This window comes from Elusimicrobiota bacterium (assembly GCA_016182905.1).
Classification (GTDB): Bacteria; Elusimicrobiota; Elusimicrobia; order UBA1565; family UBA9628; genus GWA2-66-18.
Genome location: JACPFR010000052.1, coordinates 54,761 through 97,501, shown reverse-complemented (window position 1 = coordinate 97,501; position 42,741 = coordinate 54,761). Strand labels below are relative to the sequence as shown.

The window sequence follows — 42,741 nt, the reverse complement described above, 5'->3', positions numbered from 1 at the left end:
GCGGAGGCGGGCACGGTCCGCTCCGCGGCGCGCCGGACGCGGGACAGGTCGTCGGCGGGCATCGCGCCCGCGGCGGCTCGGGGGACCAGCTCCTCGAGCAGCGCGGCGCCGCGCCGGGCGTCTTCGGCCTGCGCCAGCCACACCTCGAGGGCGACGGCGTCGCGCAGGCCGTCGTAGGCGCGCGCGGCCTCGGCGGCCGCGACGCGGGCCTCGGCCTCGGACGGCGGCACCAGGATCACGCGGCCGCTCGCCGCGTCGACGATCACCGCGTCGCCCTCGCGCAGCGCCCGCTCCTCGGACCCGATCACCGGACGATAGGAGTAGCCGGAGGCCGTCTGAGTCGGACCATAGGAAGGCTCGTCGAGGTACAGCGCCGGGCCGCGCTCGTCCCAGCGACCCTGGCCGAGGGAGACGGCCGGCACTCCGTGGCGGCGGGCCGCCGCGCCCGCGCGGCTCGACAGGCCGCCGCGCCGCGTCACGACGGCCTCGGCCATGCGGATCGCCGCGTCGTCGCCTTCGGCCGCCGCGTCGAGGACGAGGACGCGCCCTCCGGCCTCCGCGGCCTTGCGGTCGAAGGTCGCCCGCGCGCACACCGGGCGGCCCTGCCCGAGGCTCAGGGACAGGCCCGAGAAGGCGCCGGGAAGCGGCTCGGCGCGCGCGGACGCGGCGAGGAGCAGGAGGAGCGGGAGCGGAAGACCGCGGCTCATTTCACGCGCAGAGGTTCGATGCGCGCGAACTTCGGCAGGCCGGTGGCGGGATCGCGCAGGGCGATCACGCGGACGCCCTGGGAGGCGAGCTCGGCCGAGACGGCCTCGTACTCCCCGACCCAGCCCACGGTCTTCGCGCGCGACAGCCGCGAGGTCCCGTCGAGCGAGGCGGCGGTCTTGGCCGCGTCCTTCGGCGCGCGCTTCATGTCGGCGAGCAGCCGCGCGAGGGCGAACGGCGCGGCCGCCCTCGCGCCGCGGGGCGCGCCCGTGATCAGCGCGGCTCCGTCGGCGGCGAGCTCCGTCATCTCGCGCGCGTCGGCGGAGACGGTCTCGGCGTCGAGCCGGGCGCTCAGGCCGCGGCCGCGGCGCGTCACCGCGAAGCCGAGCTCGTCGAGCGAGGACGCGAGGGCCTCGTCGCCGCGCTCGGTCTCGAGGACGAGGGAGCCGCCCGACTCCGTCGAGCGCAGATCGGCCGACAGCTTGGCCTCGCCGTAGGCTCCAGAGCCGGACGCCCACAGCGCGTCGCCGAAGGCGGTGAACCGCAGCTCCTTCGAGGCCGCGGCGAGCGTCGCCGCCGCGAGCGCGCCCGGGCCGTCGCCGAGCACCGTGACGGGGCTCGCGCCGCGGACCTTGGCGAACGCGTCGCCGCCGCGCTCGCGCGCGTCGGACGCGTAGCGCGCCGACCAGTGGCGCAGGCCGCCCGCGCCCGCGACGATCGACTCGAGCCCGGGGGTGAGGCGGTCGGCGGGGGAGAGCGAGGCGCGCTTGACCCCGGCCTCGAACTCGGCCGACAGGGACTCCACGCGGGAGACGGCGCCGGCCTCCCCGGTCAGGGACTCGTGGGCGGCGGCCGCCTTGAGGGCGAGCGCGAACGCCCCCCGCGCGCGGGACACGGTGAGGCGGGGCGCGCCGGCGGCGCGCGCGGCGGAATCGCCCGCGGTCGCGGCCTCGCGCCACGCGAGCGCGGCCTCGCGCAGGCGCGGCATCGTCGACTCGTTCGCGGCCGACGGCAGGCCGCGGCCCGGCAGGAGCGCGGTCAGCACGTTCCAGGCCCGCAGGACGAGGTGCTTGAGCCAGGTCCAGCCGGTCCCGATCACGGCGGACGGGACGGACTCGCCCAGCGACACGCGCGCAGAGACGGCGGCGCGCACGCCGGGCTTGGCGGCGAACGCGCGGTACGCGTCGGACATCGGGGACAGGGAGAGCTTCTCGAGCTTGAGCGCGAACGACGCGGCCAGGCCGGGGACCTTCTCGACCGTCGTGCCGGGCAAAGCGGCCACGTAGGAGCCGCCGCGCTTGACGACCCAGACCCGGGGCGCGGAGGACTTCGCGCCGGCTTTGGACTCGGCGAGGGCGTTCTCGACGCCCGCCTTGAGGCGGTCGCCGTTGGAGATGAGCGGGCGGCCCGGGGCGCCGAGCAGTTCCTCCCATTTGTCGAGGGACTTCACGAGGCGGCGGGCCTCCGTCGCCTGGCCGTCGGCGGCGGCGGTATAGGCGGCTTGGGCGAGGTCGGTGAGGGACATGTCGGCCTTGCGCGCGGCGAAGGAGAGGACGGCCTTGGTCACGGCGGCGGCGGCGGCGGACGGCAAGGTCTCCGCGGCGGTCTTGACGGCCGAGGCGTAGAGCCCGGGAGCGTCGGCCGGGGCCGAGTTGTTGGCGACGCCGACGAGGCCCGCCACCTTCTCGCGCGCGCTCGAGAACTTCCCGGCCACGCCCGCGCCGCCGGCGACGTCGCCGCCGCGGGTGGACGAGTCGTAGGCGCGGTCGAGGGCCTGGCGCACGGACAGCCCGTCGCCGCCCGCGGCCTCCGCCTTGGCGCCCTGCGTGATCCCGCGGGCCGTGGCGTCGAGCGTCGAGGAGGCGCTTGGCGGAGCGTCCTTCGCGCCGGGGGCGTCCGCCTTCACCGACCCAGGGGTCCGCAGCGCCGCACCGGGCTGCGCGACCGGGACCGCCTTGGTGACGACCGGCTGCGCGGCCGTCTTCACCGGGGAGCCGACCGTCCGGATCGGCAGCGCGGCGCCGGCGACGGGAACGGCGGAGACGGGGTTGATCTGCGCGGGCGCCGCGGCGCCGTTATTGAGGACGGGGGAGGGGGCCTGAAGGCCGAGGCCGGGCTGGAGACCCAGGCCGGTCGCGTTCGCGCCGCCGAGGGTGCCGGAGGGGTTGTTGGCGCCCGTGCCGGGGACCGCGGCCGCGGAGCCGGTGTTGGTGCCTCCGGAGACGGGCTTCTCGACGACCTGGGCGGACGCGAGGGCGGACAGGAAAACGGCGCACGGCGCGAGCCGAATCAAGGCGTTGCGCATAATCGGGAGTCTCCTACTTTTATTATAGCGATTATGAGGCCGGATCCGCCGCTCGCGCCTGGGCCTTATGGCCCAGCTCCTCACTATCATACACCGGGCGCCCGTCGAACGCCAGGGCCGCGTCACCCGGAATTCACGCGGCGGCTATCGAAGCGGCGGCGCCCGATTTGGTACTCTCGAAGCCATGACCAACACCCTCGACGCCGAGCTGTGGGCGGCCCTCCTGCGCCGCCCGGACGCCTCCCTGCGCAAGCGCCTTCTGGAGATCTGGACCGCGGCGGGCGTCGTCGCGCTGATCGCCTTCGCCTGGGCCGAGCCGTTCTCCGCGAGGTTGCTCCCGCCCTGGGCCAAGCCTATCGTCATGTTCCTGCGCGGCGTGCTGCTCGTCGAGTCCTTCGGCTACGCCTACCACCGCTTCTTCCAGCACGTCGGCTGGCTGACGCGGAAGTCCGCCACCGTGCGGCGCAACCAGATGTACCACTGGCTCCACCACATGGTGATCTACCCGATCGGCGATCATTACAAGCGCGACACCGGGTACGTCGCCTCCGAGACGGGGCTGGCCCTGTCCTGGGTCGTCCCGGGCTGGATCGCGGCCTGCCTCGCGCTGTGGACGCACGGCGCCAACGTCGGCACCCTCGCCTTCGTCGCCGGCGTCGCGGTGTACGCGAAGTTCCTCGTCGACGAGACCCACTCCCGCTTCCACCTCGTCCGGCACCCGTGGAAGGACCGCGCGTACTTCAAGCGCCTCGCCGACATCCATCTGCTCCACCATTGGGACCAGGCGATGAACTTCACCATCGTGCACCCGCTGATGGACCGCCTGTTCGGGACCTTCCTCGAGCCGGACGCCCACCGCGCGCAGATCGACGCGGTGGTCTCCGCGGACGCGCTGACCTTCTCCGACGCGACGAACTGGCGCTACATGCTGAAGGAGGCCTCTCCCGCCGAGTACGCGGCGTTCATCACGCAGGCGCGCCGCCATCCGCGCTCCCTGCGCAAGATCGAGCAGCTCATCGCCTGCCTCGAGCGGCGCCTGGCGCTGCATCCCGCCGAGATCGAGGCGCTCGACCTCCATGTCCGGGCCAAGGACCTGCTGGCGCTCGTCCGGCCCGAGACGGCCGCCGCGTGACCCGCGCGCTCGTCACCGGGGCGACCTCCGGCCTCGGACGCGAGGCCGCCGTCCAGCTCGGTCGCCGCGGCTGGCGCGTGGCCGTCAGCGGCCGCCGCAAGGAGCACCTGGAGGAGACGGCGCGCCTGGTGAAGGCGGCGGGCGGCGAGCCGTTGGTCCTGTGCGGCTCGGTCACCGAGCCCGCCGACGTGAAGGCCCACTACGCCGCCGTCAAGGCCGCGTGGGGGGGCCTCGACTATGCCGTGCTCAACGCCGGCGTCGGCGACATGATGAGCGCCAAGGAGTTCAAGGCCGAGTCCGTGCAGTGGACCTTCGACGCGAACGTCTTCGGCGTCTGCCACTGGATGGAGGCGGTCATACCGGACATGCTCGCCCAGAAGTCCGGGATCATCGCCGGCGTCGCGTCGCTCGCGGGCTTCCGCGGCCTGCCCAAGTCGGGCCCCTACTCCGCCAGCAAGGCCGCGCTGATCACGCTCCTCGAGTCGGCCCGGGTCGACATGATCGGCACCGGCGTCTCCATCGTGACCGTCTGCCCCGGCTTCGTGCGCAGCGAGATGACCGACCGCAACGCCCCGGGAACGATGCCCTTCATCATGGAGACGCCCGACGGCGTCGCCGCGATGCTGCGCGGGATCGACGCGAAGCGCCGCGTCGTGCACTTCCCGTGGCAGCTCTCGTACGCGAGCAAGTACATCCTGCCCGCGATCCCGGACTTTCTGTACGACTGGATCGCGCATCAGTTCGCGCCGATGCGCGTGAAGAGACCCACGCCCCGATGAGGATCTTCGTCACCGGCGCCACGGGCTACATCGGCCGCGCGGTCGCCGAGGCCCTGCGCCGCCGCGGCCACCGCGTCTCGGGGCTCACGCGCTCGACGGCGAAGGCGAAGTCGCTCGCCGCCGCCGAGATCGAGCCGGTGATCGGCGACATGCGCGACGCGAGAGCGTGGGAGCGCGCGGCCTGGAGTTCGGAGATCCTCGTGCACTGCGCGGTCGAGTACAGCGCGGAGTACGAGGCGCTCGACCGGAAAACCGTCGACGCGCTCCTGGGGATCGGCGGCAGGGTCCTCTACACCTCCGGCGTCTGGCAGTACGGCCCCGGCGGGCCGTTCGTCGAGTCCTCGGCCGGAGCGCCGCTGATGCCGTGGCGCTCGGAGCACGAGAAGCTCGTCCTCGCCGCCAAAGGCCTCGTCATCCGCCCCGGCTGCGTGTACGGCGGGACGGGGGGGCTGACCGGCCTGTGGTTCCAGGGCGCGGTCGAGCGGAAGGCCGCGCCCATCGTCGGCGACGGCGCCAACCGTTGGGCGGTCGTGCACGTCCAGGACCTCGCGGACGTGTACGTCCGCGCGGCCGAGGGGGGGCTCGCGGGAGAGCTCCTCAACGCCGTGGACGCCTCTCGCTTCACCGTCCGGGAGATGGCCGAGGCCGCCTCCCGCGCCGCCGGCGCCGGGGGCACAGTGAAAGCCCTGTCCTTTCCAGAGGCGGAGAAGGCCTACGGGGGCATGGCGCACGGCCTCGCCCTCGACCAGCGCGTGGACGCCTCCAAGGCCGGCCGCCTCCTCGGCTGGGCGCCCCGCTTCAACGGCTTCCCGCCGGACGCGGACCTCTTTTTCGCCTCGTGGAACGCCTTCCGCTAGCCCCGGGGGGTAATTGCTATACTCGGACCACAAAACAATGACTACCCCACACGATTCGACCGCCGAAGACCTCTCCACGACCGCCCCTCTCGGGACGGACGACGCCGCCCCCGTCCTTGACACCACGCCTTACGCCGAGCCCGCGGCTTACACGATGCCCCGGTCCCCGATCGAGAACGTCCTCCTCATCGACGGCGACAACGACCCGCACGTCCCGCCGGACGCCCGCGTGACGCGTCATACGCTTGTCCGCGTATTTCTGAGACCCGGCGCCCTGCTGCCGCGCAACCTCGAGAAGCCGCTCGCGCGCCTGCCCAACTTCTGCACCGTGACCTCGCCCAAGGGCGGCGCCAACGCCGCCGACTTCGTCATGAGCCTGCACGCCGGCATGCTGCACGCCGTCCTGCCCCAGCATGTGCCGTTTCTCATGGTCACGAATGATGCGACTTTAACAGCAATGACCGCCGAGCTCCAGCGCCTGGGCCGCATGGCCACGGTCTGGACCTCGCATCGCGACATGGAAGCCGAGCTCAAGGAGATCGAGGGCACCGGCACCTACGAGAGCGCGGGCACGACGAAGGCCAAGAACAACCGCCGCCGCGGCGGACGCTCCCGCGGCGGACGCGCCGCCGCTCCCGCGCGGGGCGGCCGCTCCCGCGGCGGACGCGGGCGCTCGTCCTCCCGGTCGACGCCCCCGGAGGCGGCCTTAGCGCCCGCTCCCGTCGTCCTGCCGCCCGACACCGGCGAGCCCCGCAAGGCCGGCGGCAAGACCCTCTCCGAGGCCGCCTGGACCTACGCCTCCCGCCTTCAGCGCATCAAGGACGTCCCGTCGCGCGTGAAGACCTTGCTCAACGACATCAAGAACCGCGCCGGCAGCCACGGCTTTTCCCCCGAGGAGATCCTCGAGGAGCTCAAGCGCCATCACGGCGTGAAGGTGGACGCCCAGGGCCGCGTGCAGGTGGAGAAGGTCAAGCCCGCCGGAGAGGCGGCGCCGGAGGCCGTCGTCGAGGACAACGCGTGAACCGGCTGGCCGCCGGACTCGCGGTCCTCATCGCGACGTCCGCCTCCGCCGCTCCCGAGCTCAAGCCCGCGCCGGCGCGCACCGCGGGCAAGGTGCTGAAGTCGCAGTCCAAGATCTCGCCGAGCGCCGACGGGCCCGTCTTCCGCGAGGGGCGGTTGACGCTCCTCGACAAGGCCGGCCGCACCGAGGACCTCAAGGTCTCGCCGCGCACCAAGGTGACGCTCGACGGCAAGCCCGCGAAGTTCCAGAAGGCGGCCGTCGCCGGCGCGCTCGTGCTCAAGGGCCTTTACGACCCGAACACGAAGGAGCTCTCCGCCCTCGACCTCAAGTCCGGGCCCAAGCCCGAGGCGGACGCCCCCGGCGGCGCCGAAGCGGCGCGCGGAGAGGTCGCGAACACCGACGTCCTCAAGGGCGTCCTGACCGTGCGCACCGGCCGCCAGGCCATCCGGGAGTTCACCGTGCCGGAGACGGCCAAGATCGTCCGCGAGGCCGAGGGCAAGCCGGGAGAGGCGATCCCCTTCGAGGCGCTCCAGGTCGGCGACGCCGTCGAGGTCCTCTCGGCGGACGGCAAGGCCGCCGACGAGATCCACGCCCGCGCCGCGCGCTGATTCATGTCCGTCGAGCGCCATCTGGTCGCGCTCGAGGCCGCCATCGACGGTCCGATGACCCTCGGCCAGCTCACGCGCCGCATGCACCACGCCGGGTTCGGGCTCATCATCATCTTCGTGTGCATGCCCTTCCTCCAACCCCTGCCGCTGGCCGGGCTCTCGACCGTGCTCGGCGCGTTCATCGCCCTCCAGGGCGTCCAGCTCGTCCGCGGCCGCAGGGAGCCGCATCTGCCGGACTGGATCGCGAGGCGCCGCCTCGAGGCGAATACCCTGCACCTCCTGCTCGGCGCCGCGCGCCGCTTCTTCGCGCTCGCGGAAAAGGTGTCGCGCCCGCGCTGGCGCGCCCTGGCCGCCAACGAGCGCGCGGTCGGCGCCGGCATCGCGCTGTGCGGCGCCCTGCTCGCCCTGCCGTTCCCGATCCCGCTGTCCAACATGATCTGCGCCAGCCCCGCGGTCCTGCTCTCGCTGGGCATGCTCGAGGAAGACGGCCTGATCGCCCTGCTCGGCTGGCTCGGGATCTTCCTCACCGTCTGCTTCCACGTCGGCCTGGCCCTGCTCGGCGCCGACGGGACCCTCGCGCTGTGGCGGGCGGCGTTCCCTTAGACCTTCTCGGCGGAGTGCCGGATGTCCTTGCCGAGGACCATGAAGATCACGTCCTCGGCGACGTTCGTGGCGTGGTCGGCGATGCGCTCCAGATTGCGCGCGATCAGGATGATGTCCATCCCGCGCTGGATGGCCGACGCGTCGCTCTGCATGAGGGTGACGAGCTCGTTGAAGGTCTGGCTCTTGAGGCGGTCCTCCTCGTCGTCGCGCCGGATCACGTCGCGCGCGAGCTCGACGTCCCCGCGGGAGAACGCGTCGAGGGAGTCCTTGAGCATGCCCGCCGCGACCTCCACCATGCGCGGGATGTCGCCGAGCTTGATCTTCGGCTCCTTGAGGAGGTAGACGCCGGTCTCGGCGATGTTCACGGCCTGGTCGCCGACGCGCTCGAGGTCGGAGTTGATCTTGATGGCGGCCGCGATCAGGCGCAGGTCGCCGGCCGCGGGCTGGTGCAGGGCGATCAGCCTCAGGCAGACCTCGTCGATGTCGATGTGCAGCGCGTTGACCTGGCGCTCCCAGTCCTGGACCTTGGCGACGTGGCTGTCGTCGCGCTCGACGACGACCTTGACCGCGTAGTGGACCATCTCCTCGCACAGGCTCCCCATGCGCAGCAGCCGGCCGCGGAGGTCCTCCAGGTCCGTGTCGAAATGGCGCTTCATCGTCATCCGAATCTCCCGGTGATGTAGTCTTCGGTGCGCTTGTCGGCGGGCTTCGTGAACATCTGCCGCGTCTGCCCGTATTCGACCATTTCGCCCATCAACATGAACACAGTATACTCCGAGACCCGGGCCGCCTGCTGCATGTTGTGCGTGACGATGACGACGGTGAGCTGGTCCTTGATCTGAAGGAGCAGCTCCTCGATGCGGCCCGTGGCGATCGGGTCGAGGGCGGAGCACGGCTCGTCGAGCAGGAGCACGCGCGGCTCCACGGCGAGCGCGCGGGCGATGCACAGGCGCTGCTGCTGGCCGCCGGACAGGCCCACGCCGGGGGCGTCGAGCTTGTCCTTGACCTCGTCCCACAGCGCGGCGCGCCGCAGGCTCTTCTCCACGGTCTCCGCGATGAGCGCGCGGTCGCGCACGCCGTTGAGCACGAGGCCGGCGGCCACGTTCTGAGCGATGGTCATCGTGGGGAAGGGGTTCGGCCGCTGGAACACCATGCCGACCTCGCGCCGGAGCAGGACGGGGTCGATGTCGAGGGCGTTGCGGCCGCCGAGGAGGATCTCGCCGTCGCAGGTCGCGCCGGGGATGGCCTCGTGCATGCGGTTGAGGCAGCGGATCAAGGTGGACTTGCCGCAGCCGGAAGGGCCGATGATCGCCGTCACCGTCTTCTCGCGGATCTCCAGGTTGACGCCCTTCAGGACGGGCGCCGCGCCGTAGCCGGCCCGGAGCTCGCGCACCGACATCACGACTGCGGCGCCGGCGTCTTGCGGCGCCGATCCTTCTTTCATGGCCGGCAGCGGCATCGGTCTCATCATGTCCATAGTGGGGTTCATCTCAGTGCGAGGCTCCGCTCGACGGCCTCAGCCAGACGCGCGCGGTCACGTTGACCAGCAGCACGAAGATCATCAAGATAAGCGCCGCCGCCCACGCCTGATTGTGCCAGTCCTCGTAGGGGGAGATCGCGTAGGTGAAGATCGTATGCGGCAAGGTGGCGATGGGGTTGAGCCAGCCGTTGTCGGCGAAGCGGTTGCCGAAGGCGGTGAAGATCAGCGGCGCGGTCTCGCCGGCGACGCGCGCGAGCGCGAGCAGGGCTCCGGTCAGGATGCCGCGCCCGGCCGTCGGGAGGATGACGAGCAAGGTGACCTTCCAGCGCGGCACGCCGAGGGCGAGCGCGGCCTCCCGGATGGTGCCCGGCACCAGGCGCAGGAACTCCTCGGTGTTGCGCAGGACGATGGGGACCATGATGAAGGCGAGCGCCACCGAGCCCGACAGCGCGGAGAACCTCTTCATCGGATGCACGATCAGGGCGTAGGCGAACAGGCCGACGACGATCGAGGGGACGCCGTTCATCACGTCGGCGGCGTAGCGCACGGCGAAGGCGTACTTGCCGCGGCCGTACTCGGCGAGGTACACGCCGCCCAGGACCCCGACGGGCACGCCCATCAGGCCGGCGAGACCGACGACCTTGGCCGAGCCCACGACGGCGTTGGCGATCCCGCCGCCTTGCTCGCCGACCGGCTTGGGCAGGTTCGTCAAGAAGGCCCAGCTGATGGAGGAGGCGCCCTTCCAGGCGATGTAGCCGAGGATGGCGAGCAAGGTCCCGGAGGCGACGGCGGCGCACACCGCGGTCAGCGCGAACATCAGCGCGTTGACCTTCTTGCGGCGGGCGTACAGCGCGTCGTTCATTTGCGGACCCCGAGCCGGTACAGCATGAGGCGCGCGGCGCCGTTGACGACGACGGTGACGGCCATCAAGGTCAGCCCGATCGCGACGAGCGCGGAGAGGTGGGCGTCGCTCGCGGCCTCGGCGAGCTCGTTGGCGATGACGGCGGCCATGCTGTAGCCCGGCTCGAGCAGCGAGGCCTTGATCTGGGGAGTATTGCCGATCACCATCGTGACCGCCATGGTCTCGCCGAGCGCGCGCCCGAGGGAGAGGAACACCGCGCCGACGATGCCCGAGCGGGCGTAAGGCAGGCTCACGCCGCGCACCACCTCCCAGCGGGTGGCGCCGAGGGCGTACATCGCCTCCTTGAGGGGGCGGGGGACGGTGAGCAGGACCTCGCGGGTGATGGTCGTGATGTAGGGCAGGATCATGAAGGCCAGTATGAGCCCGGCGGTGAGCATGCCGACGCCGTAGGGCGAGCCCGCCGCGCGCACCGCGGGGACGAGGAGGAAGATGCCCATCAAGCCGAGGATCACGCTCGGCACCGCCGCCAGGAGCTCGATGGCGAACATGAGGACCTCGGCGAGCCGCTTCGGCGCGAGCTCGGTCAGGAACACGGCGGCGCCGACGCCGAGGGGGACGGCGACCAGCAAAGCGAGAACGGAGGAGACGGCGGTGCCGTACAGGAACGGGAGCGCGCCGAACGAGTCGGCGACCGGGTCCCAATCCGAGGTCCAGAGGAAAGAGAGGCCGAAGGTCCTCCAGGTCTCGGCGGACTCGCGCGCGAGCTGCCAGGCCAGCGCCAGGGCCGCGAGCAGGATGACGCCGGCGAAGCCGGCGATGACCCGGCGAAAAAGGCGGTCCCCGGCTCTCTCGCGAGAGCCGGGGACCTTGCGGACGCGGTCTGAGACCGCGGCAATCATCCTATTTTATGCTCTCGATGGTCTTGGCGACCATGGAGTTGACCGAGTCGGGAAGCGGCGCGTAGCCGAGCGCGCTCGCCATGCCCTGGCCGTCCTTGAGCATCCACTTGAGGAAGTCCTTGAGGACCGCGCCCTTGTCGCCGGCGTTCTTCTCGTAGATCAGCAGCCAGGTGAAGGTCGAGACCGGGTACGCGGCCTCGCCCTCGGCGTCGGTGATCGACACGCGGTAGTCCTTCGGCATCTTGGTGCCCGCGGCGGCGGCGGTCACCGACGGGATGGACGCCTTGACGAACTTGCCGGCCTTGTTGAGGACCGACGCGTAGGAGATGTCGTTCTGCTTCGCGTAGATCAGCTCGACGTAGCCGAGCGCGTTCGGGGTCTGCTTGACGAGACCGGCGACGCCCTCGTTGCCCTTGCCGCCGAGGCCGACGGGCCACTTGACGGCGGTGGCGACGCCGACCTTCGACTTCCACTCCGGGCTGACCTTGGAGAGGTAGTCCACCCAGCAGTAGGTCGTGCCGGACCCGTCCGAGCGGTGCACGACGGTGATGGCCGCGTCGGGGAAGGCCGCGCCGGGGTTCAGCTTGGCGATGGCCGGATCGGTCCAACGGGTGATCTTGCCGAGGAAGATGTCGGCCAGGACGGGGCCGGACAGCTTCAGGTCCTCGATGCCCTTCAGGTTGTAGGCGGGAACGACGGCGCCGAGCACCGCGGGGATGTGGAGGATCTTCCCGTCCACCTTGAACTGCTGCTGGTTGGTCATCGGGCCGTCGGTGGCGCCGAAGTCCACGGTGCGCTCGGTGATCTGGCGGATGCCGCCGCCGGAGCCGATCGACTGGTAGTTGATCTGCAGCTCGGGCTTGACCTTGTGGTACTCGTCGAACCACTTGGAGTAGATCGGATACGGGAAGGTGGCGCCCGCTCCGTTGAGCGTCTTCATCTGCGCCGCGGCGGGGGCCGCGACGAGGAGGGCGATCAGGCTGAGAGTGCGGTTCATTTTAATCTCCGTGAAGTCATGATATGGGTCCAATGTGACGAACGCGTGACGATTGCGTCTGCGGCTCGTGACGTCCGGCCGCGAGCGGCCGGACGCAGATGCCGATCGAAGGCCTTCAGCATCTAGAACTTGACCGACATGTCGATCTGCAGGCGGTTGATCGCCTTGTCGAGGTTCGTCGCCGCCGTCGGCGTGACGCCCGCCACGGTCGGGAAGCTGCGGTCGAGGGCGTCGGTGACGAAGCCCTTCACCTTCAGCTGCATCCAGTCGCGGGGGTTGTAGGCGACCCACGCGATGTGGCCGACCCGGTTCGTCCCGCCGTCGCCGAAGTCCGAGTCCGTGACGTCGGAGACGGTGGCGTCGATCTGGGAGTATTTCTTGAAGTAAGCGGCCTCCCACTGACCCTGCTTCTTGGCCGCGCCGGCGATGAAGCCGAACTGGTAGCCGTCCCGGCCGACCGGACCCTGGATCCTGTCGTTGTGGACCTGACGGAAGTTCCGGATCACCGTGCCCTGGAAGGCGAGGGGGACCGAGCCGATCCAGGAGGACAGCTGAGCCGTGACCTCGCCGACGCCGAAACGCGCGGCCAAGGAGCCGTTGGTCAGACGCCGGTTTCCGTCCTGCACCGTGGTCTGGCCGAAGCTGGAGCGGTTCTCGTCGCTCCACTTGTGGTAGGCGCCGGCCAGGCGCAGGCGGCTGTCGAGCGGCAAGGTCTTCTCGACGCCGAGCTGCTGCGAGAAGTACCACTGGTTCTTGCCCGAGTTCGAGTCCTCGTCGGCGACGGCCTGCAGGCCGTTGGCGAACACGGACAGCTCCGGTCCCGCGAACACCCGCTCGAGGCTCTCGCCGAAGCCCTCGGGGTTGAAGTCGTCGTCCCAGACGATGTCCGAGGAGTAGACGCGCCAGAGAGGATTGGCCATGCGGCCGGCGTGGAGGGCGGCGGTCGCGTCGTCGTGGATGACGGGCTTCCAACGGAGGTTCATCAGGTCGATCCAGATCTGCTTCTGGCCGCTGAGGTTGTCGTAGCTCTGGTTGGTCGAGACCTGCTCGCCGGTGCCGGAGCCGAGGCGGATGACCGCGGTCAGGTTCTCGGGAAGCTCGATCTCGGGGCCGAAGCGCAGGCGGTAGCGCAGGCGGCCGCGGTCGTTCTGGCCCGCGCCGCGCTTGGCGCTCATGTCGTCGCGCAGGCGGATGTCGCCGGAGAACTTGATGGACTGGATGGTCTCGGACAGCTTGAGCTTGTCGAGCTGGGCGGAGGCGGGGACGGCGGCGAGGGCGAGAAGAGCGGCGAGGAGGAATGTAGGTTTCATGGACACAGAGTAACGCATCCATGACGAATGGTCCGTACTGCGGGGGTCAACTCCGCGTGACGAACGCGTGACGCCAAGCCCAGCGATTATGTGCCCCGCAGAGCTGACGGACGTTCGCCGGATCGTCGGATCGCCCTCCCAAGGACCACGGGACGATGTGGTCGAACTGAAGGAACCGGCGCTCGCCGCACCTGATCCCATCTCGAGAGACGAAGGCACAGCGATCCTCATCGCGGTCTCGCACCTTTCGCTTCACCCAATCGGGGATGCGCCGCGTCTGGTCGGCGAGAGGACGCGAGTCAGGATCAGGCCGCGCCTTCCGCCGGTCCGGATCGACCGCGTCGAGCAAGGCGTCGAGCGCCGCCTCGAAGATTGTCTCGACGTCGCCCATCGGGAATCTGTGCGCCAGCAGCTCTCGCACCCGCGTCAGCTTGGCTTCCGCGGCCTCCCCGAGAGTGAACACGTGCTCGGTCCGGAATTTGAACGCCGGACCGGATGCGAGTCCCATTTCGGGCTGCTCGCCTTTGACGTGGACCGCTTCAAAGCCGCCGAGGATCTTCTCCTTTTCGACCACGGCGATCACTCGCGTTCTTTCCGGCGGAGCGATGGGCACCGGGCTCATCGCGGCCGCCATCCTCTTGAGCTGATCCATCGACGCGCCTTCGGCCCGCGCCAGGACCTCCTCGTGGTTCGTCTGCGTCAGGTGGTCGCGAAGGAGCACTATCGCGGTGAGATGGATTTTTCCGGCTCGCAGCAGCCGCAGGATCACGGGATATTTGCGGCTCTCCTTCGCGACCGCGACGCGCCGGTAAGCCGTCCGTTCGCAGTACCCGAGCACTTGCGTGCAATACATGAACAAGGAGGGGAAAGACTTCGGAAGCACGGCACGTCGCGCGTGCAACTCGCCCAGGATCGCGAGAACATCCACCAGATGGGCGCGCTCGCTGATATTCCTGCTCTCCAGACGCCTGAACAGCTCGTCATCGGAGGATTCGCAGCAGAATCGCAGCAGCTCGGTTATCGGGTCGGCTATGGGGTCCATACCTACTATACGAATGACCCCCCGAAAAAGTTGCATCAACCTGCCACTTTGGCAGGTAAAAAATTACGCGGCTTTGAGCGCGAAGAAGAAGGTCGACCCGCCGGGCTGGCGGCTCTCGACCCAGACGCGGCCGCCCTGCGCCTCGACGAGATGCTTGACGATGGCGAGCCCCAGGCCGGTCCCGCCGGCCTCGCGCGAGCGGCTCTTGTCCACGCGGTAGAAGCGCTCGAAGACGCGCGCCAGGTCGGTCTCGGGGATGCCCACGCCGGTGTCGCGGACGGAGGCGACGGCCTCGGCGCCCTTCGCCTCGAGCGCGATCTCGACGCGCCCGCCGGGCTCGGTGTACTTGATCGCGTTGTCGATGAGGTTCGCGAGGACCTGGCGGACCTGCTCGGAGTCGGCGAGCGCCGTCAGAGGCCCGGACGAGAGCGTCGCCAGGGACACTCCGCGCTCGGTCGCGGCGGGGGCGAAGCGGCGGGTGACGTCCACCGCCAGCGCCCGCAGGTCGGTCGGCGCGAGGGTCGGCTGGCGGTGCCCGGACTCTATGGAGGAAAGGTCGAGGAGGTCGTCCACGAGCTTGGCGAGATGGACCGCCTGCTCCTCGATCGTCGCGAGGAAGCCGAGGCGGTTCTCCTTGTCGTCGACCGCGCCCTCGCGCAGGGTCTCGGCGAAGCCCTTGATCGACGACAGCGGCGTGCGCAGCTCGTGGCTGACGTTGGCGACGAAATCGCGGCGTACCAGCTCGAGGCGGCGCAGGCGCGTGATGTCGTGGAGCACGACGAGAGCGCCGGCGGCCTTGCCGCCCTGCTGGAGGGGGGCGGCATGGGCGTCGAAGACGAGCTCGTCGGGGGAGAACAGCCGGAGCTCGCGCGCCGCGGGGGCGCCGCCGCGAAGGACCTCGCCCACGAGCTCGGCGAGGCCGTGATGGCGCAGGCTCTCAAGGTGGCCGCGCCCGCGCGCCTGCTCCGCATCGATGCCGAGCAGGCGGGACAGGGCGGGGTTGACGAGCAGGACGCGGCCCTCCGCGTCCACGGCGACCACGCCCTCGGCCATCTGGTCGAGCACCGCCGCGAGGCGGCCCTTGTCGCGGGACAGCTCGCCGATCGTCTCCTCCACCCGCGCGGCCAGGACGTTGAGCGTCTCTCCGAGGAGGGCCCGCTCGTCGCCGCCGAGCGGCCCGCGCACCCGCGCGCCGTACTCGCCCGCCGCCAGCCTCTTGGCCACGGCCGCCATCTCCTCGAGCGGGCGGCCGGCGACCCGCGCCAGCAGCCACGCGAGCGTCAGCGCCGCGGCGAACACCGATAGGGCCGCCCACAAGACGAAGCGCCGGGCCAAGGCGACCCGGCGCGCGACTTCGGTGAGGGGAAGAGACAACCGGACCGCGCCCCGGACCCCGCCGCCGGGGGCCGGAACGGGCGCGGCGGCGTACAGATGATGGACGCCGATCGTGGCCGAGCGGCGCACGGCGCTCGCTTCGCGGCCTAAGAGCGCCGCGGCGACCTCGGGGCGGGCGCGATGGTTCTCCGCGTGCGAGAGGCCCTCCTCGTCGAGGCTGGAGTCGCCGAGCACCGCGCCGTCGCGATCGATCACGGTGGCCCGGCATTCGCAGGCGGCCCCGAGGGCCTTCGCGTCGGGCGTCGATTCCCGCGCGCCCAGCCGCGCCTGGATCAGCAGGGAACGGGTCAGGTCGCCGGTGAGCTCCCGCCCGAGGTCCTCCGCGAAGACGAGCCCCAGCGCCCCGATCGCGGCGGCCAGCAGCGCGCCGACGGCCAGCGCCAATCGCGGGGCGAAGCGGCCCGCCGGGCGGCTCATGCGTCCGCCTTGATCCGGTAGCCGACGTTCTTGACGGTGGCCACGAGCACGCCCTCGGGCCCCAGCTTCTCGCGCAGGCGCGCGACGTGCTGGTCGATCGTGCGCGTGTCGATCTCCATCGAGCGGTCGTAGCCCCAGACCTTCTCGAGCAGCTGGTCCCGGGTGAGCGCCCGCCCGCCGGCGGAGAGCAGCAGCTTGAGGAACTCGAACTCCTTCGTGGTCAGGGCGACCGCCTTCCCGCGGACCGCGACCTCGTAGCGCTCGGGGTCGAGCGTGATGCCGCCGGCGCGCAGCACGCCGCCGGGGGCGGACTCCGACACGGGCGCGGCGCGGCGCAGGAGTGCCTTCACCCGCGCGATCAACTCGCGCACGCCGAAGGGCTTGGTCACGTAATCGTCGGCGCCGAGCTCGAGGCCGAGCACCCGGTCCATCTCCTCCTTGCGGGCGGTGAGCATGATGACGGGGACGCGCGTCTCGCGGCGGATGATCTTCAGGAACTCGAAGCCGTCGAGCTTCGGCATCATCCCGTCGAGCACGACCAGGTCGGGACGCTCCTTGCGCAGGGCCGCCAGGCCGGCCTCGCCGTCGGCGGCGGAGATCACGCGCCAGCCCTCCTTCTCGAGGTTGTACTTGAGGAGCTTGACCAGGTTCCGGTCATCCTCGACGACGAGCAGCTTTTCCTGCGCCACGACGACATGTTTCCATTTCGCGCCGCGGGAGTCAACGCATCTGAAGCGGCCCTCGCATTGCGGGGGGGCCGCGCTATCCGCTATCATCTCCGAGCCGTCACGCGTTCGTCACGCGTTCGTCCGCCCGATTTTACGCAGAGAGGATCCCGCCCATGGCCTTCAGCTTCATCCCCAAGGAAGAGAAGTTCTTCGAACTGTTCGAGGCGCAGGCGGCCCACAGCGTCGCGGCCGCGAAGCTGTTCCGCGAGATGGCCCAGAAGTGGAGCCGCGAGACCGGGTCCTTCGACAAGCTCCGCGAGATCGAGCACGAGGCGGACATCACCACCCACGACATCTACGAGAAGCTCAACCGGACCTTCGTGACGCCCTTCGACCGCGAGGACATCCGCGAGCTCGCCAGCGAGCTCGACACGATCACCGACCTCATCGAGTCGGCGGGCCAGCGCATGTTCCTCTACCAGATCGACAAGAGCACCGACGACCTCGTCCAGCTCACCGACATCCTGTGGCAGGCGACCGAGCAGGTGCGCAAGGCGATCAAGGAGCTGCAGAACCCCGAGAAATCCCGCCACGTGATGGACTACTGCATCGAGATCAACCGCCTCGAGAACGCGGGCGACCACGCGCTCGGCGTCGCGATCGGCAAGCTGTTCCAGGGCAAGCCCGACCCGCTCGAGGTCATGAAGTGGAAGGAGATCTACGAGACCGTCGAGCACGCCATCGACAAGTGCGAGGACGTCGCCCACACGCTCGAGACGATCCTCGTCAAGCAGGCCTAGGCGATGCCGCCGCATCTGTCCGCGTCCGTCCTCTTCGTCATCGGGCTCGCGTACCTGTTCGACTTCCTGAACGGGATGCACGACTCGGCCAACTCGATCGCGACCGTCGTCTCGACGCGCGTCCTGTCGCCCAGGCACGCCGTCGTCTGGGCGGCGTTCTTCAACTTCGTCGCCTTCGCGGTGTTCGGCGTGCACGTCGCCAACACCATCGGCAAGGGCCTCGTCGACCCGGCCGTCGTCGACACCGCGGTCGTCGCCGGGGCGCTGATCGGCGCGAGCATCTGGTCCTGGATCACGATCAAGCTCGGCATACCCGTCTCCTCGTCGCACTCGCTGATCGGCGGCATGGTCGGCGCCGGCATCTCGAAGGCGGGGACATCGGTCCTGCAGTACGACAAGCTCAAGACGACCGTGGCCTTCATCTTCCTCTCGCCGATGATCGGCATGCTCTTCGGCTTCCTGCTGATGGTCGCCGTGTTCTGGATCTACCGGCGCAAGGCGCCGAGCCAGGTGGACCGTACCTTCCGGGTCGGCCAACTGCTCTCCGCCGCCCTGTACAGCCTCTCGCACGGCGGCAACGACGCCCAGAAGACGATGGGCATCATCGCGGTGCTGCTGTTCTCGAACGGACTCCTGGGCGAGAAGTTCTACGTGCCGTTCTGGGTCGTCATCAGCTGCCACGCGGTCATCGCACTCGGCACCATGATGGGCGGCTGGAAGATCGTCCACACGATGGGCAACAAGGTCACCAAGCTCAAGCCCGTCGGCGGCTTCTGCGCCGAGACCGGCGCGGGGCTCTCGATCATGATCTGCTCCTTCATGGGCGTGCCCGTCTCGACCACCCACACCATCACGGGCGCGATCGTCGGCGTCGGCTCGACCCAGCGCCTGTCGGCCGTGCGCTGGGGCGTGGCGGGCCGGATCGTCTGGGCGTGGTTCCTCACGATCCCGTTCGCCGCGATCTGCGCCGGCTTCACCTACCAGGTCGTCAAGCTCTTCTTCTAGCTCAGCCGGCGCAGGCGAGTTGGTGCCAGGCCTCCCATTATCCCATTACTCGAGTAATGGGATAATGGGAGGCCTGGCACCTTTATAGACGGCGCAGGACCTTCGGTGGGAGCGACCACGCCAGGACGGCGGAGCCCGCCGCGGCCTTCGGAGTCTCCAGCAGGACGGCCTGCGCCTTCTTCATCGCGACGAAAGTCCGGGAGGACCCCGCCAGCAGCCAGGAGATCACCCGCGACAGATGCGGCTCGTGGCCGACGAGGACGACGCGCTCGCCGTCGAGCCCCGACAGCCAGCCCGCGAGGCTCGCCGGGGAGCGGTGCGGGAGCAGGAAGTTCGTCTCCGCGAGCGGCGCCCCGAGCGCCTTCGCCGCGATCTCGGCCGTCTCGCGGGCGCGGGTCCACGGGCTCGTCGCGACGAGGTCCGCGGTCTCGACGAGCCTCGCCAGGCCCTTGGCCGCCTCGCGGGCGCGCTTGCGCCCGTCGGGCGTCAGCGGCCGCTCCGAGTCCGGGCGCCCGGTCCGGGCCCAGTCCTCGCGCTCGCCGGCGGGCGCGTGCCTCAGGAAAATGATCTCCATCGTCGATATGATATCCTAAAACCCCGATGAGCCGACTCGACGATTTCACGAGCCTCCTGTTCCGGAAGCTGGCGATCGACGACCTCCATTTCGTCGAGATCGAGTGCAAGAAGCGCGTCGCGCCCGAGGAGGCCGGGGACCTGCGCGACTGGCTCCTCGACCGCAAGGGCGTCAGGCACCAGAAGAGCGCCTTCTTCTTCGACCAGTTCCTCGACACGCCGTCCTTCGATCTCCTGAAGAAGGGCGCCAGCCTGCGCCTGCGCTACAAGAAGAACGGCACCGCCGTTTATCTTCAATATAAAGGTCCCGGGTTCACCCGGGACGGCATGCTGTACCGCTCCGAGTTCGCCTCCGAGCGCCTCGACAAGCTCGTGCGCGAGGAGAGCCACCACGACATCGTGAAGTTCACCGACTTCAGCGTGGACGCGATCTTAAGGAAGCACGCGGGGCCGGAGATGGGGCAGGCGATGCGCCGCCATCTGGGGGCGCGGACGGTGCGCCGCATCACGAGCGGCCCGATCATCGCGCTGTACCAGAAGGAGAAATTCGAGGTGGACCTGGGCAGCGCCTTCCTCGAGCCCTCCCTCGACCGCGTCTCCGCCTTCTACATCGCCAAGCGCGGCCTGCACGCGCTCTCGACCTTCTGCGAGTTCGAGAACGAGATCAAGGCCGAGGGCGGCTCGCTCGAGGACAAGCTCGAGCACCTCGACGAGATGCTCGACTTCAACAAGGCCGTCGAGAAGAAGTTCGACCTCCGGCGCGAGCCGCTCGACAAGTACCACCGCTGCGCGTCGTTCTTCCTGAAGTAGCGCGCGCCGCGCGGCTACGCCCGGGGCGCTTCGAGCTTCTTCAGGCGCGAGTCCAGCAGAAGTCCGGCGAAGCCGTCCATGCGGGAGTTCAGGTCGGAGATATCCCTTTTCGTGGCCATATTCTCCTTCAATTCGACCAAGGTGCCGGCGATATTCGCCACGACCACCATCACCCGGTTGAGGGTCGAATCGATTCGGCCGACCGACTCTTTGAGTTCGTTGATCTCGCGTCGCATGTCGTCGGCCATTGTATCGCACCTTTCCCCGGCCCACAAGGGTCATAGGGCCTACTATTCATACGATCGAGGGCTCCGAAAAGTTCCATCGGGCGCCCGCCGCCGGGAGGATCGGGGCGTCAGCGGAACAGCTTACGGGCGTTGGCCATCTCCATCGGATGCATCTCCGTGTCGCCCGCGGCGCGCTTGCTCAGCCACAGCGTCTTGTCCTTGGAGGCGAACAGCGCGGCGTACTGGGCCTCGTTGGGATTGAAGATCAGCTGGAGCACTCCCTCCGAGTGGTCCACGGCGAGCACGACCACGTTCTGCATGATCGTCGCGGTCACGTCCTCCTTCCGCGCGCTCTCCTTCTCGCCCAGCTCGGCCGCGAAGGTCACCATGACGTCGACGCGGTCGCCGGGCTCGATGAAGCGCAGTTGATGGGACGGGAAGGGCAAAGCCATCGCGCGGTAGCCGGCGGGCAGAGCCGGCGCCTTGGAGACGGCGGGAGCCGGAGAGGCGGCGAGGACCGGGGCGGCGGCGAGCGCGAGGATCGCGGCGACGATTCGGATGTTCATGAGGGGCACCTCCGTGCGCCCTCAGCTTAGGCGGATCGCGTGTCGCGGCCGTTACGGGAGGTTAACTTTTCGGTAAAGCCGCGGCGGCGGGCTTGGTGCGGTCGGCGAGGGCGGTGTCGCGGTAGTCGGAGCGCGCGAGCGCCTCGAAGAAGGTCTGGGAGCGCACGAGCGACGCGCCGGGGCCGGGGGTCACGCGCGAGTAGGAGCCGTCGGGCTTGAGGCCCCAGGCCTTCTGGTTGTCGGCCAGCCCCTTGCCCAGGATGGTGTCCCGGACGTAGCGCTTGAGCTGGAGGTCCTTGACCGGGAAGGCGACCTCGTAGCGCGAGTAGAAGTTGCGCGGCATCCAGTCCGCGCTCGACAGGTACATCTTGCGGGCGCCGCCGGCGCGGAAGTAGTAGATCCGGCTGTGCTCGAGGAAGCGGTCGACGACGGACACGACCCGGATGTTCTCGGACATGCCCGCGATGCCGGGGCGCAGGCAGCAGATGCCGCGCACCAGCAGCTCGATCTTCACGCCGGCGTTCGAGGCCTCGTAGAGCGCCTCGACGATCTCCGGGTCCTGGAGCGAGTTCATCTTCGCGATGATGTGGCCCTTGCCGGTCTCCTTGAAGAAGCGCGCCTCCTCGCGGATCAGGCGCAGCATCTCGTCGTGCAGGTTGACCGGCGCGATGAGCAGCTCCGCGAGGCCCTCGGGGCGGCGGCCCTTGGCGAGCGCCTCGAAATAGGAAAGAGCCTCGCGGCCGAGGACTTCATCGGCCGTGAGCAGGCCCAGGTCGGTGTACTGGCGCGCGGTGACGGGATGGTAGTTGCCGGTGCCGAGGTGGGTGTAGGCCCGCTCGACGCCGTCCTCCTCGCGCACGATCGAGGTCACCTTCGAGTGCACCTTGTAGCGTCCGAGATGCGGGACGACCTTCACGCCGGCCTTGCGCAGCGCCTCGGCCCAGCGCAGGTTGTTCAACTCGTCGAAGCGGGCCTTGATCTCGATGTAGGCGGTGACCTTCTTGCCCGCCGCGGCCGCGGCGATGAGCGCGGCCATGATCGGGGAGTCGAGGCTGGTCCGGTACAAGGTGTGGTAGATGCGCTTGACCCCCGGGTCGAGCGAGGCGGCCTCCAGGAACTTGACGACGATGTCGAAGGCGTCGTACGGGTGGTGGAGCAGGATGTCCTTGCGCCGGACGATCTCGAACGCCGACGAGGGCTTGCGGAAAGGCGCGGGGACCTGGGGCTCGATCGGCGGATAGCGCAGGCCGGGCTTGGGCGCGTCGATGCGGGCGAGCGTGCGCATGTCGAGAGGGAGGTCGAAGCGGTACAGCGCGGACGAGTCGAGGCCGAGCGCGGTGGCCAGGAACAGGGCGCCCTCGGAATACGCGGGAGAGTCGACCTCGAGGCGGACGACCTTCGCGTTCGAGCGCCGGTTGACGGCCTCGAGGATCTGGTCCTCGAGGTTCTCCTCGTCGTCCGGGCGCCATCGGAGGTCCGCGTCGCGGATGATCTTGAACGGGAAGGTCTCGATGACCTCGCGGTCGGGGAACAGGTCCTCGGCGCGGTCGGCGATCCAGCGCTCGACGAGGGCGTAGCGCTTGACGCCGTCCTTCGTGGGGAGCGTGATCAGGCGCCCCTCGCGGTCCTCGATGGTGATGACCGCGTACTCGCGCGGGAAGCGCACGAACACGTGCAGCCGCGCGCTGGCGAGCGCGGGCGGCGGCTCGGGGTAGCGGCGCACCATGACCTTGAGCCTGGGCAGGCGCTCCTGCACCTCGGTGTCGGGCGCGCGCTCCTCCAGGAATTCCGAGATGATGTCGACGCCTTCGGCCCGCAAGGCGTCGATGATGTCCCGCAGCACCTCGGCCTGGCGCGACTTCTGGCGCAGGGCGTGCTCGCGGATCTGGGCGAGGACCTGGCGGGCGGTCATGCCGTCGAGGAAGCGGTGGCCGGCGCTGCGGCGGGCGACCTTGCCGATCTCGGCCACGCGGGTCATGAAGAACTCGTCGAGGTTCGAGCTGACGATGGTCGCGAAGCGCAGGCGCTCGAGGGCGGGCACGGTCGGGTCGGCCGCCTCGGACAGGACGCGGTCGTTGAAGGCGAGCCAGGACAGGTCGCGGTTGAAGAAGCGCTCCGCCGCCTTCAGGCCGACGGCCTGGGGGGAGGTCGCGGCGGGAGCCGCGTCGACCTTGAGGGGGAGGATCTTGGACCGTGCCATCGCGTCTATGATAGCTCTTTGGCCCATGGCGGGTCCTCCGAGCATGTAACGAACGAATGACGGGAAATATCGTACAATAGTTCGATGACGCCCGAGCAGGTCCTCAAAGACGTCTTCGGCTACCCTTCCTTTCGCCCCGGTCAAAGGGAGATCATCGACGCCGTCCTGGCCGGGCGCGACTGCGTCGGCGTGATGCCCACCGGCGCGGGCAAGTCCCTGACCTACCAGATCCCGGCCCGCCTATTAAAAGGCGTGACCTTGGTCGTCAGCCCGCTGATCTCCCTGATGAAGGACCAAGTGGACGCCGCGGTGTCGGTCGGCCTGCGGGCGACTTTCCTCAACTCGAGCCTCACGCCGGACGAGCGGCGGGAGCGCATCGACGGCCTCCAGCGCGGCGATTACGAGCTCGTGTACGCCGCGCCGGAAGGCCTGGAAGCGGGGGCGGGGGCGGCGCTGTCCGGAGCGAAGCTCGCGATGATCGCGGTGGACGAGGCCCATTGCATCAGCCAGTGGGGGCACGATTTCAGACCGGCGTACCGGAACCTGAAGGGCCTCAAGGAAAGGTACGGAGTACCCATATTGGCTCTGACGGCCACGGCAACGTTGCCTGTCACCAACGACATCGTCGAGCAGCTCGCCATGGCCGAGCCTCTCCGCGTCAGAGGCTCGTTCTTCCGTCCCAACCTTCACCTGTCCGCTTATCTCAAGACCGGGGAGAAGGCCGCGCCGCGGCCCGGGACGGTCAACGACACGAAGAACTCGATCCTGCGGCTCGTGCAGGGGCGCAAGGGGCAGAGCGGCATCGTGTATTGCCTGTCGCGGAAGTCGGTCGAGTCGATGGCCGAGTTCCTGTCGGGACGGGGCATCAAGGCCCTGGCCTACCACGCGGGCATGGAGTCCTCCCAGCGAGAGCACGTTCAGGACGCCTTCAAATCCGACGACGCCGACGTGATCGTCGCGACCGTCGCCTTCGGCATGGGCATCGACAAGCCCGACGTGCGCTTCGTCATCCACCGCGACATGCCCCGCTCGGTCGAGTCCTATATCCAAGAGGTCGGCCGCGCGGGGCGCGACGGCGCGCCGAGCGACTGCGTGATGTTCTACTCCTGGGCCGACGTGATGAGCTATGAGCGCCTGGTCTCCGACCTGGAGCCGTCCCAGGCCGAGTGGCACCGCTCCCGCGCGCGAGAGATGTTCCGCACCATCGACCGCCGCGCCTGCCGCCACCAGACGATGGCCAAGCACCTCGGCGAGGACATGCCCCCGTGCGGCGCCTCCTGCGACGCCTGCGGAGGTCTCGACCCCGTCGGCTCCGCGCCCGCCGTCGCGGCGCCGCGCAAGATGTCCTTCGGCGTCCGCGCCCCGTCGGAGACCGCGTCGACCTCGGCGGGCAACTCGATGTTCTCCAAGCTCAAGGCCCTGCGCAAGAAGCTCGCCGACGCGCGGCACGTGCCCGCCTACATGGTCTTCAACGACGCGACCTTGATGGCGATGTCCTCTCAGATGCCGAAGAACGAGGAGGAGATGCGCCAGGTGTCCGGCGTCGGCCCGAAGAAGTGGGTCGAGTACGGCGAGATATTCCTCGCCGCGCTGCGCGAGGGCTGAATCCGCCGCTATCGCGCCCGACTGTTTCCGGAAACAGTCCCGCGAGTCCGCTGAAGCTCGGCCGGTCCGTCAGCCGAACTTCAGCGCCCGCCGCTGCCTGATCGCGGCCACGCCCTCGGCGATGTCCGGGCCCTTGAAGGTGACCGCCTGGCCCTTCGCCTCGTGCGCGAGATAAGGCGTCAGGTCGCCGCCGATCCGAGTCTCGGCCTTGAGGATGCGAAGACTCTCGCCCGAGCCCGAGGCGACGCGCCCGGCGAGCTCGGCGCAGACCGCGTCGATCTCGCCGGGGACCGACGCCAGCGCGCAGGCGCCGCCCCAGGCATGGAGGTCCCGCCCCGAGAACAGGCGGCCCGTGAAGAGAAGGTCGCGCGCGCGGGCGTCGCCGACCGCGGCGCGCGCCAAGGGCCAGGCGGCCATGCCCGGGTTGAGGCCGAGCCGGACGAAGTTGAAGCCGAGCTTCGCGTCTTCCGCGACGACGCGCAGGTCGCAGGCGAGCGCGAGGCACAGGCCCGCGCCGACGGCGGTGCCGTGGATCTTGGCGATGGTGACCTGCGGGACCTCGCGGATGGACAGGAAGTCGCCGTAGAAGCGCTTCATGATCCCGGCCAACGACGCCTTCGGCCGCGTCCTGTTCTTCTCGATGAAGGCGAGGTCGCCGCCGGCGGAGAAGGCGTGGCCCGCGGCCTCGAGCACCAGGACCTTCGAGCGCTCGCGGGCGGCGCGCTTGACCGCGGCCGAGAACTCGCGGGCCATGTCCTCGGACATCGCGTTGAGCGCCTCGGGGCGCTCGAGGCGCAAGGTGGAGACGGACCGTTCGGTGCGCAGGCTGACGAGGCTCATCCGCCGATTATACTAGAATCGTCCCGTGAGCCTTAAAGAACTCGGGAAGCAGCTCGAGAAGCGGGGCAAGGAAGCCCTGCGCGCGACCTTGCTCCAGCTGGTGCCCAAGCCGCGGGCCCACGAGGGCCCGGCCGACCCCTCCAAGGTACGGCGCCTGCTCGCCGTGCGCCACGACGCCCGGCTCGGCAACCTGCTGCTGCTGACGCCGGCCCTGCGCCTGATGAAGGCGGCTTTTCCGGCCGCGCGCGTCGAGGTGCTCCTCTCCGACCGCTACGGGGATGCACTGAAGCATAACCCGTGCGTGGACGAGATCCTCACCGCGAAGGCCGTGCCCGGCCTGCGGCTGCGCGGCTACGACCTCGCCTTCGACTTCTCGCCGCAGCACGCCTTCTCCCTGTCGAGCGCGGTCTGGACGGCCATGTCGGGCGCGAAGCGCCGCGTCGGCTTCGACCGGGGGGACGCCGCCAAGTTCCTCGACGACCTCGTGCCCGTGCCGGCCCGGCGCGCCCACGAGACGGCCAACCTCGCGTCCTTGGTGCGCCACGCGGCGCCGGGCGTCTCCTTGCCTCCGGACGAGTCCCTGCGCACCGAGTATCATTTCGGGCCGGGAGAGAAGGAGGAGGGCGCGAAGGCCTGGGCGTCCTGGGGCCTCGACGAAGACAGCGTCGCGCTGTTCCTGGGAGCGCGCGCCGAGAAGCGGCTCGATCCGTCGTGGTTCTTCGACCTCGGCGAGCGCCTCGTCCGCTCCGGCCGCAAGGCGGTGCTGACGGGGGGACCCGCCGAGCGGAAGCTCTTGGAAGGACGGACGATACCGGCCGGCGTCAGCGTCGCGCCGGAGCTGCCCCTGCGCGCCTTCGCCGCGACGATCGTCAACGCGCGCGCGGTGCTCACCGCCGACACCGGGCCCATGCACCTGGCGGTCGCGCTCGGCGTGCCGACCGTCCAGCTGTTCAGCCACACCGAGCCCTGGCGCTTCGGCTACGCGCTCCCCGGGCACGCGCTGCTGGAGACGCCCGGACGGCACCCGACGACGAACGAGGCTTGGGCGGCCCTGACGGGCCTGCTCGCTAAAGCGGGCTGAGGCGCTTGATGTGGTCGGCGAGCGCGGCGTGCGCCTCGTCGACGGTCGTCTCCCGGCACGACTCCCACTCGGAGCACACCGTCCCGCCGTGGCGCGCGCCGCGGGGACGCCACACCGCCTGGGTGTAGCCCGCGTAGAAGCCGAACGTCGGGACGCCCAGGGCGGCGGCGAGGTGGGTCGTCCCCGTGATGTTGCACACGAACAGGTTCATGCGCTTGAGCATGGCGCCGCTGACGCCCAGGCGCGCGGCGGGAAGGATCGGCACAGGGCGCTTGAGCTTGGCGACGATGGCGGCGACCTTCTCGCGCTCGCCCGGGCCGCCCATGAAGAACAGCTTCACGCGCGCGTCGTCCAGCAGCCGGTTGCCGAGCACGGCGAACTTCTCCTCGGGCCAGCGGAAGGAGAAGCGGTCGAAGTTGCCGGGATGGATCACGACGCGGAAGGAGCCTCCGCCCGCGGGCGGCATCGCGGCCAGAAGGCGGTCGGCCTCGTCGAGGTCGGCGATGGGCAGGCGCAGCTCGGGGTCCTGGTCGTACGGCGCGTCGAGAGCCGCGGCGAGGCGGCCGTAGCGGTCCCACATGTGCTCGCGCTCGGCCGGAGCGGGCAGGACCTCGTTGAAGGCCCCGCTGCGGCCGGCGCCCTTGTCGAAGGCGAGGCGCCGGGGGGCGCGCGCCGCGCGGGTGATCAAGGCGGAGGTCTTCGAATAGGAGGAGTTGAGGTCGACGATCAGGTCGCAGGGCTCGGCGAGGAGCTTCCAGACGAACCTCAGGTTGCCGCCGACGCTCCCGGGCTTGCCGAGGACCAGCGACTCGTCGATGAACGGGATCAGGGGCAGCACCTGCGTCGAGCGCCAGCCGACGATCAGGCGGATGCGCGCCTTCGGCCAGCGGCGGCGGAGCGCGCGCAGGAAGGAGGTCGCGACGATGACGTCGCCGACGCGTCCGATGTACAGCGCGGTGATCCTCTCCACGGGGGGATTATATCACTCGTAGCGGAGCGCTTCGATCGGCGACAGCAAGGACGCCTTGCGCGCCGGCCAGAAGCCGAACACGATCCCCGTGCCGGAGGAGAAGACGAAGGCGAGCAGGACCGACTGAGGCGTGACGACCGCCGCCCAGCCCGCGAAATAGGACATGCCGAAGGCGATCGCCATGCCGAGCGCGATGCCGAGCAGGCCGCCGCAGGTGGACATCGCGACCGCCTCGATGAGGAACTGGATGAGCACCGCGCGGCGCGTGGCGCCGATCGCCTTGCGCAGGCCGATCTCGCGGGTGCGCTCGCTGACGGACACGAGCATGATGTTCATGATGCCGATGCCGCCGACGACGAGCGAGATCGCCGCGACGATGCCCAGCAGGAGGGAGAATATCTTCGAGGTCCCGGTCAGCGCGGCCTGGATCTCGGCCATGTTGCGCAGGGTGAAGTCGTCCTCCTTGTAGTCGGGCAGGCGGTGGCTCTTGCGCATCAGCGCGCGCACGGCCTCGATGACGGCGCCGGTCTGCTCCGGCCCCGTCGTCTCGATGGCGATGGTGCCCAGGTACTGCCGGCCGAGGACCTTCTTCATCGCGGTCTTCAGCGGCACGACGATCTTGTCGTCCTGGTCCTGGAAGCCGCCGGACCCCTTGCGCGGCAGGACCCCGATCACCCGGAATTTGACCGAGTTGACGTTGATCGTGCGGCCGACGGGATCGTCGTCGCCGAACAGGGCCGTGACGACGGTGGGGCCGAGCAGGACGACGCGCGCCATCTGCTCGTTCTCCTCGGGCGTGAAGAACCGCCCGTAGTAGGCCTGGGAGTTGCGCATGTCCGCGTACTCGGGCTCGGCGCCGGTCAGGTTCGTGTTCGCGTTCTTGTCGCCGTACACGACCTGGACGTTGCCGCTGACCTCGCCGGCGGCGCGCACGACGCCGGGGTGCGCCCGGCGGATCGCGGCGACGTCTTCCATGGAGAGCCGGCTGAAGGAGCCCATCGCCCCTCGCGCCCCGCCTCCCCCCGAGCGAGGAGACATCGGGAAGAGCATCACCAGGTTCGAGCCGAGGCTCGACAGCTGGGTCTCCACGGATTTCTGCGCGCCCTTGCCGATGGCGAGCATCGCGATGACCGCGGTGACGCCGATGAGGATGCCGAGCATCGACAGGGCGCTGCGCAGCTTGTTGGCGCGGATCGCGCGCAGGGCGGAGCGCACGTGCTCGAACAGCTCCTCGAGGGTGAGCTCCCGCACGGGGGGGACGGAAGCGAGCGTCCCGGCGGCCGCGGCTTTGCCCCGGCCCTTCCCGGCGCCGCCGCGCGGCGAGGCATTGCGCTCGTCGGAGACGACGACGCCGTCCTTGATCTTGATGACGCGCTGGGCGTACGCGGCGATATCGGGCTCGTGCGTGACCATCAGGACGGTGATTCCCGAGTTGTTGAGCTCGCTGAGCTTGTGGAGTATCCCCTCGGCCTGCTCGGAGGCGAGGTTCCCGGTGGGCTCGTCGGCGAAGATGATCTTCGGGCGGTTGACGAGGGCGCGGGCGATCGCCACGCGCTGCTGCTGGCCGCCGGAAAGCTGGTTCGGGGCGTGGTCCATGCGGTCGGAGAGGCCGACCTCGGCCAGCACCTCGGCGGAGCGCTTCTCCCGGCCGGGATCGCCGGTGTAGAGCATCGGCAGGGCGACGTTGTCCTGCGCGCTCGTGCGCGCCAGCAGGTTGAACATCTGGAACACGAAGCCGATGGTGCGCGAGCGCAGCGCGGCGCCCTCGTCGTCCGAGAGCGCGGACACGTCGAGGCCCATCAGCGTGTAGGAGCCCGAGGTCGGGCGGTCGAGCAGGCCCAGGATCTGGGTCAAGGTGGACTTGCCCGAGCCGGAGGGGCCCATGATCGCGACGAAATCCCCTTCGTCGACCGTGAGGTCGATGCCTTTCAGCACGTCGAGGCGGCCGCCGCCCACGAGGTAGGTCTTCGTGACGCCGCGCAGCTCGATGAGCGGAGGCATGGCGATCGGCCTAGCGCGAGCCGCCCGGCACGGCGGGAGCGGCTCCGCCCGCCGCGCCCCGCTTCGGCTTGGGCGCCGCGCCCTGCTGGGCGCCGCCGCGGCCCATGCGTCCGGGCAGCGAGGACAAGGGGCTCGCCTCGGGAGCCTTCTGGGCGACGTAGCGGCTCGCCCCGACCAGGACCTTTTCGCCGGCCGCGAGACCCTCGACGATCTCGATCTGATCGTCGGTCTCGATGCCCGTCTTCACCTCGCGCGTCTCCGGCTTCGCGCCCTTCTCCGCGGAGGGGATCGACACGGCGCGCTTGCCGCCGGGAGCGTCCTTGACCGCCGCGACGGGGACGAGGACCGCGTCCTCCTTGCGCTTGATCAGGAAGCTCACGTTCGCCGTCATCTGCGAACGGAAGAAGGGGGGCACCGAGTCGGGACGGACCTTGACGCCGTAGGTGATCACGTTCGAGACGTTCTTGCCCTCGTAGAGGATGTCGAACACCTTGCCGGCGACCGGCTTGTCGGGATAGGAATCGAGGCGGATGCGGGCCTTCTGGCCTATCCTGATCTTGCCGATGTCGGACTCGTCGACCTGCGCGTTGACGATCAAGGTGTCGGCCACCGCGAAGAGGACCGTGCCCCCGTCCACCGCCTGGCCGACGACCACGTTGCGCAGGATGACCTCCCCGGGGAGCGAGGCGAACACCGCGGTCGGCTTGTAGGCGTCCTCCCATTTCTTGACCGCCTCGGGCCCCTGCGCGCGCGCGGCGTCGAGGATGGCGTTGCGGTCGGTCGAGCTGATCCAGGCCACGACCTGGCCGTTGCGGACCTTGTCGCCCTCGTCGACGAGCAGCTTCTCGACGCGGCCGCCGACCGGAGGCTTGATCTCCACGCGGTTCTCCGGCGCGACCGAGCCCGTCGCGTCGATCGACTGCTCGATCGGGCCGAGGACGGCTTCGACGGAACGGCCCCGGTTCTCGCGTCCGGACTTCGAGGCCGCCGTCTTGTATTTCCAGACGCCTCCTCCGGCCGCGGCGGCGACGACGACGGCGATGATGGCGCGCTTCATGTCATTCTCCGAGCGCCCGTCCCAGGGCGCGGTGCCAGGCGGTCTCGGCGTCCATGGCGGCGCGTCTCGAGGAGAGGGCCTGCCTCTCCGCGGACACGCGCTCGGACACGATGCCTTCCCAGATCTCAAAGCTCATCAGTCCCGAGCCGTAGCGGACGTCGGCCTCGTCGTTGCGCTGCCGCGCGGCGGCGAGCAGGGCGTCCGAGACGAGCACCTGGTCCGAGGCGTCGGCGTAGTTGGACCAGGCCGTCTCGAGGTCGGACAACGCGGACTGGCGTGCGGCCGACAGGTCGGACTGCGTCCGTTCGTAGCCGAGGCGCGAGGCCTTCGTGTCGAGATACGCCGCGGCCGGGCCCCCGCCGAACAGGGCGTAGCTCAGGCTCGCGCCGGCGTTCCAGCCGTTGGTCCGGTTCGGGAACTCGGCGACGCCGGAGCGGGTGCGGCTGTAGCTCGCCGACAGGGTCGGCCAGAACACCGAGTTCGCCGAGTCGAGCGACGCCTTCGAGGAGCGCACGGACGCCTCCGCGATCGCGACGTCGGTGCGCAAAGGGAGGAGAGCGCGGAAATCGTCCGGACGCGCGGGAGGGGGCGCCGAGGCGAAGGCGCCGGTCGCGACGAAGGCCTCGAAGCCCTCGCGGCCGAGCTGGCGCGACATGTCGCGCTGGAAGGAGCGCACGTCGCGCTCCGCCGCGACCACGGCGTAGTCGGCCTGCAGCGCCTGGGCCCTCGCCCGGAGCATGTTGCCCTTCGATTCGCGCCCCGCCTCGTAGCGCAGGCCCACGAGCTCCGCGTCGTGGCGGCGGATGACGGCGATGCGGCGGGAGGTCTCGAGGGAGGCCTGGGCGAAGAGCAGGGCCGAGAAGGTCTGGCGCAAAGCCGCCCGCAGGCCGGCGGAGGCCGCGCGCAGCGACGCCTCGGCGGAGCTCAGCGCGGCCGAGGCGGAACGGATCGAGGCCGCCTTGCCGGCGCTGAACAAGGTGAGCCCGGCCGAGGCGCTCGCCGAGTAGGTCGGCTTGCGGGAGGAGTCGGACTCCGAGACCGAGTTCGACAGGGACAGGGACGGGAGGAAGCCGTTGAACGAGGAGTAGTACGAGGTCCGGCTGGCGTCCACGCTCAGGCGCGAGGAGGCCAGCGACGGGTTGGCCGCCGCGGCCGCGGCCACGCTGGCCTCCCACGTGAGCGCGCCGCCGTCGGACGCGCGCGCGGCGAGCGGGAGGAGCAGCAGCGCCGCGAGGGGGGCGAAGCTAGCGCGCATCGGGAGGGCCCGGCTCCGCCGGAGGCTTCTGCCAGCGGGCGCGCAGCTCCTCCAGCTTCTTCTTCTGGACGTCGTCGAGGAACGGCGACAGGTCGCGGTCGATCTCGGCGCGCAGGGCGGCCATGCGGGACTCCTCTTCGCGGCGGATGGACTGGAAGGCGGACTTCTTGGCGGTGAGGAGGGCGCGCAGCGCCTGGACCTGGTCGGGGCGCAGGTCCAATTCGCGCCGGAGCATCTTCACCACGCGCTCCGGCCGCGGGCCTTGGCGCCGCATGCGATGGGCGGCCGCGCGCTCCAGGCGCGAGCCGAGCCACACGCCCGCGAGCAGGCCGCCGAGGACGGCGATCAGGACGACGCGCCAGTGCCGGATCACGGCGCCGCCTCGAAGGCGGATCCGGCGTCCGCGGACGCCGCGGCGACGCCGAGCGGGGCGTCCTCGTCCGGGTCGGGCATCGCGATCGCGAACACGAGCCCGGCCAGGGCCAGGCCGAGCGCGGGGGCCAGCACCCGGGCGGCGAACCGCTCCCAGACCGGGACCGAGTCCGCCTCGACGCGGGCCATCACGCGGGCGACGAAGGCCTCGTTCGCGCGCGGGTCCGCGGGGACGGGAGCCTCGAACAGCGCGGCGCCGAGCCGGCGGAGGCGGCCGGCCTCCGTCCTGCAGGCGGAGCAGGCGTCGAGATGGGCCGCCACCGCCGCGCTCGCGGCGGGGTCGAGCTCGCCGTCGAGCCACTCGCTCAGACTCTCCCGGATCTTCTCGTGTGTCATGGCTTCTCCCTGATTAGACGATATCCGCGCCCGGAAAGTGTCGCGCCATCGCGGCCAGTTCGGCCCGCGCGCGGCGTATGCGCGCCTTCACCGAGTCGAGCGAGCAGGACATGGCCGCCGCGATCTCCTCGTAGGTCAGGCCCTCCGCCTCGCGCAGGGTCAGCGCGAGGCGCTGCTCGGGAGGCAGGCGCGAGAGCAGGCGGTCGACGGTGTCGCGGTCCTCGAGGGCCTGGGCCGAGGAGGGCTCGGACAGCGCGCGGTCCAGCGCCGCCGAGTCGGCCTCGCGCAGCGCCTCGAGCGAGTCGGTGCGGCGGCGGCCCGCGGCGCGCAGGACGTCGAGGCAATGATTGACCGCGATGCGGTGCAGCCAGGTGCCGAAGGACGCCTCGCCGGAATACCGGGAGAGCGCGCGGTACGCCTTCAGGAAGGACTCCTGCGCCGCGTCCTCGGCCTCGCCGGGGCCGCCGAGCGTCGCCGCGCACAGCGCCCTCACCCGCGGCGCGTGCCGCCGGACGAGCTCGGCGAACGCGTCGCCGTCGCCGGCCGCCGCGCTCCTCGCGAGCTCGCCGTCCGCGGTCTCCGTCATGCCCGGCTCAATGCCCCGCGTTCACGCGCTCGTCCTCGGCCCGCGCGGCCTGGCGCACCGCGCGGATCACCGCCGCGTGGGTCGACTGGGCCTTGCCGCTCTCGATGCGGACGAACAGGCTGTACGCGGCCGGAACGACGAACAAGGTCAGGAGCGTCGACACGCTGACGCCGCCGATGAGCGACAGCGCCATCGGCACGGTGGCCTCGGAGCCGGCGCCGCGCGCCAGCGCCGTCGGGACCGCGGCGGAGATCGTCGCGATCGAGGTCATCAGGATGGGGCGCAGGCGCACCGGGCAGGCGTCGAGCAGCGCCGCCCGGGGCTCGAGGCCCTCGTCGCGGCGCTGGTTCGTGAAGTCGACGAGCAGGATCGAGTTCTTCTTCACGATGCCCATCAGCAGGAGCAGGCCGATCATCGAGTTGATGTTGAGGCTCTTGTCGAACGCCCACAAGGTCAGGAAGGCGCCGGAGAGGCTGAACGGGAGCGCCAGCAGGACCGTGACCGGGTGGACGAAGCTGTTGAACTGCGCGCCGAGGACCATGTACGCGACGAGGATGCCGAGGACCAAGGCGAACAGCAGGCTCTGGAACGACTCCTTGAAGGTCTTCGACGAGCCGGAGAACACGAGGTGGTAGCCGTCCGGCAAGGTCTCCTTGCCCAGCTTCTCGATGTCGGCCAGGATCTGGGCCTGCGACTTGCCCGGGACGACGTTGGCGTAGATGCCGATCGCGCGCTCGCGGTCCTTGCGCGTGATCGCGAGCAGGGAGGGCTTCGTCTCGAGGCGGACGACCTCGGAGAGGCGGATCATCTCGCCCCGGTTGTTGCGCACGTAGAACTTGTTGATGTCCTCGGGCGCGAGGCGGTGCTTCGCCTCGGTCCGCACGCGCACGTCGTAGCGGCGGCCGCTGTCGGTGAACAATCCGGCGCGCACGCCGCCGATCATCGCGTTGATCGTCGTCCCGATCGACTCGATGGAGACGCCTCTTAAGTAAGCTTTCGCGCGGTCGGGATAAATTCGGACCTCGGGCATGCCGCTCTTGTAGTCGGTGTCCACGTCGAGCAGCGAGCCGGTCTTCTCCAGGCGTCCCTTGAACTCGACGGCGGTCTTGATCAAGGTGTCCCAGTCCGGTCCGCGGATCGTGAACTCGATGGGAAAGCCGCGCGAGGCGGAGAACCCGCCCTGGGACAGGTCCAGGATCAGGGCGCGCAAGGTGGGGATCGCGTTCAGGGCCTTCCGGGTGTCCTTCATCACGTCGCCCTGGGTGGTCGTCCTTCCCGCCCCGTTCAGCCCGCGGTCCGGGAGGTCCTTGAGCGTGACGAACAGCATGCCGGCGTTGACCTCGCCGCCCTGGAAACCGCCGACCGCCGAGTAGTAGCCGTCGACGGCCGGGTTTTTCATCATCCAGGTCTCGGCTTCCTTGAACTTCGCGTCGGTGTACTCGAACGAGGAGCCCACGGGCGTCTCCATGCGGATGAGGAACATGCCCTGGTCCTGCGCGGGCACGAACTCCTTGCGGATCTTCTTGACGCTGATCAGCGAAGCGGCGAAGAACAGCACGCCGAAGCCGACGACGGTCCAGCGATGGGCGAGCGTCCACTCGAGCCGGCGCCGGTACGCCGAGGCGCACCACGCGAAGCCCGCGTCGACCGCGCGGATCAGGGCGTTGCCGTGGCCGCCGACCTCGAGGAACTGGGAGCAGCGCATCGGGGCGAGCGTCAGCGCCTCGAGCAGGGAGAACGACACCGCCGCCGAGATCGTCACGCCGAACTGGAAGAAGAACTTGCCGATGATGCCCTTCATGAACACGACGGGCATGAAGATCGCCAGCACGGCGACCGTCGCGGCCATCGCGGCGAAGGTGATCTCGCGGGCGCCGAACACGGCGCCGGTGAGCTTGTCCTGGCCGAGCTCGCGGTGGCGCACGATGTTCTCCAGCACCATGATCGCGTCGTCGACGATGATGCCGATGGAGAGGGTGAGCCCGAGCAAGGTGAAGGAGTTCAGCGTGAACCCGAGGAAGTAGGTCACGATGAAGGTGCCGAGCACGGCGGTCGGGATCGCCAGCAGGACGTTCAAGGTGGAAGACCAGGAGCCGAGGAACAGCCAGCACACCAGCGACGTCAGCACCGCCGCGAGGAGCAGGTGGTGCGTGAGGTTGCTCACCGACTCCTTGATGAATTTCGTCGAGTCGAAGCGCACGCCGAGGCTCATGCCCTTGGGCAGGCTGCCCTTCGTCTCCTCCATCTTCTTCCGGATGCGCGTGGCGATCTCGACGGCGTTGGCGCCGCGCTGCTTGCGGATGCCGAGGCCGACGGCGCGCTTGAGGCCCACGCGAGAGATGCGGCGCACGTCCGCGAGGCCGTCCTCGATGCGAGCCACTTCCTTGAGCGCTATCGGGATGTGGATCGGGGCGCCGCCGCGCTGGGTTATGAGGAGTTCGCCGAATTGATTCGGATCGGATATCTCGCCGAGCGTGCGGACGTTGAACTCCTTGACGTCGGTCTCGATCTGGCCGGCCGGGACCTCGGCGTGCTCGCGGCGGATCGCCGCGAGGATGTCCTCCACCGTGATCTGCCGGGCGCGCATCTTGTCCGCGTCGAGCCAGACCCGGAGGTTGCGGGGCACGAGGCCTCCGAGCAGGACCTCGCCGACGCCGGGCACGGTCTGGAAGCGGTTCTTGAGGTGGTCCTGCGCGTAGACCATCAGGTCCTTGACCGGCACGTCGCCGGACAGCGCCAGCCACATGATGGGGTTGTCCTCCGGGTTGACCTTCGTGACGATGGCCGGGTCCATGTCCTTGGGCAGGCGCTGCTGGGCCTGGGCGATCTTGGTCTGGACCTCCTGCAGGGCGACGTCGATGCCGCGGTCGAGCTCGAACTCGATCGTGATCGTGGCGTTGCCGAGCTTCGACGAGGAGGTGATCTCCTTGACGCCCTGCACGGAGGTGACGGCGTCCTCGATGATGTCGACGACCTCGGTCTCCATGATCTCAGGCGCCGCGCCCTCCCACGAGACCGCGATGTTGACGATGGGGAAGTCCACGTCCGGCATCTGGGAGACGCCCATGCGGCCGTAGCCGATCCAGCCGAATATCATGAGGGCGAACATCAGCATCCACGCGAAGACGGGGTTCTTGATCGAAAGGTCGGATAAGGTCACAGAGAGCCTCCGGGGACGCCCGCGGCGACTTCGAGCTGCACGCGGGACCAGTATGCGTCGATGCGCGCCGCGTTCTGCTGCAGGCGCGTCTGCTGAAGGACGTTGAGGCTGCCGAGGACGTCGAGGTTCGTCACCTGCCCGAGGCGGTAGTCCTCGGCCTGGGCCTTGGCGTTGTCCTCGGCCAGCCTCGCGGCCTTGTCGAGCGCGGCGGTGACGGCGACCGAGGACTGGAGCCGCTGATGCGCCGAGCGGGCCTCGAGCTCGGCGAGGCGGACCCCCTCGGCCAGGGACGCGCGCCGGGCCTTCAAGCGCGCCTCCTGCTGACGGGTCTGGGCGCCGATCTCGCCGCCGGAGTAAAGAGGAAGCGAGCCGGTGATCGTCGCGTCCCATCTCACGTCGGAGGTGAAGCTGGGGGGGCGCTGGAAGTAGTAGTTCGCGTCGATCCCGATGACGGGCCAGCGCGCGCGCGCGGCGACCTTGACCGAGAGCTCCGCGGAGGACGCCTCCTCGCGCCGCGCCTCCACGTCGGCGCGGGCGCGGGCCTTCGCCAGGGCCGCGTCGAGCGGGGGGACCACCGCCGCGGACTCGGGGATCGGAGCCGGGGCCAGGCGCTCGTCGAGCCCGGTCAGGAAGGCGAGCTTGAACTGCGCCACCTGCTCCGCCGCGCGGGAACTCTCCAGCTGCGCGAGGTTCGCGGCGAGCTGGGACTCCGCGGCGAGCATCTCGCTGGGCCGGGCCCGGCCGACCTTGCGGAACTCCTTGAGGTCCGTCACGCGATTTTGGGTTATCGCGACCAGAGAGTCTCGGATCCGGATGTCGTCCTGCGCGGTGAGCAGGTCCAGGTAGGCGCGCGCGACGTCGCCGTACAGGAGCTGCCTGGCGCGCTCCAGCGAGAGCTCCGCGGCGCGGCCGAGGTCCTTCGACGCCCGGTACGCGAGGAACTCGCGCAGGCCGCTGAACAGCGGCTGATGAGCCGTCACCCAGCCCTGCTCGCGGTTGGGCTGGAGGAAGAAGTTGCTCGCGCCCTTGGGCGTGTGCTGGAGCGTCTCGGTGCCCATCAGCGAGACGCGAGGCAGCACGCGGGAGAATATCTCGTCGGTCTTCGCCAAGGTCTCCTCGTAGGTCGCGCCGGAGATCGCGATCTCCTCGCTGCGGGCGAGCGCGAGCTTGTACGCCTCGGGCAAGGCGATCGCCCGCCCGGCCTGCGCCGCGGCGGAGAGGGGGAGGAGGAGCGCCGCCGCGAGGAGGAGGGCCCGGCTCATACCGCGACCCCGCTGCCGCCGAGGAAGAACGAGACGACTTTCTCGGCTTCGCGCTCGAGCGGACGATCGTGGCCCTCGATGACCTTGCGCATGGTCAGGGTGCGGCACAAGCTGAAGAAAGCCCCGACCGCGAAGCTCATGTCGGAGACCGACTTGCCGCCGTCCTTGGAGGCGAGCGCGATGATGGCGCTCATCCGCGCGTGATTCGCCCGGAACTTCTCCAGCAGCTTGCCGCACGACTTGTCGCCGCAGCCCGGGAAGCGGCCGGTGCCCGCCTGCGCCATGAAGTCGCGGCTGTGGTCGAAATGGTTGAGCACGACCTTCGCGGTCGCGACGAGCAGCTCCCGGCCGGCGAGCCCGGTCTTGGGCAGCGCCTCGAGCTCGAGGCCGAGACCGTCCACGATGTCCGCGAACACGGCGGAGAACAGCGCCTCCTTGTCCTTGAAGTGGAGGAACAAGGTGCCCTTGGCGACGCCGGCCTCGTGCGCGATATCATCGAGCACGATGTCCTGGAAGCCGCGCTTGACAAGCATGCGGCGGGCGGCGGCGAGGATCAGGCGCTTCTTCGAGTCGGGGTCGCGGACGACGGGCTTGACGCTGGTCATGGCGATCTTCCTATTATGACTGACTGGTTAGTCATTATCATAGCATGGAGTTTCCCTGGACGCAAGCCGGATGAGTTTCGCTATAATCCCGTCATGAAACCCACGCGCGCCGTCGTGCCGCTGCTCGCCGCCCTCGCCCTGTCCGCCTCAGCCGCCGCCGCGAAGGACTGGAAGGACTCCGCGGAGCTGTCCGTCATCAGCGCCAACGGCAACACGAAGACGCAGACGATCTCCGGCCGGAACGCCTTCGCCTACGACTTCAGCGACAAGACCAAGGCCGAGATCGAGGCGGGCGGCCACGGGGCGCGCAACGAGGGCCGCGTCATGGCCGAGCAGTATTTCGCGTCGGAGAAGGTCTCCCGCAAGATCAGCGACCTCGCCTACCTCTTCGAGCGCTACCGCTGGGACCGGGACGTCTTCGCGGGCTTCAAGCACCGCCACAACTTCTCCGCCGGCGTCGGCCGCGAGCTGTGGAAGACGGACAAGGACCTCCTGTTCGGCGAGGCCGCGCCCGGCTACGTCAACGAGGAACGGATCGGCGACAACACCCGGAGCTTCGCGTCGGCGCGCTTCTACGCGAAGTACGTCCGCGAGCTGAGCGAGACCGCGAAGTTCAGCCAGGACGCGGAGTACACCCAGAGCCTGCAGGACTCCGACGACTCCTGGATCAACACCGAGACGGCCCTGACCGGGACCCTGACGAGCGTCTTCTCGGTCAGGAACTCGTTCATCTGGAAGCACGTCAGCCGGCCGGCGCCCAACAAGCGCAAGGACGACACGGTCGTGTCCGTCGCGCTGATCGCGAGCTTCTAGCGCCCGGCCTTCAACAGCGCGAGCGCGGCGAGCGCCGGCAGGGCCTGGACGAGCCAGATGCTCCGGCTCGCGGTCGCGCCGCCGACGACCCCCGCGACGACGACGCAGGCGAGGAAGAAGGTCTTGACCCCGGGCGCCGCCTCCGGCGCCGCGACGAGCCCCCAGACGAGCCCCGCGGCCAGGAAGGCGTTGTAGAAGCCCTGATTGAAGGCGAACACGGCGGACGCCTCCGCCGCCTGCGGCGTCAGCTTGAAGACCTTGAGCCCGAGCGGCGTCCGGAACAGGAAGGACTCCAGCGCGAAGAAGGCGGCGTGCTCGAGCGCGACGAAGCCGACCAGGGCCGAGGACGGCGTCATTCGGGAAGCTTCTCGGCTTCCTGCGCCTTCTTGCTCGCGGCGTCGGCCTTCTCCTTGGCCTCCTGGGCGCGCTTCACGTCGGCCTGAAGGCCGGCGACGTACTTCTCGACCTTGTTCTTGTCGACCGGGTTCTCGGCCGCCGGCTCGGCGGCGGGGGGCGGCGGCTCGGGCTTGCGGCACGCGGCGGCGGCGAGGAGCAGGGCGGCCAGGGCGGTCTTCATGACGCTTTCTCCAGGAGCTTGGACTCGAGCTCCCGCACCTTGGCGACGAGCTCGGGAAGCTTCCCGAGCGACGCGTTGATGCGGTGCATCTCCTTGGCCGGGCGTGCGGGCGTGCCGAAGAGGATGTCCTTGGGCGCGGTGTCCTGGGCCACGGCGGAGGCGCCCATCACGACGGTGCCCGCCGCCAGGCGCAGGTGGTCCTTGACGATCACGTTGCCCGACAGCATGACGCCGTCCTCGAGGACGACGGAGCCGCCGATCGCGGTATTGCCGACGATATAGATGAAGCGTCCGACGCGGCAGTTGTGGCCGATGTGGACCTGGTCGTCGGTCTTCGTCTGGGCGCCGACGGTCGTGCTCTCGATGGTCGCCCGGTCGATGGTGTTCGACGCGCCGATCTCCACGTCGTCGGCGATCACGACGTTCCCGATGTGGGGGATCTTGTGGCGCTCGCCGGGGCGGTCGTAGAAGCCGAAGCCGTCGGCCCCGATCGAGGTCGCGCTGTGCACGAGGCAGCGCCTGCCGATCACGCAGTCGTAGCCGATCACGGTGTTCGAGCGGATCACGGTGTCCTCGCCGATCCGGGCGCGCGTCTCGATCACCGCGCCGGGCCAGATCACGGCGCGGGCGCCGATCTCGGCGCCCTCCATCACGACGGCGCCGGGCAGGACCGAGGCGGTCGGGTCGATCTTCGCGCCGGGATGCACGAGCGGCTCCTTCGAGACGCCGGGAGCGAACCTCGGCTTGCGGTCGAAAAGGCCGAGGAGCTTGATGAAGGCGAGTCGGGCGTCGCCCGAGACGACGAGGGCCCGGGGGAACTGGGGGGCCAATTCGGCGGTGGTCAATATGATGCCGTTATCGGAAGCGAGGGGGTGCCGCTTGAGCACCGCCTTGGACTCGATGAAGTAGACGAAGCCGTCCTCGAGCGCCTGTTCCGGGGAAAGCCGCTCGACGTCGCGCAGGCCTTTGACCTCGAGTCCCGCGTCGCCCTTGACCGTGCCGCCGAGAAGGCGGGCCAGCTCTTCGATAGTGATAATGCCTCCGTCCGCGCGGCTATTATGCCAAACTGCGAGCGCTTCGGCTTGGCCATCGAAAAGGGGGACTGCGATCCCTCCCTGATGCCGGCGATGGAGATCGCTCGATATTTCTCCCGGAGCCCTTGACAGGATCATGGAAGCAGCGTATAATAGTGTATATGCACACTTCGTCCAAAGAACTGGATATGTCGGCGATCGAGAACTGCATCTGCTTCAACCTGCGGCGGGTGACGCGGAAGGTCACTCAGTTCTATGACGCGCAGATGCGGCGGCATGGGATCCGCCCTACGCAAGGGTCCATCCTGCTGCCGTTGAACGCCAAGAAAAGCTGGACGATGGCGGAGCTGAGCGATCGGCTCGGGATGGACCGCACGACGCTCGTGCGGAATCTCCGGCCCTTGCGGCGGGACGGCCTGGTGCGCGCCGTCGACAGCGGGGGGCGCGGCGGCCGGGTAGAACTGACCATCACGGAGAAAGGCCGAAAGAAAGTCCAGGAAGCCCTTCCATCTTGGCGCTCGGCCCAAAGTGCCGCGGTCGGAACGCTCGGTGAGAAGCGCTGGTCCGCGATCCTCGCCGGTCTCGAAACGGCGACGTCGGCCTTGAACAAATAAAGACGCATCAGGATGTCGTTGGACATGTTTTGAACTATTGTGTGCATATACACTATATGACCGATGACGACACGGCGTTTCGCCACGGACGCAAAAGTGTTACTTCGCGACGTCGAGGACGAAGATGTCAAAAGGCGTAAATTCCGGAGACGACCATGAGAAACCGAGGAGCGAGCACGATGGAGACGCCGACAAGAGTGAAGCAGTCCCAACTGGATTGACTATGGCCAACCCGAACAGAACGATGCGCGCAGTCGCCCTCCATCTGCTCTTAGCGGCCCAGCCGGCGCTGGCGGCTCATCCGGTTTCGATCGCCAAGGCCGAACCCGTCTCCGGAGCCGTTCACTTGACGCTGACGGCGGAAGCCTCGGACGCGGCCGCTCACGATGAAGCCGTGCCGCGCCCCGGACGGGCCTATCACCTCTCGATTCAGCTCCCGAGCGGCGTGACGCCCGCTCTTCCCATAGGCTCGTTCGTCACCGTGACGCTGCCGACGGTCCATCACAACACGGCGCCGGCCAAGATAAAGTCGATCTCCAAAACACGAGTAGAGCTCGTCCTCGAAAACCAGACACAGCTGCTCGACGGACAGAGGCTCAAGGTCACTCTTCCGCTGAAATCCGCTCATCTCTATCAGATCCCATTCCAAGCCGTCTATAGCCCGAGAGGCATCACGACCGAGGTGTTCGTTCTGTCGCCCGAACAGCGCGCGCATCGGATCCCCGTCGTTCCGATCAAGGTCCTCCCCGGCGGGAAGATCATCGTGTCGTCGGATCGGCTGAACGGCGCCTCTATCGTCATCCAGGGGACGGACAATCTCATCTCAGGCGACGGCGTTCGAGTCGTCGAGCAGAAAGGAGCGGCATCACTATGATTTCAACGCAAAAGGGGATCGGAGTGTTCGCCTGGCAGCGGCTTCTCCTCGCGATCGCGTGGCTCTTGGTCCTCAACGGGGTGTTCCGCTGGTTCACCACGCCCAGGGAGGAAGACCCCCGTCTCTCCGCGCGGTCGGGGAACGTCGTCGTCATTTTTCCCGGCTCGACTCCCGCGGAGGCGGAACGGCTCGTCGTCAAGCCCATCGAGGACGAGCTGGCCAAGGTCGAGGAGATCAAAGAGATCCGCACGCGGATCCGCACCGACCTCAGCTTCTTCGAGATCGAGTTGAAGGACACCGTCGCGAGCGATAGAACCGAGGTCGCCTGGGATAAGGTCCAACGAGCGCTGGACCGGGCTCAATTGGAGCTGCCCGATA

44 protein-coding genes (1 of these 44 running past the window's edge) are annotated in these 42,741 nt (G+C 69.5%); 15 read left to right on the top strand and 29 right to left on the bottom strand.

Features of this window, described 5'->3' with window-relative positions; genetic code table 11:
* Positions 1–707: hypothetical protein (locus tag HYV14_16085; protein ID MBI2387509.1), on the bottom strand; the 707-nt coding region annotated here is incomplete at its 3' end.
* Positions 704–3,010, bottom strand: coding sequence for a hypothetical protein (locus HYV14_16080; protein MBI2387508.1), 2,307 nt, complete (start codon positions 3,008–3,010; stop codon positions 704–706). The genes HYV14_16080 and HYV14_16085, both read right to left, overlap by 4 nt.
* A gap of 184 nt (positions 3,011–3,194) precedes the next feature.
* Here HYV14_16080 and HYV14_16075 point away from each other — a divergent pair, with 184 nt between their 5' ends.
* The 6 genes from HYV14_16075 to HYV14_16050 are packed head-to-tail and all read left to right on the top strand — an operon-like array spanning position 3,195 to position 8,010.
* Positions 3,195–4,142, top strand: a complete 948-nt coding sequence (locus HYV14_16075; GenBank protein MBI2387507.1) for a sterol desaturase family protein — start codon at positions 3,195–3,197, stop codon at positions 4,140–4,142.
* Entirely contained in the window at positions 4,139–4,921 is a 783-nt protein-coding gene (locus tag HYV14_16070) for an SDR family NAD(P)-dependent oxidoreductase (protein MBI2387506.1), read from the top strand. The genes HYV14_16075 and HYV14_16070 overlap by 4 nt, the downstream gene beginning before the upstream one ends.
* Positions 4,918–5,778, top strand: coding sequence for an NAD-dependent epimerase/dehydratase family protein (locus tag HYV14_16065; GenBank protein MBI2387505.1), 861 nt, complete (start codon positions 4,918–4,920; stop codon positions 5,776–5,778). Before HYV14_16070 ends, HYV14_16065 begins: the two co-directional genes overlap by 4 nt.
* Before the next feature lie 37 nt (positions 5,779–5,815).
* Complete coding sequence (locus HYV14_16060; GenBank protein MBI2387504.1) at positions 5,816–6,799, top strand: hypothetical protein; 984 nt, start codon at positions 5,816–5,818, stop codon at positions 6,797–6,799.
* Entirely contained in the window at positions 6,796–7,407 is a 612-nt protein-coding gene (locus HYV14_16055) for a hypothetical protein (protein ID MBI2387503.1), read from the top strand. The genes HYV14_16060 and HYV14_16055 overlap by 4 nt, the downstream gene beginning before the upstream one ends.
* 3 nt (positions 7,408–7,410) lie before the next feature.
* Positions 7,411–8,010: an exopolysaccharide biosynthesis protein gene (locus HYV14_16050; protein ID MBI2387502.1), complete on the top strand. Its 600-nt coding sequence runs from the start codon at positions 7,411–7,413 to the stop codon at positions 8,008–8,010.
* On the opposite strand, the gene phoU is transcribed toward HYV14_16050, so the two are convergent.
* The 9 genes from phoU to HYV14_16005 form a co-directional block, all read right to left on the bottom strand.
* On the bottom strand, positions 8,007–8,672 hold the full coding sequence (gene phoU / locus HYV14_16045) for a phosphate signaling complex protein PhoU (GenBank protein MBI2387501.1): 666 nt from the start codon (positions 8,670–8,672) through the stop codon (positions 8,007–8,009). The genes HYV14_16050 and phoU overlap by 4 nt on opposite strands.
* Positions 8,669–9,481, bottom strand: a complete 813-nt coding sequence (gene pstB / locus HYV14_16040) for a phosphate ABC transporter ATP-binding protein (protein MBI2387500.1) — start codon at positions 9,479–9,481, stop codon at positions 8,669–8,671. Before pstB ends, phoU begins: the two co-directional genes overlap by 4 nt.
* A 19-nt stretch (positions 9,482–9,500) precedes the next feature.
* Positions 9,501–10,352, bottom strand: a complete 852-nt coding sequence (pstA, locus tag HYV14_16035; protein ID MBI2387499.1) for a phosphate ABC transporter permease PstA — start codon at positions 10,350–10,352, stop codon at positions 9,501–9,503.
* Positions 10,349–11,251, bottom strand: coding sequence for a phosphate ABC transporter permease subunit PstC (pstC, locus tag HYV14_16030; protein ID MBI2387498.1), 903 nt, complete (start codon positions 11,249–11,251; stop codon positions 10,349–10,351). The genes pstA and pstC overlap by 4 nt, the downstream gene beginning before the upstream one ends.
* 1 nt (position 11,252) lies before the next feature.
* Positions 11,253–12,248, bottom strand: coding sequence for a phosphate ABC transporter substrate-binding protein PstS (pstS, locus tag HYV14_16025; GenBank protein MBI2387497.1), 996 nt, complete (start codon positions 12,246–12,248; stop codon positions 11,253–11,255).
* Between the two features lie 122 nt (positions 12,249–12,370).
* Positions 12,371–13,558, bottom strand: a complete 1,188-nt coding sequence (locus HYV14_16020) for a putative porin (GenBank protein MBI2387496.1) — start codon at positions 13,556–13,558, stop codon at positions 12,371–12,373.
* A gap of 46 nt (positions 13,559–13,604) precedes the next feature.
* Positions 13,605–14,600, bottom strand: a complete 996-nt coding sequence (locus tag HYV14_16015) for an HNH endonuclease (GenBank protein MBI2387495.1) — start codon at positions 14,598–14,600, stop codon at positions 13,605–13,607.
* 63 nt (positions 14,601–14,663) lie between these two features.
* Positions 14,664–16,412 (bottom strand): PAS domain-containing protein, encoded by a 1,749-nt coding sequence (locus HYV14_16010; GenBank protein ID MBI2387494.1) that lies wholly within the window; start codon positions 16,410–16,412, stop codon positions 14,664–14,666.
* Positions 16,409–17,188 carry a response regulator transcription factor gene (locus HYV14_16005; GenBank protein ID MBI2387493.1) on the bottom strand — a complete coding sequence of 260 codons (780 nt, stop codon included), beginning with the start codon at positions 17,186–17,188 and terminating at the stop codon, positions 16,409–16,411. The genes HYV14_16010 and HYV14_16005 overlap by 4 nt, the downstream gene beginning before the upstream one ends.
* 65 nt (positions 17,189–17,253) lie before the next feature.
* On the opposite strand from HYV14_16005, the gene HYV14_16000 reads away from it, so the two are divergent.
* Together HYV14_16000 and HYV14_15995 are read left to right on the top strand one after the other, a co-directional pair.
* Positions 17,254–17,880 carry a DUF47 family protein gene (locus HYV14_16000; protein ID MBI2387492.1) on the top strand — a complete coding sequence of 209 codons (627 nt, stop codon included), beginning with the start codon at positions 17,254–17,256 and terminating at the stop codon, positions 17,878–17,880.
* Positions 17,881–17,883: 3 nt separating this feature from the next.
* On the top strand, positions 17,884–18,885 hold the full coding sequence (locus tag HYV14_15995) for an inorganic phosphate transporter (GenBank protein MBI2387491.1): 1,002 nt from the start codon (positions 17,884–17,886) through the stop codon (positions 18,883–18,885).
* 82 nt (positions 18,886–18,967) lie between these two features.
* Here the strand turns inward: HYV14_15995 and HYV14_15990 are convergent, their stop codons facing one another.
* Positions 18,968–19,459: a histidine phosphatase family protein gene (locus HYV14_15990; protein ID MBI2387490.1), complete on the bottom strand. Its 492-nt coding sequence runs from the start codon at positions 19,457–19,459 to the stop codon at positions 18,968–18,970.
* Between the two features lie 26 nt (positions 19,460–19,485).
* Here HYV14_15990 and HYV14_15985 point away from each other — a divergent pair, with 26 nt between their 5' ends.
* The gene (locus tag HYV14_15985; protein MBI2387489.1) at positions 19,486–20,268 is read left to right on the top strand and encodes a CYTH domain-containing protein; all 783 of its coding nucleotides are present in this window, start codon (positions 19,486–19,488) and stop codon (positions 20,266–20,268) included.
* A 14-nt stretch (positions 20,269–20,282) separates the two neighbouring features.
* Here the strand turns inward: HYV14_15985 and HYV14_15980 are convergent, their stop codons facing one another.
* From HYV14_15980 to ppk1, 3 genes are all read right to left on the bottom strand, one after another.
* The gene (locus HYV14_15980; GenBank protein MBI2387488.1) at positions 20,283–20,504 is read right to left on the bottom strand and encodes a hypothetical protein; all 222 of its coding nucleotides are present in this window, start codon (positions 20,502–20,504) and stop codon (positions 20,283–20,285) included.
* Between the two features lie 119 nt (positions 20,505–20,623).
* Complete coding sequence (locus HYV14_15975; protein MBI2387487.1) at positions 20,624–21,061, bottom strand: hypothetical protein; 438 nt, start codon at positions 21,059–21,061, stop codon at positions 20,624–20,626.
* 61 nt (positions 21,062–21,122) lie between these two features.
* Positions 21,123–23,261 (bottom strand): polyphosphate kinase 1, encoded by a 2,139-nt coding sequence (gene ppk1 / locus HYV14_15970; protein MBI2387486.1) that lies wholly within the window; start codon positions 23,259–23,261, stop codon positions 21,123–21,125.
* A gap of 84 nt (positions 23,262–23,345) precedes the next feature.
* Between ppk1 and HYV14_15965 the strand changes: the two genes are divergently transcribed.
* Complete coding sequence (locus tag HYV14_15965) at positions 23,346–24,866, top strand: ATP-dependent DNA helicase RecQ (GenBank protein ID MBI2387485.1); 1,521 nt, start codon at positions 23,346–23,348, stop codon at positions 24,864–24,866.
* A gap of 69 nt (positions 24,867–24,935) precedes the next feature.
* Here HYV14_15965 and HYV14_15960 read toward each other — a convergent pair whose 3' ends face one another.
* A complete protein-coding gene (locus HYV14_15960) occupies positions 24,936–25,706 on the bottom strand; it encodes an enoyl-CoA hydratase/isomerase family protein (GenBank protein MBI2387484.1) in 771 nt (256 codons plus the stop codon).
* A gap of 25 nt (positions 25,707–25,731) precedes the next feature.
* Here HYV14_15960 and HYV14_15955 point away from each other — a divergent pair, with 25 nt between their 5' ends.
* Positions 25,732–26,787 (top strand): glycosyltransferase family 9 protein, encoded by a 1,056-nt coding sequence (locus HYV14_15955; protein MBI2387483.1) that lies wholly within the window; start codon positions 25,732–25,734, stop codon positions 26,785–26,787.
* On the opposite strand, the gene HYV14_15950 is transcribed toward HYV14_15955, so the two are convergent.
* The 10 genes from HYV14_15950 to HYV14_15905 are packed head-to-tail and all read right to left on the bottom strand — an operon-like array spanning position 26,774 to position 38,451.
* Entirely contained in the window at positions 26,774–27,757 is a 984-nt protein-coding gene (locus HYV14_15950; GenBank protein MBI2387482.1) for a glycosyltransferase family 9 protein, read from the bottom strand. The two genes, HYV14_15955 and HYV14_15950, sit on opposite strands and share 14 nt — an antisense overlap.
* 12 nt (positions 27,758–27,769) lie before the next feature.
* Positions 27,770–29,758, bottom strand: coding sequence for an ABC transporter permease (locus HYV14_15945; GenBank protein MBI2387481.1), 1,989 nt, complete (start codon positions 29,756–29,758; stop codon positions 27,770–27,772).
* 10 nt (positions 29,759–29,768) lie between these two features.
* Complete coding sequence (locus tag HYV14_15940; protein ID MBI2387480.1) at positions 29,769–30,815, bottom strand: efflux RND transporter periplasmic adaptor subunit; 1,047 nt, start codon at positions 30,813–30,815, stop codon at positions 29,769–29,771.
* A 1-nt stretch (position 30,816) separates the two neighbouring features.
* Positions 30,817–32,070: a TolC family protein gene (locus HYV14_15935; protein ID MBI2387479.1), complete on the bottom strand. Its 1,254-nt coding sequence runs from the start codon at positions 32,068–32,070 to the stop codon at positions 30,817–30,819.
* Entirely contained in the window at positions 32,060–32,443 is a 384-nt protein-coding gene (locus HYV14_15930; GenBank protein ID MBI2387478.1) for a hypothetical protein, read from the bottom strand. Before HYV14_15930 ends, HYV14_15935 begins: the two co-directional genes overlap by 11 nt.
* Positions 32,440–32,838 (bottom strand): zf-HC2 domain-containing protein, encoded by a 399-nt coding sequence (locus tag HYV14_15925; GenBank protein MBI2387477.1) that lies wholly within the window; start codon positions 32,836–32,838, stop codon positions 32,440–32,442. Before HYV14_15925 ends, HYV14_15930 begins: the two co-directional genes overlap by 4 nt.
* Before the next feature lie 13 nt (positions 32,839–32,851).
* A complete protein-coding gene (locus tag HYV14_15920; protein MBI2387476.1) occupies positions 32,852–33,424 on the bottom strand; it encodes a sigma-70 family RNA polymerase sigma factor in 573 nt (190 codons plus the stop codon).
* Between the two features lie 7 nt (positions 33,425–33,431).
* Entirely contained in the window at positions 33,432–36,584 is a 3,153-nt protein-coding gene (locus tag HYV14_15915; protein ID MBI2387475.1) for an efflux RND transporter permease subunit, read from the bottom strand.
* The gene (locus tag HYV14_15910; protein ID MBI2387474.1) at positions 36,581–37,846 is read right to left on the bottom strand and encodes a TolC family protein; all 1,266 of its coding nucleotides are present in this window, start codon (positions 37,844–37,846) and stop codon (positions 36,581–36,583) included. The genes HYV14_15915 and HYV14_15910 overlap by 4 nt, the downstream gene beginning before the upstream one ends.
* Positions 37,843–38,451, bottom strand: a complete 609-nt coding sequence (locus HYV14_15905; GenBank protein MBI2387473.1) for a TetR/AcrR family transcriptional regulator — start codon at positions 38,449–38,451, stop codon at positions 37,843–37,845. The genes HYV14_15910 and HYV14_15905 overlap by 4 nt, the downstream gene beginning before the upstream one ends.
* Positions 38,452–38,544: 93 nt before the next feature.
* Between HYV14_15905 and HYV14_15900 the strand changes: the two genes are divergently transcribed.
* Positions 38,545–39,264 carry a DUF481 domain-containing protein gene (locus HYV14_15900; protein MBI2387472.1) on the top strand — a complete coding sequence of 240 codons (720 nt, stop codon included), beginning with the start codon at positions 38,545–38,547 and terminating at the stop codon, positions 39,262–39,264.
* On the opposite strand, the gene HYV14_15895 is transcribed toward HYV14_15900, so the two are convergent.
* The 3 genes from HYV14_15895 to lpxD are packed head-to-tail and all read right to left on the bottom strand — an operon-like array spanning position 39,261 to position 41,013.
* The gene (locus tag HYV14_15895) at positions 39,261–39,620 is read right to left on the bottom strand and encodes a DUF1304 domain-containing protein (protein MBI2387471.1); all 360 of its coding nucleotides are present in this window, start codon (positions 39,618–39,620) and stop codon (positions 39,261–39,263) included. The genes HYV14_15900 and HYV14_15895 overlap by 4 nt on opposite strands.
* Positions 39,617–39,841, bottom strand: coding sequence for a hypothetical protein (locus tag HYV14_15890; GenBank protein MBI2387470.1), 225 nt, complete (start codon positions 39,839–39,841; stop codon positions 39,617–39,619). The genes HYV14_15895 and HYV14_15890 overlap by 4 nt, the downstream gene beginning before the upstream one ends.
* A complete protein-coding gene (gene lpxD / locus HYV14_15885) occupies positions 39,838–41,013 on the bottom strand; it encodes a UDP-3-O-(3-hydroxymyristoyl)glucosamine N-acyltransferase (protein MBI2387469.1) in 1,176 nt (391 codons plus the stop codon). Before lpxD ends, HYV14_15890 begins: the two co-directional genes overlap by 4 nt.
* A 23-nt stretch (positions 41,014–41,036) precedes the next feature.
* Here lpxD and HYV14_15880 point away from each other — a divergent pair, with 23 nt between their 5' ends.
* The 3 genes from HYV14_15880 to HYV14_15870 form a co-directional block, all read left to right on the top strand.
* On the top strand, positions 41,037–41,489 hold the full coding sequence (locus HYV14_15880) for a winged helix-turn-helix transcriptional regulator (GenBank protein ID MBI2387468.1): 453 nt from the start codon (positions 41,037–41,039) through the stop codon (positions 41,487–41,489).
* Between the two features lie 223 nt (positions 41,490–41,712).
* Positions 41,713–42,363, top strand: a complete 651-nt coding sequence (locus tag HYV14_15875; GenBank protein ID MBI2387467.1) for a hypothetical protein — start codon at positions 41,713–41,715, stop codon at positions 42,361–42,363.
* Positions 42,360–42,741 carry the 5' portion of an efflux RND transporter permease subunit gene (locus HYV14_15870; GenBank protein MBI2387466.1) on the top strand. Its footprint extends 2,657 nt past the window's final position, so the window shows 382 of its 3,039 coding nt (coding positions 1–382); it begins with the start codon at positions 42,360–42,362; the stop codon falls past the right edge of the window. The genes HYV14_15875 and HYV14_15870 overlap by 4 nt, the downstream gene beginning before the upstream one ends.

Coding starts and splice junctions, on each gene's coding strand:
- phoU (MBI2387501.1), bottom strand. CDS start 8,672: ATGACGATGAAGCGCCATTTCGACACGGACCTGGAGGACCTCCGCGGC.
- pstC (MBI2387498.1), bottom strand. CDS start 11,251: ATGATTGCCGCGGTCTCAGACCGCGTCCGCAAGGTCCCCGGCTCTCGC.
- pstS (MBI2387497.1), bottom strand. CDS start 12,248: ATGAACCGCACTCTCAGCCTGATCGCCCTCCTCGTCGCGGCCCCCGCC.
- HYV14_15990 (MBI2387490.1), bottom strand. CDS start 19,459: ATGGAGATCATTTTCCTGAGGCACGCGCCCGCCGGCGAGCGCGAGGAC.
- HYV14_15965 (MBI2387485.1), top strand. CDS start 23,346: ATGACGCCCGAGCAGGTCCTCAAAGACGTCTTCGGCTACCCTTCCTTT.
- HYV14_15880 (MBI2387468.1), top strand. CDS start 41,037: ATGCACACTTCGTCCAAAGAACTGGATATGTCGGCGATCGAGAACTGC.
- HYV14_15945 (MBI2387481.1), bottom strand. CDS start 29,758: ATGCCTCCGCTCATCGAGCTGCGCGGCGTCACGAAGACCTACCTCGTG.
- pstB (MBI2387500.1), bottom strand. CDS start 9,481: ATGATGAGACCGATGCCGCTGCCGGCCATGAAAGAAGGATCGGCGCCG.
- HYV14_16005 (MBI2387493.1), bottom strand. CDS start 17,188: ATGATAGCGGATAGCGCGGCCCCCCCGCAATGCGAGGGCCGCTTCAGA.
- HYV14_15875 (MBI2387467.1), top strand. CDS start 41,713: ATGGCCAACCCGAACAGAACGATGCGCGCAGTCGCCCTCCATCTGCTC.
- HYV14_15940 (MBI2387480.1), bottom strand. CDS start 30,815: ATGAAGCGCGCCATCATCGCCGTCGTCGTCGCCGCCGCGGCCGGAGGA.
- HYV14_15975 (MBI2387487.1), bottom strand. CDS start 21,061: ATGAACATCCGAATCGTCGCCGCGATCCTCGCGCTCGCCGCCGCCCCG.
- HYV14_15890 (MBI2387470.1), bottom strand. CDS start 39,841: ATGAAGACCGCCCTGGCCGCCCTGCTCCTCGCCGCCGCCGCGTGCCGC.
- HYV14_16075 (MBI2387507.1), top strand. CDS start 3,195: ATGACCAACACCCTCGACGCCGAGCTGTGGGCGGCCCTCCTGCGCCGC.
- pstA (MBI2387499.1), bottom strand. CDS start 10,352: ATGAACGACGCGCTGTACGCCCGCCGCAAGAAGGTCAACGCGCTGATG.
- HYV14_15985 (MBI2387489.1), top strand. CDS start 19,486: ATGAGCCGACTCGACGATTTCACGAGCCTCCTGTTCCGGAAGCTGGCG.
- HYV14_15935 (MBI2387479.1), bottom strand. CDS start 32,070: ATGCGCGCTAGCTTCGCCCCCCTCGCGGCGCTGCTGCTCCTCCCGCTC.
- HYV14_16015 (MBI2387495.1), bottom strand. CDS start 14,600: ATGGACCCCATAGCCGACCCGATAACCGAGCTGCTGCGATTCTGCTGC.
- HYV14_16000 (MBI2387492.1), top strand. CDS start 17,254: ATGGCCTTCAGCTTCATCCCCAAGGAAGAGAAGTTCTTCGAACTGTTC.
- HYV14_16050 (MBI2387502.1), top strand. CDS start 7,411: ATGTCCGTCGAGCGCCATCTGGTCGCGCTCGAGGCCGCCATCGACGGT.
- HYV14_15900 (MBI2387472.1), top strand. CDS start 38,545: ATGAAACCCACGCGCGCCGTCGTGCCGCTGCTCGCCGCCCTCGCCCTG.
- HYV14_16065 (MBI2387505.1), top strand. CDS start 4,918: ATGAGGATCTTCGTCACCGGCGCCACGGGCTACATCGGCCGCGCGGTC.
- HYV14_16010 (MBI2387494.1), bottom strand. CDS start 16,412: ATGAGCCGCCCGGCGGGCCGCTTCGCCCCGCGATTGGCGCTGGCCGTC.
- HYV14_16020 (MBI2387496.1), bottom strand. CDS start 13,558: ATGAAACCTACATTCCTCCTCGCCGCTCTTCTCGCCCTCGCCGCCGTC.
- HYV14_16080 (MBI2387508.1), bottom strand. CDS start 3,010: ATGCGCAACGCCTTGATTCGGCTCGCGCCGTGCGCCGTTTTCCTGTCC.
- HYV14_15920 (MBI2387476.1), bottom strand. CDS start 33,424: ATGACGGAGACCGCGGACGGCGAGCTCGCGAGGAGCGCGGCGGCCGGC.
- ppk1 (MBI2387486.1), bottom strand. CDS start 23,261: ATGGCACGGTCCAAGATCCTCCCCCTCAAGGTCGACGCGGCTCCCGCC.
- HYV14_15995 (MBI2387491.1), top strand. CDS start 17,884: ATGCCGCCGCATCTGTCCGCGTCCGTCCTCTTCGTCATCGGGCTCGCG.
- lpxD (MBI2387469.1), bottom strand. CDS start 41,013: ATGATCCTGTCAAGGGCTCCGGGAGAAATATCGAGCGATCTCCATCGC.
- HYV14_15960 (MBI2387484.1), bottom strand. CDS start 25,706: ATGAGCCTCGTCAGCCTGCGCACCGAACGGTCCGTCTCCACCTTGCGC.
- HYV14_16060 (MBI2387504.1), top strand. CDS start 5,816: ATGACTACCCCACACGATTCGACCGCCGAAGACCTCTCCACGACCGCC.
- HYV14_15910 (MBI2387474.1), bottom strand. CDS start 37,846: ATGAGCCGGGCCCTCCTCCTCGCGGCGGCGCTCCTCCTCCCCCTCTCC.
- HYV14_15895 (MBI2387471.1), bottom strand. CDS start 39,620: ATGACGCCGTCCTCGGCCCTGGTCGGCTTCGTCGCGCTCGAGCACGCC.
- HYV14_15980 (MBI2387488.1), bottom strand. CDS start 20,504: ATGCGACGCGAGATCAACGAACTCAAAGAGTCGGTCGGCCGAATCGAT.
- HYV14_15905 (MBI2387473.1), bottom strand. CDS start 38,451: ATGACCAGCGTCAAGCCCGTCGTCCGCGACCCCGACTCGAAGAAGCGC.
- HYV14_15925 (MBI2387477.1), bottom strand. CDS start 32,838: ATGACACACGAGAAGATCCGGGAGAGTCTGAGCGAGTGGCTCGACGGC.